This is a genomic window from Streptomyces sp. NPDC001514 (assembly GCF_053597075.1).
In genome coordinates, this window is record NZ_JBSFHO010000036.1 from 1 (window position 1) to 57,083 (window position 57,083).

The 57,083-nt window shown below is 67.8% G+C and carries 49 protein-coding genes and 8 pseudogenes (1 of these 57 running past the window's edge); 18 read left to right on the top strand and 39 right to left on the bottom strand.

Annotated features, from left to right (window positions below; genetic code table 11):
• Nucleotides 1–49: 49 nt before the first annotated feature.
• The 4 genes from ACWCXB_RS29805 to ACWCXB_RS29820 form a co-directional block, all read right to left on the bottom strand.
• Complete coding sequence (locus ACWCXB_RS29805) at nt 50–1,564, bottom strand: hypothetical protein (RefSeq protein ID WP_450726860.1); 1,515 nt, start codon at nt 1,562–1,564, stop codon at nt 50–52.
• Nucleotides 1,491–2,510: a hypothetical protein gene (locus ACWCXB_RS29810; protein ID WP_450726861.1), complete on the bottom strand. Its 1,020-nt coding sequence runs from the start codon at nt 2,508–2,510 to the stop codon at nt 1,491–1,493. Before ACWCXB_RS29810 ends, ACWCXB_RS29805 begins: the two co-directional genes overlap by 74 nt.
• 22 nt (nt 2,511–2,532) lie before the next feature.
• On the bottom strand, nt 2,533–3,408 hold the full coding sequence (locus ACWCXB_RS29815; protein ID WP_450726862.1) for a hypothetical protein: 876 nt from the start codon (nt 3,406–3,408) through the stop codon (nt 2,533–2,535).
• A gap of 68 nt (nt 3,409–3,476) precedes the next feature.
• A complete protein-coding gene (locus tag ACWCXB_RS29820) occupies nt 3,477–3,746 on the bottom strand; it encodes a hypothetical protein (protein WP_450726863.1) in 270 nt (89 codons plus the stop codon).
• 1,369 nt (nt 3,747–5,115) lie between these two features.
• Here ACWCXB_RS29820 and ACWCXB_RS29825 point away from each other — a divergent pair.
• From ACWCXB_RS29825 to ACWCXB_RS29835, 3 genes are all read left to right on the top strand, one after another.
• Entirely contained in the window at nt 5,116–6,138 is a 1,023-nt protein-coding gene (locus tag ACWCXB_RS29825) for a bifunctional DNA primase/polymerase (protein WP_450726864.1), read from the top strand.
• A complete protein-coding gene (locus ACWCXB_RS29830) occupies nt 6,135–7,733 on the top strand; it encodes a DNA primase family protein (RefSeq protein ID WP_450726865.1) in 1,599 nt (532 codons plus the stop codon). Before ACWCXB_RS29825 ends, ACWCXB_RS29830 begins: the two co-directional genes overlap by 4 nt.
• A 148-nt stretch (nt 7,734–7,881) precedes the next feature.
• On the top strand, nt 7,882–8,268 hold the full coding sequence (locus ACWCXB_RS29835) for a DUF6009 family protein (protein WP_450726866.1): 387 nt from the start codon (nt 7,882–7,884) through the stop codon (nt 8,266–8,268).
• Between the two features lie 2,253 nt (nt 8,269–10,521).
• On the opposite strand, the gene ACWCXB_RS29840 is transcribed toward ACWCXB_RS29835, so the two are convergent.
• Together ACWCXB_RS29840 and ACWCXB_RS29845 are read right to left on the bottom strand one after the other, a co-directional pair.
• A protein-coding gene (locus tag ACWCXB_RS29840; protein ID WP_450726950.1) for an IS5 family transposase occupies nt 10,522–11,315 on the bottom strand; the annotation gives its coding sequence in 2 pieces (ribosomal slippage) (nt 10,522–10,998 and nt 11,001–11,315; 792 coding nt in all).
• A gap of 146 nt (nt 11,316–11,461) precedes the next feature.
• Complete coding sequence (locus ACWCXB_RS29845; RefSeq protein WP_450726867.1) at nt 11,462–12,301, bottom strand: IS5 family transposase; 840 nt, start codon at nt 12,299–12,301, stop codon at nt 11,462–11,464.
• Between the two features lie 274 nt (nt 12,302–12,575).
• Between ACWCXB_RS29845 and ACWCXB_RS29850 the strand changes: the two genes are divergently transcribed.
• Nucleotides 12,576–13,449 (top strand): IS5 family transposase gene (locus ACWCXB_RS29850; RefSeq protein ID WP_450726868.1). Its coding sequence is split into 2 segments (ribosomal slippage): nt 12,576–12,952 and nt 12,951–13,449, totalling 876 coding nucleotides; the frame shifts between segments, so codons are not numbered across the junction.
• A 20-nt stretch (nt 13,450–13,469) separates the two neighbouring features.
• On the opposite strand, the gene ACWCXB_RS29855 is transcribed toward ACWCXB_RS29850, so the two are convergent.
• The 3 genes from ACWCXB_RS29855 to ACWCXB_RS29865 form a co-directional block, all read right to left on the bottom strand.
• A complete protein-coding gene (locus ACWCXB_RS29855; RefSeq protein WP_450726869.1) occupies nt 13,470–14,054 on the bottom strand; it encodes a hypothetical protein in 585 nt (194 codons plus the stop codon).
• 264 nt (nt 14,055–14,318) lie between these two features.
• Nucleotides 14,319–14,639 (bottom strand): hypothetical protein, encoded by a 321-nt coding sequence (locus ACWCXB_RS29860; protein WP_450726870.1) that lies wholly within the window; start codon nt 14,637–14,639, stop codon nt 14,319–14,321.
• Between the two features lie 747 nt (nt 14,640–15,386).
• A complete protein-coding gene (locus ACWCXB_RS29865) occupies nt 15,387–15,851 on the bottom strand; it encodes a tetratricopeptide repeat protein (protein WP_450726871.1) in 465 nt (154 codons plus the stop codon).
• A gap of 404 nt (nt 15,852–16,255) precedes the next feature.
• Here ACWCXB_RS29865 and ACWCXB_RS29870 point away from each other — a divergent pair, with 404 nt between their 5' ends.
• Nucleotides 16,256–17,497 (top strand): ParA family protein, encoded by a 1,242-nt coding sequence (locus ACWCXB_RS29870; protein ID WP_450726872.1) that lies wholly within the window; start codon nt 16,256–16,258, stop codon nt 17,495–17,497.
• A complete protein-coding gene (locus tag ACWCXB_RS29875) occupies nt 17,494–18,651 on the top strand; it encodes a ParB/RepB/Spo0J family partition protein (RefSeq protein ID WP_450726873.1) in 1,158 nt (385 codons plus the stop codon). Before ACWCXB_RS29870 ends, ACWCXB_RS29875 begins: the two co-directional genes overlap by 4 nt.
• Nucleotides 18,652–18,896: 245 nt before the next feature.
• Here ACWCXB_RS29875 and ACWCXB_RS29880 read toward each other — a convergent pair.
• Nucleotides 18,897–19,745 (bottom strand): annotated as a pseudogene (locus ACWCXB_RS29880) (aldo/keto reductase).
• Between the two features lie 12 nt (nt 19,746–19,757).
• On the opposite strand from ACWCXB_RS29880, the pseudogene ACWCXB_RS29885 reads away from it, so the two are divergent.
• From ACWCXB_RS29885 to ACWCXB_RS29895, 3 genes and pseudogenes are all read left to right on the top strand, one after another.
• Nucleotides 19,758–19,937, top strand: a pseudogene (locus ACWCXB_RS29885) (DUF4240 domain-containing protein); the annotation flags it as partial.
• A gap of 601 nt (nt 19,938–20,538) precedes the next feature.
• The gene (locus ACWCXB_RS29890; protein WP_450726874.1) at nt 20,539–21,246 is read left to right on the top strand and encodes a hypothetical protein; all 708 of its coding nucleotides are present in this window, start codon (nt 20,539–20,541) and stop codon (nt 21,244–21,246) included.
• 332 nt (nt 21,247–21,578) lie between these two features.
• Entirely contained in the window at nt 21,579–21,923 is a 345-nt protein-coding gene (locus ACWCXB_RS29895) for a hypothetical protein (protein WP_450726875.1), read from the top strand.
• Nucleotides 21,924–22,071: 148 nt separating this feature from the next.
• Here the strand turns inward: ACWCXB_RS29895 and ACWCXB_RS29900 are convergent, their stop codons facing one another.
• The 4 genes and pseudogenes from ACWCXB_RS29900 to ACWCXB_RS29915 form a co-directional block, all read right to left on the bottom strand.
• Entirely contained in the window at nt 22,072–22,404 is a 333-nt protein-coding gene (locus ACWCXB_RS29900) for a CPCC family cysteine-rich protein (RefSeq protein WP_450726951.1), read from the bottom strand.
• Between the two features lie 322 nt (nt 22,405–22,726).
• Nucleotides 22,727–23,002 (bottom strand): integrase core domain-containing protein, encoded by a 276-nt coding sequence (locus ACWCXB_RS29905; protein WP_450726876.1) that lies wholly within the window; start codon nt 23,000–23,002, stop codon nt 22,727–22,729.
• 25 nt (nt 23,003–23,027) lie between these two features.
• A pseudogene (locus tag ACWCXB_RS29910) lies at nt 23,028–23,177 on the bottom strand (hypothetical protein); the annotation flags it as partial.
• The gene (locus tag ACWCXB_RS29915) at nt 23,144–23,476 is read right to left on the bottom strand and encodes a transposase (RefSeq protein WP_450726877.1); all 333 of its coding nucleotides are present in this window, start codon (nt 23,474–23,476) and stop codon (nt 23,144–23,146) included. The gene ACWCXB_RS29915 and the pseudogene ACWCXB_RS29910, both read right to left, overlap by 34 nt.
• A 337-nt stretch (nt 23,477–23,813) precedes the next feature.
• Between ACWCXB_RS29915 and ACWCXB_RS29920 the strand changes: the two genes are divergently transcribed.
• On the top strand, nt 23,814–24,755 hold the full coding sequence (locus tag ACWCXB_RS29920; RefSeq protein ID WP_450726878.1) for a ParA family protein: 942 nt from the start codon (nt 23,814–23,816) through the stop codon (nt 24,753–24,755).
• Nucleotides 24,752–26,005: a ParB/RepB/Spo0J family partition protein gene (locus tag ACWCXB_RS29925; RefSeq protein ID WP_450726879.1), complete on the top strand. Its 1,254-nt coding sequence runs from the start codon at nt 24,752–24,754 to the stop codon at nt 26,003–26,005. The genes ACWCXB_RS29920 and ACWCXB_RS29925 overlap by 4 nt, the downstream gene beginning before the upstream one ends.
• Before the next feature lie 156 nt (nt 26,006–26,161).
• Here the strand turns inward: ACWCXB_RS29925 and ACWCXB_RS29930 are convergent, their stop codons facing one another.
• Both ACWCXB_RS29930 and ACWCXB_RS29935 read right to left on the bottom strand, forming a co-directional pair.
• On the bottom strand, nt 26,162–27,136 hold the full coding sequence (locus ACWCXB_RS29930; RefSeq protein ID WP_450726880.1) for a CopG family transcriptional regulator: 975 nt from the start codon (nt 27,134–27,136) through the stop codon (nt 26,162–26,164).
• Nucleotides 27,133–27,678 carry a hypothetical protein gene (locus tag ACWCXB_RS29935; protein WP_450726881.1) on the bottom strand — a complete coding sequence of 182 codons (546 nt, stop codon included), beginning with the start codon at nt 27,676–27,678 and terminating at the stop codon, nt 27,133–27,135. The genes ACWCXB_RS29930 and ACWCXB_RS29935 overlap by 4 nt, the downstream gene beginning before the upstream one ends.
• A 354-nt stretch (nt 27,679–28,032) precedes the next feature.
• Here ACWCXB_RS29935 and ACWCXB_RS29940 point away from each other — a divergent pair, with 354 nt between their 5' ends.
• Nucleotides 28,033–29,772, top strand: a complete 1,740-nt coding sequence (locus ACWCXB_RS29940; RefSeq protein ID WP_450726952.1) for a DUF2637 domain-containing protein — start codon at nt 28,033–28,035, stop codon at nt 29,770–29,772.
• 171 nt (nt 29,773–29,943) lie between these two features.
• Entirely contained in the window at nt 29,944–30,381 is a 438-nt protein-coding gene (locus ACWCXB_RS29945; protein ID WP_450726882.1) for a hypothetical protein, read from the top strand.
• Between the two features lie 443 nt (nt 30,382–30,824).
• Here the strand turns inward: ACWCXB_RS29945 and ACWCXB_RS29950 are convergent, their stop codons facing one another.
• The gene (locus ACWCXB_RS29950; protein ID WP_450726883.1) at nt 30,825–31,112 is read right to left on the bottom strand and encodes a Mur ligase domain-containing protein; all 288 of its coding nucleotides are present in this window, start codon (nt 31,110–31,112) and stop codon (nt 30,825–30,827) included.
• 211 nt (nt 31,113–31,323) lie between these two features.
• Here ACWCXB_RS29950 and ACWCXB_RS29955 point away from each other — a divergent pair.
• Nucleotides 31,324–32,524, top strand: a pseudogene (locus ACWCXB_RS29955) (IS110 family transposase).
• A gap of 132 nt (nt 32,525–32,656) precedes the next feature.
• Here ACWCXB_RS29955 and ACWCXB_RS29960 read toward each other — a convergent pair.
• A pseudogene (locus ACWCXB_RS29960) lies at nt 32,657–33,172 on the bottom strand (C39 family peptidase); the annotation flags it as partial.
• 14 nt (nt 33,173–33,186) lie between these two features.
• Entirely contained in the window at nt 33,187–33,675 is a 489-nt protein-coding gene (locus ACWCXB_RS29965; RefSeq protein WP_450726884.1) for a hypothetical protein, read from the bottom strand.
• On the opposite strand from ACWCXB_RS29965, the gene ACWCXB_RS29970 reads away from it, so the two are divergent.
• From ACWCXB_RS29970 to ACWCXB_RS29985, 4 genes and pseudogenes are all read left to right on the top strand, one after another.
• On the top strand, nt 33,599–33,844 hold the full coding sequence (locus tag ACWCXB_RS29970) for a hypothetical protein (RefSeq protein WP_450726885.1): 246 nt from the start codon (nt 33,599–33,601) through the stop codon (nt 33,842–33,844). The two genes, ACWCXB_RS29965 and ACWCXB_RS29970, sit on opposite strands and share 77 nt — an antisense overlap.
• On the top strand, nt 33,841–34,509 hold the full coding sequence (locus ACWCXB_RS29975; RefSeq protein WP_450726886.1) for a nucleotidyl transferase AbiEii/AbiGii toxin family protein: 669 nt from the start codon (nt 33,841–33,843) through the stop codon (nt 34,507–34,509). Before ACWCXB_RS29970 ends, ACWCXB_RS29975 begins: the two co-directional genes overlap by 4 nt.
• 396 nt (nt 34,510–34,905) lie before the next feature.
• Nucleotides 34,906–35,123 (top strand): annotated as a pseudogene (locus ACWCXB_RS29980) (glycosyltransferase); the annotation flags it as partial.
• A gap of 76 nt (nt 35,124–35,199) precedes the next feature.
• Nucleotides 35,200–36,230: pseudogene (locus ACWCXB_RS29985) on the top strand (serine hydrolase domain-containing protein).
• Between the two features lie 250 nt (nt 36,231–36,480).
• Here the strand turns inward: ACWCXB_RS29985 and ACWCXB_RS29990 are convergent.
• The 20 genes and pseudogenes from ACWCXB_RS29990 to ACWCXB_RS30085 form a co-directional block, all read right to left on the bottom strand.
• Nucleotides 36,481–39,861 (bottom strand): LysM peptidoglycan-binding domain-containing protein, encoded by a 3,381-nt coding sequence (locus tag ACWCXB_RS29990; protein WP_450726887.1) that lies wholly within the window; start codon nt 39,859–39,861, stop codon nt 36,481–36,483.
• Nucleotides 39,861–40,313, bottom strand: a complete 453-nt coding sequence (locus ACWCXB_RS29995) for a pilus assembly protein TadG-related protein (protein WP_450726888.1) — start codon at nt 40,311–40,313, stop codon at nt 39,861–39,863. Before ACWCXB_RS29995 ends, ACWCXB_RS29990 begins: the two co-directional genes overlap by 1 nt.
• Nucleotides 40,314–40,748 carry a TadE/TadG family type IV pilus assembly protein gene (locus tag ACWCXB_RS30000; RefSeq protein ID WP_450726889.1) on the bottom strand — a complete coding sequence of 145 codons (435 nt, stop codon included), beginning with the start codon at nt 40,746–40,748 and terminating at the stop codon, nt 40,314–40,316.
• A gap of 16 nt (nt 40,749–40,764) precedes the next feature.
• Nucleotides 40,765–41,193: a TadE family protein gene (locus tag ACWCXB_RS30005; protein WP_450726890.1), complete on the bottom strand. Its 429-nt coding sequence runs from the start codon at nt 41,191–41,193 to the stop codon at nt 40,765–40,767.
• Nucleotides 41,193–41,408: a hypothetical protein gene (locus ACWCXB_RS30010; protein ID WP_450726891.1), complete on the bottom strand. Its 216-nt coding sequence runs from the start codon at nt 41,406–41,408 to the stop codon at nt 41,193–41,195. The genes ACWCXB_RS30005 and ACWCXB_RS30010 overlap by 1 nt, the downstream gene beginning before the upstream one ends.
• 27 nt (nt 41,409–41,435) lie before the next feature.
• Nucleotides 41,436–42,326: a type II secretion system F family protein gene (locus ACWCXB_RS30015; protein WP_450726892.1), complete on the bottom strand. Its 891-nt coding sequence runs from the start codon at nt 42,324–42,326 to the stop codon at nt 41,436–41,438.
• Nucleotides 42,323–43,273, bottom strand: coding sequence for a type II secretion system F family protein (locus ACWCXB_RS30020; protein ID WP_450726893.1), 951 nt, complete (start codon nt 43,271–43,273; stop codon nt 42,323–42,325). The genes ACWCXB_RS30015 and ACWCXB_RS30020 overlap by 4 nt, the downstream gene beginning before the upstream one ends.
• Nucleotides 43,270–44,661 carry a CpaF family protein gene (locus ACWCXB_RS30025; protein ID WP_450726894.1) on the bottom strand — a complete coding sequence of 464 codons (1,392 nt, stop codon included), beginning with the start codon at nt 44,659–44,661 and terminating at the stop codon, nt 43,270–43,272. Before ACWCXB_RS30025 ends, ACWCXB_RS30020 begins: the two co-directional genes overlap by 4 nt.
• A 115-nt stretch (nt 44,662–44,776) precedes the next feature.
• Nucleotides 44,777–45,610 (bottom strand): hypothetical protein, encoded by an 834-nt coding sequence (locus ACWCXB_RS30030; protein ID WP_450726895.1) that lies wholly within the window; start codon nt 45,608–45,610, stop codon nt 44,777–44,779.
• Nucleotides 45,610–46,149, bottom strand: a complete 540-nt coding sequence (locus ACWCXB_RS30035; RefSeq protein ID WP_450726896.1) for an SAF domain-containing protein — start codon at nt 46,147–46,149, stop codon at nt 45,610–45,612. The genes ACWCXB_RS30030 and ACWCXB_RS30035 overlap by 1 nt, the downstream gene beginning before the upstream one ends.
• A 183-nt stretch (nt 46,150–46,332) precedes the next feature.
• On the bottom strand, nt 46,333–47,172 hold the full coding sequence (locus ACWCXB_RS30040) for an ATP/GTP-binding protein (RefSeq protein ID WP_450726897.1): 840 nt from the start codon (nt 47,170–47,172) through the stop codon (nt 46,333–46,335).
• On the bottom strand, nt 47,166–47,768 hold the full coding sequence (locus ACWCXB_RS30045) for a hypothetical protein (protein ID WP_450726898.1): 603 nt from the start codon (nt 47,766–47,768) through the stop codon (nt 47,166–47,168). The genes ACWCXB_RS30040 and ACWCXB_RS30045 overlap by 7 nt, the downstream gene beginning before the upstream one ends.
• 263 nt (nt 47,769–48,031) lie before the next feature.
• Entirely contained in the window at nt 48,032–48,463 is a 432-nt protein-coding gene (locus ACWCXB_RS30050; protein WP_450726899.1) for a hypothetical protein, read from the bottom strand.
• 259 nt (nt 48,464–48,722) lie between these two features.
• Nucleotides 48,723–49,536: pseudogene (locus ACWCXB_RS30055) on the bottom strand (replication-relaxation family protein).
• Nucleotides 49,537–49,640: 104 nt separating this feature from the next.
• Nucleotides 49,641–52,268, bottom strand: coding sequence for an ATP/GTP-binding protein (locus ACWCXB_RS30060; protein WP_450726900.1), 2,628 nt, complete (start codon nt 52,266–52,268; stop codon nt 49,641–49,643).
• On the bottom strand, nt 52,244–52,861 hold the full coding sequence (locus ACWCXB_RS30065) for a hypothetical protein (RefSeq protein WP_450726901.1): 618 nt from the start codon (nt 52,859–52,861) through the stop codon (nt 52,244–52,246). The genes ACWCXB_RS30060 and ACWCXB_RS30065 overlap by 25 nt, the downstream gene beginning before the upstream one ends.
• On the bottom strand, nt 52,858–54,012 hold the full coding sequence (locus tag ACWCXB_RS30070; protein WP_450726902.1) for a C40 family peptidase: 1,155 nt from the start codon (nt 54,010–54,012) through the stop codon (nt 52,858–52,860). Before ACWCXB_RS30070 ends, ACWCXB_RS30065 begins: the two co-directional genes overlap by 4 nt.
• On the bottom strand, nt 54,009–56,675 hold the full coding sequence (locus tag ACWCXB_RS30075) for a hypothetical protein (protein ID WP_450726903.1): 2,667 nt from the start codon (nt 56,673–56,675) through the stop codon (nt 54,009–54,011). The genes ACWCXB_RS30070 and ACWCXB_RS30075 overlap by 4 nt, the downstream gene beginning before the upstream one ends.
• A complete protein-coding gene (locus ACWCXB_RS30080; RefSeq protein WP_450726904.1) occupies nt 56,675–56,989 on the bottom strand; it encodes a hypothetical protein in 315 nt (104 codons plus the stop codon). The genes ACWCXB_RS30075 and ACWCXB_RS30080 overlap by 1 nt, the downstream gene beginning before the upstream one ends.
• A gap of 44 nt (nt 56,990–57,033) precedes the next feature.
• Nucleotides 57,034–57,083 carry the 3' portion of an ATP-binding protein gene (locus ACWCXB_RS30085; RefSeq protein ID WP_450726905.1) on the bottom strand. Its footprint extends 2,665 nt past the window's final position, so only the last 50 of its 2,715 coding nucleotides appear in the window; its start codon lies off the right edge, out of view — the gene reads right to left on this strand; the stop codon is at nt 57,034–57,036.

Sequence of the window (57,083 nt, forward strand, 5' to 3'; positions counted from 1 at the left end):
GTGGTGTGGAGCCTAGACACCTCCACCACACCGGAGGTCTTCGCCATGATCAAGACCCAGCACTGTTAACAACGCTCGTGATCAATACACCTAGGTCCGCCATCACCTCGCGAAGCTCGGGCGAGGCGTCGACGGTCAGCAGCCTCATCTCTCCGCCGATGATGGCCGGCTCGTCCAGCGGAAGATCTTCCTTGCGCTTGACATCGGCGAAGCTGGCGAGCATCCGCTTGAGCTCATCCTGGTTGACGTAGCGGACGTACCGCATGCGGGTGGTGAAGCCGCCGCCGACGCCCATCTCCACCTTGTGCACCGGCTGGATGAAGGTGGAGACGAACTGGTCGTCCTCCACGATGCCGAGCTCGACAAGCCGCGAGGGCGCGAGGAGTTTCGTGGCGCTGAGGACCTCCATGGGCGAGTTGTCGACCGGTGTCGCGGTCGCGCCGCACACCACGCGCTCGCCGTAGTTCCTGCGGAGGTAGGACAGCTTCAGTTCCATGTCCGCGGTGATCTGGTTGCCCGGCAGTGCGAGATCCTGGATGGAGGAGATCACCATCAGGTTCTTCAGGACCTGGAACTCGTCGACAAAGATGTACGTCGAGCCGGTCCGCTCGAACTCGACACCGGAGTCGCCGGGCGTGCGCAGTTCCTCTTCCAGTTTCTCCTTGTGGTTGGCGATCTGGTTCTCGATGTCCTTGACCGTGAAGCGGTCGCCGCCTTCGGCATGGGCCAGGTGCGCCTCCAGGCGCTTGATCTGCTCGTTGATGTAGTCGAGCCGCGCCGCCTTGCTCATGGGGATCTTCTTGAAGGCGTTGTGGCTGATGATCACGGCGTCCCAGTTGCCGGTCGACCACTTCGCCACAAAGCGGTGACGGCGGTTGCCGGTCAGGTCGGCCGAATCGGCCACCAGGATCCGAGCGCGGGGGTATGCCTGGAGGAACTCGCGTTGGAATTGGCCCAGGACTCCCTTGGGAACCGAGTAGACGGGCTTCTTAATCAGCCCGAGGCGGACCAGTTCCATGCCGCCCGCGATCATTTCGAGGGTCTTGCCGGCGCCGGTGCCGTGCCAGAGGCCGACGCCGGTGTTCGTGGACCGCATACGGGCCACCGCGGCGTGCTGGTGTGGATTGAGGGTGAACGCCTTCGACAGGCCCGGCGCGGAGATGCGCTCGCGGTCGTAGGTCGGGGCGACCCGCGCGTTGTAGCGGTCGTTGTAGTAGCGCTGCAGGTAGGCGGCGCGGTCTGGGTCCTCCCACAGCCACAGCCGGAACCGTTCGTCGAGCTGGAGGGCCTTGGCCTGGGCGAAGGCAGTGGCCTCTGTGTCGGTGACGACCGGCCCGTCGGGACCCAGCTTGCGGGTGACGACGATTTCCTGGTTGTTCAGCAGGTTGCTGGCCAGGGCCTGCGCGGACCGCGCCTTGGTTCCCCAGGTCGTCTCGGCCAGCATGCTGTGCTTGTCGCCGCCCTTGACGCTCCAGCGCGCCCCGAGATTGCTAACCTCGATGTCGTCGTCTTCCAGGATCTCCCGCAGGAACCTGGACGTACTTCGCGCTGGCCCAGGCCGCACCCAGGGAGCTTTCGATCTCGGCCGGCTCCAGGTCGCGCGGAATGACCTCCTCAAGGGCCGCGACGTTCACGGCGTAGGCCGGATTGCTCGCCGCGGATTCCTTGGCTGCCTCCAGCTTCCGCCGGACGTTCCCCGAGAGGGACTCGGTGGACTTCACCACGCTGCCCGTGTCCGGGTCGTCGTAGACCAGCGTTCCCAAGGCCTCACGGGCGGCCTGCGGGCTCTCCACGCCCAAGAGGTCGGCGACGACGTCGAGGCGGACCTCGTTGTACCTGTCCCAGCACAGCAGCAGCGCGTCCTCCGCGCTGGCGGCCCGGGTCACCGGGTCAGGCGGTGCAATGACGCGCTTGTGGAAGATGTCAGCCTTGGCGGCGTGCCCGGTCTCCTCGTCGAAGACCTCCAGGGCCAGGACGTACGGCGCGTACGGGTCGTGTCGAAACCCTCCCATCCGCGGATAGGTCCGACGCTCCCGTCCCTCCGCCTCGCCCTCCCCCTCCGCGGGCTTGCTGAGCTTGAACCGGTTGAGAGGGCCGTACTCGGCGACGTACGCGTCGTAGCGACGGTTGAGCTCCGTCCGCAGACGCCCCATGCGTCCGGTCTCGTGGTGGTGCTGGACTTCCTCGTCCAGCAGCGCCACCGCGAGGTCCCGCAGTCCAATGACGGCCCGCAGTTCCTCAGCCTGTGTCTTCGCCGGAACGTGCGCGGTAGGCCGCCCGTTGATGATTTCGGTGAAGCTGCCGTCGGGGTGCGCCTGGAGGGGGCCGTCCAGCAGCTCGAGGTCGGCGTGGAACGTGGCCGGGGTGATAAGCGTCTGCTGACTGCTCAGGGCAGTGTCGGCGATGTGGTCGAAGGCTGTGGCCAGCGCGGGGACGAGGTCTCCTCCGCTGCGAACGGACAGGTCGGTCCCGTGGCGGCGGACGTCGGCCAGCGCAGTGCCGAGCACCATCTCAGGGTTGGCCTGGAAGTACTCATTGATGTCGAGGGCCGCGGTGGAGATACCTGCCCGGGCCGGCGGGAGCGTGACGGGCGAGACACTCAGCCACTGTGGCCCCTGGCTTATCGCCTTCCGGCCGCTTCCGGAACACCAGAATGTCGGTGACGACCGGAGTGCCTGCCTCGTCCATGTGGGCACCGTCCGGCAGCCGGATGGCCCCCAGGAACTCCGCCATCTCCAACATCCGCCTGCGCGCATCCAGGTGCGCCTTGTCCGTGCCGTCGGAGGTGTAACGGGACGTCACGAGCACGGCCAGCCCGCCGGGAGCGAGCTCGCCGAGGGCCTGAAGAATGGCATGGTTGTGGATGGAGTGGCGGCGGCCCGGGTTGTTCAGCTTGTCGGTGAGCTTGGTCCGCCCGTAGGGGACATTGGCGATCACCACGTGGACGGTTTCTCCCAGCGGACCGACCTTCGCGAAGGACTCGTTGCGGATGTCGGCGTGCGGGAAGAGGGCTTGAGCAATCGCCGCGGTGACCGGGTCGGTCTCAGTCCCGATCAACCGGGCATCATGCGGCGCGTCGACCAGCAGGCGGCCCGCACCCACGCTGTTGTCGTACACCGTGATTTTCGCACCCGGCTCCGCCCCGAGCCTGCCGAGCAGCCGCGTCCACATCAACGATGCATAGAGTGGATTGGTGTAGTGAGCATTCAGCGTCGAGGCACGGGCAGCCGCGTACTCCTCCTCAGTCAGGAGCTCCCGAAGCTCCTCACGCTCAGCGCGATACTTCCCGGCGAACTGCTGACGCGTCTCAAAGAGATACGGAGTAGCCCCCCACCCCCGCCACTCACGCAGCTGCGCAAGCTCCGTCTCCGTGGCGGTCCGCTTCTCCTCGCGCAGCCGCACCACCACACGGACCGCCTGGAGGTTATGGCGGATCCGCTCCCGCTCAGAACGCGCCTCCGCAGCGGCCGGCAGCTCTAGGGTGTCTGCGGTTGCTCCTGCAGCAGGAACTCCCGGACCACTTCCCCCTCCGCCTCCAGCCGCGCGGTGTTCAGCCGCTGCAACCGCGCCAGGTACCCCTCCTCCGGCGGCGCCGCTCCCGCCAGGCTGCGGGCCCGCAGTTCTACCTGCTCGGCTATCTCCTCCCCCACCTGAGCGAAGTGCTCTCCCGGATCCTTCAGCTCCTGGTACTCCAGAGGCCGTTCTGCCTGCCAGTGCCGCATCATTTGTGCGCCGTAGTGATTCATGCTGCGCTCCTTCCGGCGGGCCACTGATCTTGTGGGCGCCTGCGTCCTTGCCGGCCGGGCCCGCCGCGGCCGCGGGGTCATTCTGTTCCCGCGGCCCGACGGACTCCCTATCGGCCGCCATCTACAACAGCCCCTGGTCTTGCAGAACCCCATCCGCAAGCTCCGTGTGCACGTGCCGCGCCGACGCGCCCGGCCGCGCCGTGTTCTCACGTGCCCCCCGCCGACCTGCCGACGGCTCACTTGCCTCGTAGGAGCCCAGTTGCGAGAGGAACGCCTCGGGGTCTTCGAGTTCTGCCGCTGCGCGCGGCCGGAACTCTGCCAAGTGCCGCTGCGTGCGCCTGTACCGATTCACGACCACCACTCCCCACGTCCCGTGGGCAGCGCAGATCGATCACGGACTCACAGGGAATCTTCCTGCGCCACCAGAGCCGATGGTCCGCGCGCAGTCAGCCCCCAAAGGCCTGCTGCGGATGGTCGTCCCGCGGCACGGGAGCGATCCTGGGACGAAGTTCGAGGGAGTCCCCAGTGACGGGAACGCCTTGTATGGGCGATGAGGGCGCCTTGCGGCGCAACACAAGCAGGTCGGTGGCCACTCTCACCTCGGCAGGCTGGAGCACCAGATCACGCAGCACTGCGGACTCCCACCTCGCGCCGCGCTCGAGGTCGGAGTCCCTCGCTACAGCGGCCGCCGCAACACGTTCCCCAGCCCACGGGACTGACGGGACTGAACCTTCCGGTCCGGCCGCACGGACGGCTCGCGGAGGGGGCCTCTCATCCGCGGGGCTCAGTCCCGTGCCGCCGAAGGCACTAAAAGCCCAGGTCAGAGATGTGCTCCCACAGTTCGCGGGACTGACGGGACTGTCCCTGCCGGTTGTAGGCATCAGGTGCGCGCGCGTATGCGCGCCCGCGAACCATAGAAGGTGGCCCCGATATCGGCTCCTCATATATGGAGTACTCGGTCCCGTCAGTCCCGCAACATGGCGATACAGGCCTTTGACCTGCACTTTTATGCGGGACTCGAAGCGGGACCGAACCCGTTCCCGCCCCATGCCAGGCCACCGCCAGCCCTGCCCCGGGCGCCCCCGGCGCCGGACGGAAGAGCGCGCTCCGGCGGGACTAAGGGACTGACGGGACTGAAACTTTCAGACACGCAGGGGGGATCCCACCCATACAGCAAGGCGTGCGCTACCCTCAGTGCCGCATGTGAAATCCTCAGTCCCGTCAGTCCCGTCAGCCGCAGATCTCTCAAGCGCAGGAGCAGCACCGCTGCCCCGAAGGCAGGGCCGCCGGCGGGACTGTCGAGAGTTGATAAGGACGCCCAGTGCCACGCCAGGTTGCAACAGCCTTGAGGGCCCCTACGCCCCGCGCTGTGGCGCACCGGTGCGCCGAAATCGGGTGGCCCGTCCACCCCCTCGCTCCGCGGCAAAAGACACCTGCCGCGAACTGCGATGCGTGCCGACAGGGACGACACGATCCGGCCACTTGCGCGTGTATACCAGCTGGGCGCTGGTGCCACGGTTTCCACGCTGCGACGAGGCGTCCTGACCGTATCGATGCCTGGTGGTCGAAGAACCCCTCCTTCGGCGTGGGAGTGGCCTGTGGCATGGCGAACCTCGTCGTCATCGACGTCGACGCGCATGCCGTTGAGATTCCAGACCGTTCGCGCCTCCTCCCAGGAATCCCAATCGGGCCCCGAGTCAACCTCAGTGGCCTCGCCACAGGCTTCGACACCCTGGCATTGCTCGCCGCACTGCGACAGCAGCCGAATCCTGCAGACGACGAGCACACCCTCCGCGTGCGAACCCCCTCCGGGGGCCTGCACATTTGGTACACCAACCCGAGTCCACAGACCCGTTACAGGTCCTCCACCGGCTCCAGCCCCAAGGTCGCCCTCGCGTGGCAGGTCGATGTTCGTGCTGACAACGGATACATCGTTGCGCCAACAACGCGGACCAAAGCAGGAACCTACGCGTCGTTGGAAGGCGCCAGTCGGCCTGCTCCTCTACCGGAATGGCTGGCGGCAGAACTCACCCGCACCGGCCACGAGCCCCCCACCCGAAGCGTCGAAGCCGCCCTCGCCCCGCCCGTAGGACGCGCCCGACGCCGCTCGCCCAGGGCCGCAGACCGAGTTCTGGAGCCGCTCTTGGCTGAGGTCGCAGCCTGCGAAGCGATTCCGGAGGGAGCCAGCTTCACCGAGAAGCTGAACCGCGCCGCCTTCACCGCCGGCGGCCTCCTCCAGGGCGGGCACCTGGCGGAGAACGATGCACGAAACCTATTGCTGGAGATAGCCAACCGTGCGCGCCCCCATCAGGAGCGCCGCAACAGCATGATCATCGATTCCGCTCTGTCCGCTGGCGCTCAGCGCCCGTTCCATCCCCGAGGACGCTCATGAGCAGCGCCGAGCATGTTGGCTTCGATGCCGTTGCCGCCGCCGAGCAGATCCATCAGCAGCAAATCTTTGATCTCAACCCGCCCAGCGCACATCCCGCGCTCCCTGCACAGCAAACCGAAGGCCCCCGACTCCACGGGGGAGCCACCTCCGGTCTTCTTCCCAGCGAGCTCACCGACCGAGGCAACGCAAAGCTCTTTGCACGTCTTTACAGCGACCGTTTCCGACACGTGGAAGGGCTCGGCTGGTTCTGCTGGGAGCAGTACAGGTGGAGGCGGACGGGGGGTGAAAAGGCAGCTGTGTGGGCGGCTGGCGACATGGCCGAGCAAATGCCCCTCAGTGATCCTCAAGGGAGGTTCACCGACCGCGACCTGGCTTCCCACCGTAGGCGCACGCAGTCGACAGCCGGTATGAAGGCACTCCTGCAGCAAGCCCAGGCAGCGCCAGGCCTCAGCCTGGACCCGGACGTCCTGGACGGAGACATCTACGCCCTCTGCACCCCAAGCGGCGTCATCGACCTCAAGACCGGCGAGCTACACAAGCCAAACCCGCTCACCGACATGCACTCCCGCGCCACCACGGTGGGGCCACAGAACATGGCAATCCCAAGGTGGGAAAGCTTCCTCCGGGACACCTTCGGCGATGACGAAAAGGGCCTGGAAACCACCAAGTTCCTCCACCTTCTGCTCGGCTACTCGGTCACGGGCGACGTCGGCGCCCAGGTTCTCCCCTTCCTCTACGGCTCGGGCGCTAACGGCAAATCCGTCCTCTTGGACGTGATGATGCAGGTCCTCGGCGACTATGCCAATGCGGCGCCCCCGGGATTCCTGATGGAGAAAGGCAAGTTCACCGAGCACAGCACCGAACTCACCGAGCTGCACGGACGCCGAATTGTTGTCTGCAGTGAACTCAAGCCGAACGACAAGTTCAATGAGGCCCGGGTCAAACTCCTCACCGGAGGTGATCAGATCACGGCCCGAAGGATGAGGCAGAACTTCTTCACCTTCACTCCGACGCACAAACTGTGGCTCCTGGGCAACCACAGGCCTGAGGTGGGTACGGGCGGCTATGCATTCTGGCGACGCATGCGACTCATTCCGTTTGAGCGGAAAGTCGCAAATGAGCGCAAGATCGACAATCTCGCAGCCGAGCTGGTCCGGGACGAAGGGCCGGGCATCCTGCAGTGGCTAGTCGAAGGAGCCAAGCTCTACCTGGCCACCCGCGACCCTCTCACCGGCCCAGCAACCGTGCGCCTGGCGACTGAGGCATATGAAAAGACGGAAGACCATATCGGCCGGTTCATTATCGAACGGTGCACCAAGGGCGGCGAGGGGCGACCGAATCCCGACTTGAGGGTTGAACAGAAGCTCCTGTACGAGACCTACAGCCGCTGGTGCACGGATGAGGGGATCCAAAGGGCGACAAGCCGAGCCTTCGCAAGCCGCATCCGACAGGAACTTGGCCTGGCCTCCCCCTCAGAGATGATCAAGAACAACGACAGGAAGCTGTACCCCGGCCTGGCGCTCCTCGCCGACGTCGACGTAGAGGAATCAGACCCACAACAGGACGGGTCACACCGAGGGGGTCGAGGACGATGAGCCTGTGCTCCCTGGGGCGGGCATCCGCCTGGCCGTACGATGAAAGCCGCGACCTCGCAGGAGGCATCACACAGTGCCAGAAGGCGAGCGACGCGACCCCCCAGGCAGGCCACTGGCCGGCCGAAGAGAATCAGGAGGGCCTGCGGCCATGAGCTCGATGCTGCAAGACAGCCAGCTCACCGGTGAAGAAGAAGTGGTCTGGCTGGAAGCCCCGGAAGACCTCGACTACGTCCGGCAGGCCCAGGACAAGGTGAACACACGGCGAGGCAAACCCCGATATGAACGAGGTGGGCGCCTCGTCGGCTACACCAATCTTGCTGCAGACGCCGAACGGGACCCTGATAGCGGCCTCTTTGCGCGCCGGACGTTCTTCCTCCTCCCCCACGACCGAGACAGCGATCCCACAGGCCCGTACGAGGTTGGCGCACCGGGAGAAGCCGTCGACCCAAGAACCATTGAGCCCGGCAAGGTAGGCGAAAAGACTCCCCGTTCGCAGAAGGGTCGAGCCGCGGAGATAGCACCCGCCCGTCCGTGAGGCGGCAAGGCCGAACCCGACCCGACAGCGGCTTCTACAGCCAGCGCGCCTTCCACCTCCTCCTACACAACCGCGACAGCATCCCTGACGGCGTCTACGGTCCCCGGCGAAGCGGTCGACCCGCACCATCGAACCGAGAAGGCCTGGAACAAAGACCACCCCCCGCTCCCAGCGCGGCCTTGCCGCCGCGGTGCCAGCGACGTCATAACCGCCACTGGCGGCCATGGCAGGGCCCAGCCGCGACCGCGCGGGGCGGCATGCTTCAGGGCGTGGGCGTTCCGGGCGATGCGGCCCGAGCTTGTCGTTATCCGGCCCGGTTGTGCGGCCGACTGGGCTGTTGCCCTTGCTGCGACTGGCTGGGATGGTCGTGAGCGCGCTGGGGACTCAACCGGGCGTGCTGGCGGCGTTGCTGGTCGTTCTCGGCCTGCCCGTAGGCGGCTGGCTACGGCGATCACCCGGGCATAGAGCTCGAGTGACTCAAGGGTCGTCGTGGACGGCTCACTCGTGCGGGCAGAGACGGCGTCGTAGGCGCGCTTCCAGGCATCAGGCGGAGCGAGACGCTCGCCAGAGTGCAAAATGGCCTGCTCCAACCTCTCCACTACCCGGCGGTTGACCGGGTGGGCGAAGTGGCCGTTGATGTGGACGTCCGCGAAGGCCTCCGCGACCAGTTCGCTGAGCTCTCTGCGCTCAGCACCAGACGGCCCGTGCTCGCGCATGGTCAGGACATAGCGGCCCAGCTCTCGGGCAATATCGGACGAGTTAGGACGCCGACCAAGTTCCGGCTCGAGGGCCGAGCCCACCTCGGCCCTCAGGGACTCCCGATGGGTGGGGAGTGCGTCGGCTTGCTGCCATCCGGGCCGGGTCAGTCCAAGGTCGACGAAGTGCCCAAACTCGTGGACAGCAATGCCCATTGGGGTCGATATGCCACGCGATAGCCGCCATCCGTTCGCCGCGTCGTCGTCCAGAAGCGCGACGTATCCGGGGCGGGCGCCGACAGCCAGGCGGTCCCGATTGAATATGAGAACGCCAGTATCAACGAGTGCCTCAGCGTGCTCGTGCGCTTGGCACTCTCCGGTAACGACCATGTCGATTGGCGTGCCTGGATACAGCTCCGCTGCATCCAGGAGGCCCTGAGCGTACTCGCGGGCGGTAACAACGCTTGAATCGTCCCCTTCCAGCTGCACATGCACGTGGTGCCCGAGCCGGTCGCTCAGCTCCCCGGCCAGTACGCGGCCTACGTCAGGAACCGTTGCTGCTGTCTGCACGGCAGCATGAGTGATCGCGAAGGGATCCCGCGGGGCGGTGACCCGACCTGCTGTCATGGCGTGCAGCCTTGCCGGGGCGGGGTCGTGACCGCAGACTGGCTCGTCTCACCGTCTCAGCCCCTGGGCTGGCGAGTTGGGGCGGCGTCCCAGCAGGCGGGGAATGAAGGGCGAAGCCAGGTGATGGGCCCAGAAGTCTCGCAGCTGGCCGGGCCACCTGTTTGCTGACCGTGTGCACGACTTCGACAGGGACCGCCGCCTGCTTTGGGAACGCGGCATCAGGCCCCTCATCGCGAGGCGCGGCTCGCCCACGGCTCCGGACTGGGCAACACACCTTGGGTCGTCGCGCGCCACTCCGCCTGGCTCGCACCATTCCAAACGACTCCGCACCCGCTACGAACGCCGCGCAAACCTTAGAACTCGTAACACGATCTTGCTGGCGTGCAGCGGTTGGTCGGGGGCGCTGCTGAGTAGGTTGTCGCTGCCGGTGCCAAGGTCGTTCACAGGCTACGCCGGAGTCATGCCGGGATGAAGCTCGGCCACCAGGGTGGGACGTTGCCCAGGCACAACGGGGCGGGGTAGGAGTCCGGCATGCCGAGCCATGTGACAAGGAACCAGGTGAACCACAGGGTGAAGATGAGCCCTGCAGTCAGGGCTGTCCTGCGATGACGTCCTCCGAGGGTGCTGTGCAGGATCACCCACGGAACCGCAGCGGCGATCCATATGAGAGGCGCAAGAAACAGCAAAGTCATGCCGTTGGCTGCTGCGCTGCTGCCGATGCCACAAGCAGCCCATGCCCTCCCAATCGCAGCAATGGACACCACCGCTGTCAGCCCACCGAAGAGGACACCAAAGCCAGTTCCTCTGAACCAGCGGCTCGGAGGACTCGACGGCTCTGCTCCCACGATCATCTCCCCCGCCTCGCCGTAGATGCGGAGAGTACCAACCTTCTGAAGCAGCCCGCTGGGGCCCTGGCCTGCCCTGACACCGGTCAGTCGTTCTTGGGCTTCCGAAGCCGTCGCCAGCAGATGAGACTGCAGGCCAGGGAGACGAAGGCGTCGTGGAGTTCGGTGCGGCGTTCCCAGCGGACGGCGAGGCGTTTGAAGTGGTGGAGCAGGGCGAAAGTCTGCTCGACGACGTAGCGGAGCTTGCCCATGCCCTTGATGTTCGGGGACCCCTTGCGGGAGATGACGGGCAGGATCCGTCGGTGACGCAACTCGTCGCGGTGGGCGTTGGAGTCGTAGCCCTTGTCGCCGAGCAGGGCTTCGGGCCTGCGGCGGGGCCGGCCGGGGCGGCCCGCGACGGGCGGGATGCCGTCGACCAGGGCGAGGGTCTGGGTGATGTCGTTGACGTTGGCCGCGGTCGTGATGACCTTGAGCGGGGTGCCGCGTCCATCGCAGATCAGGTGGTGTTTGCTGCCCGTTTTCCGCCGGTCGACCGGCGACGGACCGGTGTCGGCGCCCCCTTTTTCGCGCGGACGTGAGAGCCGTCCACGCACGCACGTGACCAGTCGAGTTCGCCGGCCGCGTTCAGCTCCGCGAGCAGGACCCGGTGCAGCCGGTCGAAGACTCCTGCTTTCTGCCACCGGTCCAGGCGGCGCCAGCAGGTTTGCCCCGAGCCGAACCCCAGCTCCAGGGGCAGGAGTTGCCAGGCTATGTCGTTGTAGAGGACGAACAGGATGCCCTGGAGGCAGAGCCGGTCCGCCACCGGTCGTGGCCCCGGGGACCGCTCCGGCCACGGCGGCAGTAACGGCTCGATCAGCGCCCACAACTCATCGTCCACGATCCACGGTCGAGTACCCACACCCCACGAACGGCCGAATCGTCACACCGGTTACGCCCCACCAGCACACTTCAACAAGATCCTGTTACGAGCTCTTAGAGGGTGTTTCGTCCCGTTGTTTCATCCCGAATTACTGGGTTGCGTGTAGTTCATGCGCCACGCCATGTTGGAGTGGATTCGCTGGTGAGGCGACGGGTCATGAGGTTGATCATTGCGATGTGGATTATGGCTTCGGAGCGGTGGGGGTGGGCTTCGTAGTCACGGGCGAGGCGGCGATGGTTCATGAGCCATCCCAGGGTGCGCTCGACGGTCCAGCGGCGTGGAAGGACGGTGAACCCACGGGTGTTGGGCTCGCGGCGAACGATGTGCATGTCGATGCCGAGGGTGGCGGCGTGCTCAACGAGGTGCTCGCGGTAGCCGCCATCGACCCAGGTCTTGCGGACGGTGGGATGCTCGTCGGCGACGCGCTCGATGAGGGTCTGACCTGCGATGGAGTCCTGCACGCTGGCTGCGGTCACGAGAACGGCCAGCAGCAGGCCGACCGTGTCGATGACGATGCTCCGCTTGCGGCCCACAATCTTCTTGCCGGCGTCAATGCCCTGTCCGGCTGCGGGGACGTTGGTGGAGGTCTTGACGCTCTGAGAGTCGATGACACACGCACTCGGCTCCGGTTCCCGACCCTCCTGTCGGCGCACTTGGCGCCGGAGCAGGCCGTTGAGCTGGTCGAAGACGCCCTCTTCCTGCCAGCGGGCGAAGTAGGCGTAGACCGTGGGCCAGGGCGGATAGTCGTGCGGGAGATAGCGCCAGGGGATGCCGGTGCGGTTCACGTAGAGGACCGCGTCCAGAAGGATCCGCAGGTCGTGGTTCGGCGGTCGGCCGATGTCCAGCCCCCGGCCGCGACGCTCGGCCCTCCATGCCGTCAGGACCGGTTCGACCAACTTCCAACGGGCATCCGAGAGATCACTGGGATAGCGACGACGCTCAGCCATGATCCTGGAGTACTGGACGGCAGAACACCCGGCCCAGGCGTGAGGAGCCAGCATCAGAGGTGAAGGGCGCACACCGGCGCATCCTGGGATGAGACAGGAGCAGCTCGGCCAATACAGCGTCGTCACCGCGACTTCTGCAACACCATCCCCATCAGGCTCAACAACCCCGCACAAGCCGAAGCGTAGATCGACACAAACAGACGCAACAGGGCGCTAAACGCCCTCTTAGGGCGTGTATCGAAAGTAGATCTTGGTCGTGAGATGATCTTGGTTCGTGGCGCGTGGAGATCTCACGGACGAACAATGGGCAGTGCTGGAGTCGCTGTTGCCGAACGGGCAGAAGCCCGGTCGGCCACCAATATGGAGTCGGCGACAGCTGATCGACGGCATACGGTTCCGAGTCCGCACTGGCATCCCTTGGCGGGACACACCCGAGGCGTACGGGCCGTGGGGCCGGGTGTACGACCTGTTCCGCCGCTGGCAGCGCAATGGCACCTGGCAGCGCATCTTCACTCAGCTCCAAGCCCAAGCAGATGCGAAAGACCTGATCACCTGGGAGATCAACGTCGATTCCACCGTCTGCCGGGCCCACCAACACGCCGCCGGGGCGCGAAAAGGGGGACTTGCAGAAGGAACTGCCCGGCGGCGTCGCCACCGAGCCGGCCGATCACGGCCTCGGACGCTCGCGCGGCGGACTGACCACCAAGCTGCACTTGGCCGTCGAGCAGGGCCAGAAGCCCATGTCCCTCGTGACCACCGCCGGGCAGCGCGGAGACTCCCCGCAGTTCGAGGTCGTCCTGGGCCGCATCAGGGTGCCCCGCCTGGGGCCGGGTAGGCCGCGCACCCGGCCAGGTCGCGTGCGCGCCGACAAGGCGTACGCCTCCCGGAAGAACCGTGCTTACCTGCGGCAGCGCGGGATCCGCTGCACCATCCCAGACAAGGCCGACCAAGTCCGCAACCGCAAGAAACGCGGTTCGCGCGGTGGCCGGCCGCCGAAGTCCGACCCGCAGGACTACAAGGCTCGGCACGCGGTCGAATGCGGCATCAAACGCCTCAAAAGGCACCGGGCCGTGGCCACCCGGTACGACAAGCTCGCGGTTCGCTACGAGGCGACCGTCCTCGTCGCGGCCATCAACGAGTGGCTGTGACCAGCCATTCAGATGCACGCCTAAGGAGAACGCACGCTGGACACGTCCTCGCCGTCACATGTGTCACTGCGGGCCTTGATGGCGGCGAGCCGGGCAGACCACTCGTGTTCGGCGATGACGAGGCCGCCCTCCAGCGTCTCGACGAGCAACGTCCGGCTCACCGACACCCCCGTTGGCTCACGCCGGGCCTCGGTGCCCCAGGCGGGACCGCCTCCATCGCGTACCCGACAGGCGAGGTGCACCCGGTCCCCGTCAGGGAACGCGAACGCTGTCACCTCGTCGGTGCACTCCCCCCACTCCAGGAACACACACCGTGCGAGTGCCGCCTCGGCCCCAGGTGCGGTCCCGGTACTGGCGTCGTCGTACATCCAGCCCTCGGCAATGCGAAAGGACTCAGACGGCGAGGTGAACCCCGCCGGCGGCGCAGTCGGCGTGCGGAAGCGACTGAGCTCGTCCTTGAGCTTCTTGACCAGCAGTGGCGGGTAGAACGCGTTGTCCCACGTGTTCACATGGAGCCCGCCGACGAAGACGTCGACGCACAGCAGCCCCGGGTCCTGTTCGACGTGGAACTCCAAACCGAATCCGGTCCGCGACCCGAACAACATGGCAACCTCCCCAGCCCTGGCGCGACACCCATCACGGCCCAACCCTACTGATCCACTTTCGATACACGGCCAGGGCGCGGAGCGGAAGTCAAGTGAAGTACCACCCGGATCAACCACCGGGACCGCACCCTGTTCTGCCAGGGCTAGAGAACAGCGTCGTCTCCAAGTCCTTCTGAATCCTCGCCGACCGGGCCCGAGTGCTACCGCTACTCCCCCGCCCCGCTGCGTCATCACCGGCGTGTCCCGCACCGACGTCATCACCCACTACTCCGCCCGCCAGGCCCTCAAAGCGATCGACGCCAACCCTGGCCGCGTCGCCGACGCCCGCGCTAGCCGCGACCTCCTGGCTCTGATCGCCGCGTCATCGACGACGGCCACGCTGACCTGTTCGGCATCACCGGCAGCTTCCTCGTCGGCTGCTTCAACGACCGCTCCGACATCGACCTTGTCTGCTACGGCCCCACCGGCTATAAGGCAGCCCAGCACCTCTTCCACCACACCGACCTGGTCCGGCTGTACGACGGAGGCGACCTGACCCGCCTGTACCTGCGGCGCGCCCAAGTACATGGACGGCAGCGACTTCACCACCCTCCTCACCCAGGAACGCCGCAAGCTCCAGGGCGTGACTCCGTACGCCGACGCCCACATCAACTGCGAACCGCTGCGCGGCGACTACGACCAGGCATTCGCGGGTACCACCGCCAAAGAGATCGGCGACGTGTCTCCTGGCCACCGTCACCGAACACTCCCGAGGAATCGCCAAGCCCGCGGCCTACGACATCGAGGTCACGAGCATCCTCAACGCCACCATCAACGACCCCCCCTTCGCACCCCGCATCACCCGGCTGCGTTCCTACCTCGGCGCTTACACCGGATCCTTCCGCGCGGGAGACACCGTCCACGTCACTGGCGAGCTCGTCCACCTGCACACCGCCGACCACGACACATTCGGCGTCGAACTCACTCCGTGGAACGTCAGCAAGTCCTACCTTGCCAACCTGGCGCCGTAGCCAGCGGACGCAAGCGCTGCGACGTCTTCATTACGACGTAATAGTCACCGGCCACAGACGCAGTCCGCCCATCGCCAACGCGGGCGCCGAGCTCTTGTCGACCATGCTTTCTCCCGGGCGCGGGAGTACCTCCGAGAGGACTGCGCCGCCTGAGGCCAGCACTTGGGTCGGAACCACCGCCGATCCGGCCTTCATCGCTGGTCTCGTCACCGCGTACGAGAAGGCATTGCAAACTCTGACGCCGAACAGTCTCCGCAGTGGCGGGCCTTTTTGCTTTCGGGGTGCCCGGTGTCAGGCGGCGCATCTAGGCCCAACCTGTCGGTCATCCCGGACCATGAGCCCTTCGAAGCGGGCCAGTGATCGAACGCCATACATTTTGTGCTCCGCTGAAGCGACGCATCCTGCGCAGGTTGTCCCGCGCCGCGGCTTCACAGCGCCGGTCGCCGAGCTGGCGGAAGATATCTGCGGCCTGGGTGCAGGCGGCAATGGCCTCGTCGGAACGGCCCGCCGCCTCCAAGGCCCGACCGAAGCTGCCGAGCACCTTGGCCTTACTGTGCTGGTCGTCCCCCTGGCGGGAGATTTCCACAGCTTGCGTGAGTGCGCCGATGGCGTCTTCGATACGTCCCACCCGCCGCAGGGCGTTGCCGAGGTTGTTCAGTGCCATGGCCTTGCCCTCCTGGTCGCCGACCTGGTGGAAGATATCTGCGGCCTGGCGGTACGCGGCGATGGCCCTGCCGCTGCCTGGCGGAGACGTCACGCCCGGCCCACCAGCCGCCAGCAGCGCCAACCGCCCCGGCCGTAACCGAGGCAAGCCCGCTGCCACGCCCCACCGCTCAGCCTCCGCATCCGGCAGCCACCCCCATGAAGCCGAACTGTTGGCACGACTGGTGGACGCGTGCCGCCAAAGCTGACTGAGGCACTCCCTGATGACCAGGCCGTCGGTCATGAGTGGGCTGTCCCACCTCGCCAACCCGGCGACGTAGCGAACAGCCATGTGCGGAGCAGGCATCTTCATTACGACGTAATACTCACCGGCCGGCCACCGACGCGGGCCGCAGTGTCGGCGAGGCACCTTCATTACGACGTAATACTGGCCAGCCAGTTGGCCGCCCCGGAGTCGAGTGCAACAACTTGGGGCTTACTAACGTGTTGATGCAGCAATCAATCTTGAACGTTAGTAAGGTGTCCACCATGACATCACCCACCCCAGGCGACCGGGAAAAGGTCGTCTCCAAGCTCCCAGCCGGGCTGCAGCAGGACTTGAAGATCCGTACAGCCCAGCACGGCATCGACATCCAGCACGCGGTCGAAGCGGGTATCACGGCCTGGCGCGGGCTGGGTGCGAACCTCTCCCCCGTCGACACCGCGGGCGCCAAGTCCTTCTCCACCTGGCTCCCGCCCGGCCAGTGGGAGGACTTCCGCAAAGACTGCGCCGCCCGGGGCGTCTCCATAGTCCAAGGCCTCTCCCAGTCCGTTCAGGTATGGCTGGACAAGAATCCGGCCCCGCACGTTCAGCGGCCGGTCGTCGTCAAGCGCCGCATCGTCTGCAACCAGAAGGGCGGAGTCGGCAAAACCGCCGTCACCGCCGGCATCGGGGAAGCGCTCGCCGAGGACTCGAACACCCTCCACCCCGTGCGGATCTCCAAGCACTTCGCCGCCCTCCTGAACGAGGACCACGAGGAAGACCCCGCCCTCGACTACGAAGACCTGCCCGGCCTCGGACAGCGGGTGCTGCTCGTCGACTTCGACCCGCAGTGCCACCTGACCAAGCAACTCGGACACGAGCCGCTCCCCCTCGAAGGCGACAGCCTCACCAAGCACATGTCCGGCGAGTCGAAGGGAGAACTCCGCGACCTGATCGTCGAAGTGGACGACGACCGGTTCGGCGGACGTCTGCACCTTCTGCCGGCGTGCACTGACGCGTTCCTCCTCGACGTCAAGCTGTCCGGCGTCCGCGCACGGGAAGCCGCCCTCGAGCGGGCCCTCGCGCCGATCGAGGCCGACTACGACGCGATCGTCGTGGACTGCCCCCCAAGCCTGGGCCTGAGCATGGACGCGGCCGCCTACTACGGCCGCCGACGCCCCGGCGAGGAACCGGGCAACTCCGGGATCCTGGTCGTCGTCCAGGCCGAGGACAGCTCCGCGGACGCATACGGCCTCCTCACCTCCCAGATCGAGGACCTCCGCAGCGACATGGGCCTCGAGCTCGAGTACCTCGGCATCGTGGTGAACCACTACGACGCCCGCCGCGGCTACATCGCCACCTCGTCACTCGAGAACTGGATGTCGATAAAGGACCCGCGCGTCGTCGGCGTCATCGGAGACCTGAAGGAACAAAAGGAATCGGTGCGAGTCAAGCGGCCACTCCTCGCCTACGCACCCAGGTGCGACCAGGCCGTGGCCATGCGCGCACTCGCACGGGAGATTGCATGAGCAGCAAGGCAGCCAAGCTCGGAGCCGGAAGCTCGTTCCAGGCGGCTCAGTCCATCAGCCCCCGGCGGGCAGCCATCAACGCGGCCACCCAGGCCCCGACCGAAGGAGCTCCGCCGCCGGTCAAGCTCCCGGTATCCGTGATCAGCCTCAACCCGGCGAACCCTCGCTCCGAGATGGGCGACCTGACAGACCTGGCCGGCAGCCTGCGGGACCACGGGCAGAAGCAGGCCATCAGCATCATGTCCCGCTTCAGCTACCTCGAGGCGAACCCCGACCGCGAGGACGAGCTGGAGGAGGGCACCAGGTACGTCGCCATCGACGGCAGCACCCGCCTGGCCGCGGCCCGCGAAGCGGGCCTCGCTGAAATCAAGGTGATGCTGGACGACGACCTCGGCAGCAACCCCGACGAGCTGCTCGAGTCCGCCCTCGTCGCGAACATCCACCGCCAGGACCTCTCCCACCTGGACGAAGCGCGGGCGCTCCAGCAACTGCTCGGTGTGCACGGCACCCAGGAAGCCCTGGCGGCCCGCCTCCACCGGTCACAGGGCTGGGTGTCCCAGCGGCTCGCCCTGCTCGGCCTCACGCCCGAGCTCAAGAAGAAGCTCGAGTCGGGGGAAGAGCCTGCCGACCTGCTTCGGCTCGTAGGCCGCAAAGAGCCGGAGGAACAGGCACAGCACCTCCAGCAGTTGAAGGACAGGCGCGCACAGGAGAAAGCCGCCAGACAGGCCGCAGCCAACATGCGCAAGCGGACTGGCACTGATGAAGAGTCGAGCGCGGAGACCGAGCCACCAGCCACACAATCAGGTGCGCCGGACGCCCCCGGCGGAGCATCCGCAGCCGAAGACGATCATTACGACGTAATAAAGCCGGTCACCGACGTCCCCCACTCACAGGAACCTGAGCGAACCCTGGCCGTTCCCGACCCGCGTTCGGCGCCTCCGGCCAAGCCGCCTCAGATCAAGATGCCGTGGGCGGATGGAGTGGCCAGCATGGACATCATCTTCTCGAAGGTCCTCGAACCCGAACGCCACCGGATGATCGGCCGCTACCTGGAACTGCTCGGAACCCCCGAAGCGTTCGTAGCCGATCTCATGGCTGCCAGCAGCCCCGAGTACCGCCAACAGGTCGCCGAACTCCTACTCAAAGCTCAGTAGCCCCGGACTCTGGCCTCGCTCCCCTACCACCCGGTGGGGAGCGGGGCCGTTCTCGGTTCCGGCTCGCCCCGACAGCCCCGCTTCCCACGGGCGCGCCCGAGCACTCACTATTACGTCGTAATAGTGAGTGGCCATCCGTACCTGCCGAGCGGGGCGGGCGCGTCAGTGGTGTCGTGCCTAGAGCCTCTCCCTTCGATCACGAGGCCGTTCCGGCAATTGCTCAAGCACGGTTGACGCAGCCGGTATCAGGACGCAGTGCGGCCGATCGAATCGAGGAGGATGAGTTCTTCCTCCGTCAGCCGGAGTGCGCCCGCCGCCACGTTGTCGACGAGGTGGTCCGGGTTGCCCGTCCCGGGGATGGCCAGCACGTGTGCGCCCTGCTGCAGGGGCCATGCCAGCCGTACCTGCGCCGTGATACGCCGCGTTCGCGGGCGACAGCGCGAACCTCGTCGTGCTCGGCATGGACGGCAAAGGCACCAGGCGCGATGCCGCGCGTTGCGCATGCGCGGAGCATCCGTTCGCCGATGGACGCGTCGATGTCGTAGCGGTTTTGGACGCACACCACCGGTGCGATTGCCTGGGCTCCGGCCAGGTGCGCAGGGCGGGCGTTGGCGATGCCGAGGTGGCGAATGAGGCCGGCGTCGCGCAGCTCGGCGAGGGCCCCGAAATGCTCGCTGATGGAGTCCTGCCCATGATGCGCAAGTTGACCACGTCGAGGTGATCGCGACCGAGTTGGCGCAGGTCTCCTCGACCTGGCCTCGCAGCTGGTCGGGCCGCGCGGAGGTGGTCCACTCGCCGGAGACGTCCCTGGCTGGGCCGACTTTGGTGGGGATGACGAGGTCGTCCGGGTACGGCGCCAGCGCCGAGTTGATCAGCTCGTTGGCGGACCGTAGCCGGGAGAAGTAGAACGCCGCGGTGTCGATGTGGTTGACGCCGAACTCGACCGCGCGACGGAGTACACCGATCGCCTGGCCGCGGTTGCTGGGGTTGCCCTGGTGGAACGCGGCGCTGCCGGTCAGGCGCATGGCGCCGAAGCCGATCCTGTTGACCTTGAGGTCACCGAGCAGCCACGTACCCGAGGCTGCCGCGGAGATCGTGCCCGGTTCATGTGGATACTTAGCGAACTGTCACGAATGCCGTGGTCTGAGATCCTGCAGTTCCAGGTGCGCCTGAACGAGGTGAGGCACGAAGCGTTCACCTGGGACTTGTGGGCAGCGGTGGACCGGATCTTCGGTGGCTGGTGTTCGTTCTGCTACTTCGGCTTGTGGATGGTGGGGCTTGGTCGGGAAGCCTTCTCCCGGGCGGTGGCCGATCCCGATGCCCTGGCGGACACCTCGGAGGTCCACTCTCCCCGGGCGGGCAGGAGAGCAGCGAACTGGTCCCAGAGGGGTTCAAGCAGGCAAGATGGCAGCGCGGGCACGGCCGTCCTTCGTGATCACTGAGCGTAGAGAACTCCATGATCACGTGGACCCGTGCCCGCACCGTATCCAGCCCATCCCCCGAACCCACAGCGGCCGCCTATTGCCGGTCGGCCTAAGCCGACTACATCACCTCAAGCGGCTGCAGTTCGCGCGAGCGTCGACGTAGTCCAGCTAGAAGCTCTCCGCATCCACCAGCCGCTCCCCAATAGGCGGCTGACCTGGTACGACGACCGTAGGCAGCCGGGCGCGGCGGTGGCTCAGGAAGAGCGAGACAGGTCAGCGTCCTCGGGCACAAGGCCAGCGCGAAGCCACCGGGTAAGCCGATTCACATTCTGTGAATCAGCTTCCGTGGACAATCATTGGTGTGCACAGAAAGAGACGACGCACCACTCCCCCGCCTGAGGCACCACTGGTCAGGGCCCCTCAGAGTGTGGGAGCCCTTGACGCACCAGCGCTTGTAGGCGAGTTGCGGAGCCTGTACGAGAAAGTCGGCGACGCCGATGACATGCCAGCTGACGGTGAGCTCTATGCCGCGCTGGTCTGGGCTGAGCGGAACGTCAGCCGTCTCCGCGAAGCCACGGATGAAGTTCGACGTGTGGCAGCGCTCAAGCGGGTGCAGCTGTGGCAGTACCTGCGCGAGCAGATCGACCGGCACCAACTGCAGGCGGTAGACGACGCCCGTGCCGCTGGGGCGGAGTGGGCACAGCTCGTGGCCCCGCTCGCCGTCCGTGCTCCGAGCGCCGCCTACAACAAGACTCAGCGGATGAGAGCGGTGTCGCTCAGCGACGGCTCCCTCGAGAAGCGGTCTGTCCGACGTACTCCGGAAGCCGTGGCTCTGGCCCAACAGCGGCTCGCGGCGGCGGAGCAAGCTGAACGGCGGCGGGAGGAGAAGGCGCGAAGGCGACACGACCTGACAGTGCGAGTTGCTCAGAAGCTCTTGGACCACCGTGCGGAACTGGTCCAAGACGAGGAGGTCAGCGACTGGCTGGACAACGTCGAGGCCGTGCTTCCTGGCTGCCGCACTCCTACCCAGCAGGTGAGTCTGGCGACGTATGTGGCGGCGGCCGCGCGTACTCTCAGGCAGATTGAGCAACGCACCGCTCGGCCAGTGGCTGCGACGGAAGATGCTCGGCTTGCTGTCGAGGCGGCGGCAGCGCTGTACCCCGATACGTAGGGGTCTCCGTTCCGTCCCCTCTGCCGGGGTACTTGGTTACGTGCTCGGCGGGGTACGGATGAACGTCCGTGCCTGGCTGAGTACATCCTGGTGTATGCCGACACCCTCGCCGTGCCGATTTCCTGAGACGTGACGACCGCAGTATTCAGGTCGAGCATCGTCGTGGGTCGAGCGCCTGACCAGGTAGCCCCGTCGACCGAGCTTGGCGCGATATGCCGCGGTAAACACGGGCGGCCTGGCTCCAGCCTGTGGGAGCTCTATCACGGATCACCGGGCGGCAGGGCCTGCTGGCGCCGGCCGAACTGTCACCTGCGACGATTCGGCTGTGAGGTATGACCTTGCTGTGTGGGACGGTAAACGTCCAACGTGACAACCACGAGGCGGGCTCGGTCTACGACGAGCTGTATGCGCGTTACCTCGAGTCGGATGATGTCGTCGTGCCTCCGGCGCCGCACATCGTGGCCTACGTCGAGGCGCTCGTCCAGCGGTACCCGGACGACGTCGACGGCGGTGTCGTATGGGCGTCGTCACCGGTCATCAACGAGGCCTCGAGGCCGATCGTGTACCTGCTCATGTCCTATGGCAAGGCTGAGGTGGTCTCCGGGTACGCCGCTTCTCTGGCTCGAGAGCACGGGCTTGTCTGTTACGACCCGCAGGGAGGATGCCTGCGGCTGTGAGCTGCCTGCTCTTTCAGAGGCTGATCAGAAGGAAAGGCCAGGAGCCGGCGCGGCAGACCTAGGCGGCCTCCTCGTAGAGCTGCCGGACCACGCCAATGCTTGAGGCGATTGAACACAGAACCGAGGGGGCTGCCGGGCGGCGCCCTATTCAGTCAGGTCTGGAACGTGGCGGCGGGCTTCTGACAGCCACACGCCCTGCCCACCGCGCGTCACCGACGACCCCGTCGGATTCCCCAGCTTCTGCTTCCAAGTAGTCCAACCGTGCCTGCGTCAGGCTCAGTCGGCCATTGGGCCCGCCACGGACGATGTGGGCGTCCTCGTCATCCTGCCCGTCGTCCTCCCAACCGCACTCCGGGCAGATCTCGAAGTTCGCCCGCTCCTCCAACGTCTGCTGGCAGCAGCAAGGACACGCGAGCAGCCCTCCTGCGGTCCGAGTTTTGGAGGGAGTAGTGCTCGATTCGTCGGCAGGCATGGCCAACATCTTCCTGCCCCTCGAAAGATCCACAAGAATCGCCGTAGCCCGGTAGCCCTGTCGATCGATCTGGCGCGGTTTACCGCGGTAGAGCGGCGCGGTCCCTCCAGCCCCCGGGGCCCCATCGCTCTGGCTCGACTGAGTTGCGTGATGCGACGACGGGCTCGCCGGCGTGGGGCATCCACGGGTAGACCCGATTCACGAGCGCAGGTAATCAGGACCGACCTCTCCTGATTTACCGCAGTACACGAGCGCCTTCGGCGCTCGGACCTACCACGCTCTGGAGGGGGTAGGTGAGGAGGTGTCAATCCCCTCGCAGCGTGGAGACGGTCTATGCGGCCAGTCCCTCGGCGAGGGTGGCTCGGTAGTCACGTTCGTAGTCGATCGGGCTCTTGAACCCGCACACGCTGTGTAGCCGCCTGGCGTTGTAGAAGTTGGTGATCCAGGTGGCGATCTTGATGCGGGCCTCAGCGCGGGTGCGGAAGGTGTGCCGGTGGACGTACTCCACTTTGAGGACGCTGTTGAACGCCTCGTTCACGGCGTTGTCGAAACAAGATCGGGAAGATCTCCTCGATCTCCTCGGCCAGTTGCTGCCGACGCGCCTCACGCGCGGTCGGCGGACGATCCCGCCACTTGTAGAACCACGACTCGGACACCCCCAGCGCCCGGCAGGCGGTGCGGTACGGAATCTTCTGCTCGGCCTTGCAGTGGCTGATCACCCCGACCACGACGGCCGGGTCCGCCTCAGCTACTTCGCCCACAAGGCCACGAATCGCTTGCACACATCACGCTCCATCCCCAGCTCGCGGATGCGCTTGTCCTTCTCCCTGGCCTCGGCCCGCAGCCGCTCCGGCTCAGCGCGCTCGTTCTCCCGCAGACGACCGCCGGGCGATGGCTCGGCCACCGGCCGATCCGACGACGGCGACCCGTTGCGCCGCGCCCGCGACACCCAGCTGTGCAGGGTCCCCGAGTGGATACCCAGGTCCTCAGCCACTTCCGGAATCGGCTTCCCCGTCTCCGTCACGATCCGTACCGCTCCCTCGCGGAACTCAGCGTCGTAGATACGCTTCCTGGATGCCATGACCCCCACCTATCCCTCCGGTCACGGTCTCCACAGTAGGAGGGGAACCTCACTCAGTCCGCTGTTTACCGCGGTAAACCGATGATGCCGGCACAAGGCGATCTGGGCGCGCTCGCGTACGAAGCGACGTTCCCGGCCAGTGGCGACACCTGTTGTCTTGTCCATCGCATGGGCTTAGCCTTGGGGGCCGCCCCAATCTCTATGAATATGGCCATCACCGCTGGGGTCTTGGCGCATTGTCTTCGCAGCCATGGCAGCATGTTCGCCTGGAAGCAAGGATGCGCCGTGCTGCCTCTGGACGGCCCGCGCCACGAACTAGGCGCACACAGGAGACCGCGTGCTCACTGATCTCGAAGAGGATGTCCCGGTGATTGACTGGGGAATGTTGTCCCGAGTTGTGGTGGTCGGGAACGGTAAGGGCGGCGTTGGTAAGACGACGATAACGGCCAACACGGGTGGCCTTGCTGCAGCGGACGGAGCTCGGGTCCTCATCGTGGACCTCAACGGGCAGGGAAACGTCGGCCGCGAACTCGGCTACCGCAAGAGCCCGCTCGATGACGAGGGCAAGGCCTTGTACGAGGCTGTCATGACGGGCAGTCCCCTGGCGCCCATTCGGAACGTGCGACCCAACCTCGACGTTGCGGTGGGCGGTCCGCATGTCGGCAGGCTCCCATCCCATCTGGCCCTCAAGTACGAGGGCCACGCGAAGCAGCAAGCGTTGATGCTTGCCGTTGCCCTGCAGCAGGTGGCCGACAGCTACGACCTCGTCGTGATCGACTCGCCGCCGGAGAACCCGCCGCTGCAGCAGTTGGCCCTTGCAGCTGCTCGCTGGCTGATCGTCCCGGTGAAGTCCGACTCGGCCGCCATTGAGGACGGGCTGGGGGGAATCGCCCGTCAGTTCGGCCTGGTGCGCAAGCAGGTCAATCCGTTTCTGGAGTTGCTGGGTGTAGTCCTGTTCGCCTCGGGCTCCTCCTCGACCGCGATCCGGCGTGCGGTCGTCGCGGACGTTGAGAAGACCATCGGCGAGGGCGCCCCCATGTTCAGCAGCGTGGTTCGGCACTCTGAGGCCGTCGCCCGCCAGTCCCGTGAGCGAGGCCTCCTCGTACACGAACTAGAAGTGGCAGCGGAGAACAGCCCCGCGTTCTGGCAGGTGCGTTCGGGGGAGGCGTCCAGCGACCAGATCGTCAGCCAGACTTCGAAGTCAGTCGCTGAGGACATGGCCAAACTGACGCGGGAAGTGTTCACCCGCCTGCGGGAGCGTGAAGGGGGACAGGCATGAACGGCCTTGAAGACGACGAGCTGAGCGGTTCGACCGCAGACCTGTTCGGAATCAGCACAAGCAGCGGGACCGGCCGGGCGGCCGGCATTGGCTCCCTCCTGCGCGGTTCCACTCCCCCAGCCGTCGCAGCCCAGAAGCTGGCTGCGGAGGGGAGCGAGTCCGGCGCCAAGTGGATTCCCGTCGACCGATGTGTCGGCAACCCGCGCAACCCCCGCGATGACGTTGGTGACCTCGCCGACCTCAAGTCCATCCGCGAGAAGCAGCACTCCTCTTGCACCGGAGTCACTCCGGCCGCATATCTCAAGCTGTGGCCCGAAGACACGGACAAGATCCCGAGCAGTGCCGAGGTCGTCATCATCGCCGGCAACCGGCGACTGAAGGCCAGCCACAAGTACGGACGCGACAAGCTCCTGGTGCTCACGGACGACGCCATCGCCGAGTCAAAGGCGACCCTGCTCCGAGCCGCGTACGACGAGAACACAGGCCGCCTCGACTTCGACCCTGTCGAGGAAGCGAAGGCAGCCCTCGCGATCGTCGACCAGTACCCGACGGCCAAGGAGGCATGCGCTGCCCAGGGGTGGACCCCAGGCTGGGTCTCCCAGCGGCGTGCCCTGCTCCGGCTGCACCCGAACGTCCAAGCCCTCGTGCGGTCGAAAGTGCGTGGTGGTGACGGTATCTCGGTGCGCAAAGCCCGCTGGCTTGGTGCCCGGCCAGGAGTCGAGGAGCTCGGTGCCGACGAGCAGTTGGCACTCCTCGATGGCTACCTGGAGGACGGTGCGCAGAAGAAACGCCAGGCCAAGGGGTCGACGCCACCCCAGGCCGCAGCGACAAGGGTCAAGATTCCCCAGCCAGCTCGTGACCCGTTTACCGCGGTAAACGAGCAGCACGATGGGAAGTCGGAGCCGAACGAGGTCCCTGCCGGGGCGGAGTCATTTACCGCGGTAAACCAGGGCTCGGGCCTCAAGGCTGAGGCAAAGGAGGGCGAGGAACCCTTCGAGTCGTTTACCGCGGTACATCGCAAGGACTCCCCCGGGCCGCCCAACCAGCGTGTGGCAACCATGTCCGCGGTCCACGTACTGACGACGCTCGCCAACACACTTGCCGCCGTTTCTGTGCCAGCAGATCTGGAGCTGATTGCCCGCGCGAGGGTCGAAGACCCTGAGGCGGCAGCACTGGAGCTTGGACGCATCCGGGACTGGGCGGCCGCATTGGAGCGCCTCATCTCGCAAGATGACGCTGCCAGTGACTGAAGGTACGCGCTGGGGTGACTGAAAGTTCGCCGGCCGAAGGCCACTGAAGCCGAGGCGCCGGAAGAGTCAGGCATCAGCACGTCGGGCGCCACCCACACCTGTGGGTGGCGCCCTTCGTCATTCTCAGCCCCGTACCAGGCCACGCCCGCGCGCGTCTTAGTTCGCCCATCGGCGCAGGTCCCGGCTGCGACGCTCGTATCGTTCGGTGAGGCGCAGGCGGTGGCCATCCGGGCGAGGGCCTAGCGCGACGATGGGGTCAGTGACTTGATAGGTGGCCCGGTACACCAGCACCTTCGTGGCGGTTTCCATCCACACGTCGGTGTCCTTCGCCGGCGGGAGGGGCCCGAGGACGGTGACGAACCAGGTGGGAAGCATCACCTGCCGGTTGAGGGCGTTGGTCAGGCGGCCGCGCATCTGCCCATGCAGTCGCTGGGTGGCCTTCCGAGCGGCATTGATGACGCGTGCCTGCCGGGCGCGATTCGTGTCGTCCTCCGCAAGCTCTTCGCGTGCTTCGGCAGCGGTCATGGCGAGAAGCGGCAGATCCTGCAGGGCCTGGCGCACCTTGGGCACGGCGGCCCTGAACTCGGCCGCCGCTTGGGTGTGCCGTTTGTGCTGGGGGAGTGTGCCAGCCAGGGTCTCGGTCGCCTTCAGCACCACCTGATGGTGAGCGTCCCGCTCTCGGACCGCGGCCTGGTGCCGGTTGATTGCCGCCTGGAGGCCCTGACGCTGCGCAACGGTTAGCAGACCTGCTTCCGCGTCCAGCCCGAGCTCGACGGTGCGCACCAGGCGACGTGTCTCGGGTGTGTCGTCGTCGAAGTCGACGGTTTCGGTGTCGGGGGAGTGGCGGATGTGCCGCTCGAGCCACTCCACACGAGTGGCCAGGCGCTTGAGGAGCCGCCTGCTGTCGTCGATATCGCTGGACAGGTCCGCTTCGACGCGGTCGACCTTCTCCTCGACTTCGCCCACGTCGTAGCGAAGGCTGCTGATCTTCTCCGGGAGGTTCTCCACCTCGAGGTCGTCGACGGTGCGCTTCACGTCGTCGACGGCTTGGTTCAGCTCCTCCAGGTCGGAGCGCACGCTGCGCAGTTGGCGGCGCAACTCGTCGGCGCCGTAAGCACTGTCCATGCTCACGCGGACTCCCCCTTCACCGCAGCTGGACTGCTGTCGACCAGCACGACGTTGGTCACCGCAGCGACGATCAAATAGAGAACGGTGAACCATGCCGAGATCAGGCTGAAGGCGAGAACCCCCGCCAGGGCGCCGAGTGCGTTCACTGCGAGAGCGGCATACCGCTGAGTGCGGTGCCTGTCGGCAGTGATCTGCTGCGCCCAGCAGCTCAGCACCGTCAACAGATGGACGACCAGCAGGATGAGCCACCCCATGCCCACCCAGCCGGGAATGACCGCCAGGCCCACCAGGACAGTCCCGGCAGATTGAGCGCCGACCGTCCAGGAGACGATGCGTTGGCTCAGGGCCCGGTGAGGCTCCTCCCGCAGTGCCGGGATGCGCTGTTCATAGGCGAGGAGGGCATCCACGGCCTTTTCCAGCGTGCTGATCGCGGCGACCAGGTCCGGTGATTCAGCTGGTAGTGCCTGTAACTTCGCTCGTTCCGCTCGGATTGCTGCCTGGTGCTGTTCGTAGGTCCTGACTATCTCAGTTTCGATGTCGACCATCACGCCCCTACTTGTGATTCGGCGGTCCCCGCGTTCATGAACACTGCCCGGCCGCGTGCGTGGTCAGCCGCGCAGTCTTTCCACGGTACGTATCGGCTCTGACATCCAGGCCCGCACGATCTGTCCCCGCAGGGGGTGCGGGCTCTGGCCGCTTCATGGCCCCGCACCCGGTCGTGCAGGGGCCGGTCCGGTGGCGCCGTCCAACGACAACGCGATCACTCACGGTGATCTACGCCCCTCAGAGTGCCCATTGGTGATCACACTTGGCTGACGATCACCCACGTCCAGCCACAGAACGGGCCAAGGCACTCAGGCCCGTGAGAGTGTGAAATCCGCTCAGGCATGAGAAGAAAGATGAGGGAGGGGCGGCAGCACGTGACCGCGGGGACAGAGCAGAGGCCAGTGACGCTCACGAGAACTCACCGCATACTCATCGGGGTCGTCGTCGCCGGAGCGGTGGTCATCGCCGCCATCGGTTTCGCCGGGTCCTACGCCGCCGTACGCGAGCTCGCCGAGAAGAAGAGCTTCGGCGACTTCTCCCTGGTCTTCCCCATCGGCATCGACGCGGGCATCTGTGTGCTGCTCGCCCTCGACCTGCTGCTGACCTGGATCCGTATCCCCTTCCCGCTGCTGCGCCAGACGGCGTGGATGCTGACGGCGGCGACGATCGCGTTCAACGGTGCCGCCGCTTGGCCCGACCCGCTCGGCGTCGGTATGCACGCCGTCATCCCGGTGCTCTTCGTGGTTGCCGTCGAGGCCGCCCGGCACGCGGTGGGCAGGATCGCGGACATCACGGCGGACAAGCACATGGAGGGCGTGCGGCTCACCCGCTGGCTGCTGTCGCCCGTGCCCACGTTCCGGCTGTGGCGGCGGATGAAGCTGTGGGAGCTGCGCTCGTACGAGCAGGTCATCAAGCTGGAGCAGGACCGGCTGATCTACCAGGCCCGCCTCCAGGCCCGCTTCGGGCGCGCCTGGCGGCGCAAGGCTCCGGTCGAGTCGCTGATGCCGCTGCGGCTCGCGAAGTACGGCGTTCCGCTGGCCAAGACGGCGCCCGCCGGGCTCGCCGCCGCCGGAATCGACGCACCCATGCTCTTCCTCAGTGCGCAACGTGAGGACACCACCGCATCCACGCCGGCTCCCGGGGGCAGAAAGCAGCTTGCGGAAGCTGAGGAACAGCTGGCACTGAGCGGATCCCCGCAGCCACTCCCAGCAGCCCAGCGCGGGGCACAGGCAACCCTGAGTTCTGGGCGTGATCCGTCCCTGCTGCAGGATCCTCAGCGCGCGCACCAGAACGCAGCCGCAGGCACACCTGACCTTTCCTCTGACGACGTCGGCGAGGTAGCCGACACCGATCTGGGCGAGACCTGGGAGGAGTTCCTCTACCGGGCCTGGTACGAGTACGCCAACACCTACGGCCAGTTCCCCACCACCGGTCACTTCGCCACGTACCTGGCCGAGCAATATGGCATCACCGACGCCGATGGACGTCCGCTGTCCGCCGATGTGGTGGATGCGAGCGTCCAGGCCTTGTGGCAGCAAGAGTTCCAGGACTCCGCTCCTGGCTCTGCGCCGGCGGATACGGAAGTTGAAGAAGAGGCTGAGCCGAGTCCCACGGTCACTGAGCCGCCGGTCCTGGCGGGCGCTGTGCCTGCGCAGACGGCCCGCGGCCTGAAGGTCGATGCCACGATCGACGACCCGGCCACCAGCGACGCGGGGGAGGGGAGCGCACTGTCCAAGGTCGACAGGTACTTCCTCGCCTGGCGCGAGTACCAGCAGCAGCACGGTGGCGAAGCCACCGACAAGGAACTGTCCGCCTACCTCGCCGAGAAGGGTGTGCTCGGCCGCGGCCAGCGTCCGGTCAGCCCGAGCACACTGCGCCGATACTTCCTGGCCTTCCGGATCTACAGCGTGTGGGCCGAGCACCGGATGCGCAGCGACTACCCCTCGGCCGAGACAGTTGCGCAGGACTGCGCAGCCTGGGGGATCACCGCCCAGTACAACGAACCCGTCACCGCTGCCGACATCACCGAGCACGCCGAGGACTTCGAGCGTCGCTGGCAGGCCCTTACCCGGCACCACGCCGCCGCATCCTGACGCCCGCCGATGCGCATCGTGCACCTACAGCGCGCCAGCAGGGATGCCGCCTGCGCAATCACAGAGATCCCTGATCATCTGCGCCCTGCGCAGCTAGCGTGATCATTGCGCAGCGCTGCGCAATGGCGTCTGCGCAGTCCCGCACCTGTTGATTTGTCGAGGAGGAGACCTGTGCGCGCATTGCGCATCGCAACGGACAACACCGTCGCCGAGGTCGCGCTGCCTGAAGAGGAGACGCACCAGGCAATCCGAGAGCAGGTCGGAACCACCGGCGCCGTCGACCAGGCCGTGTATCACCGCCAGGCGCTCCTGCACGTCCACGGCGAAGCCACGGTGATCGGGCTCCAGGAGAACCTCGTCGCCTGGGCACTGGCGAGCGCCTGGCGCGGTACGGCTGTGTACCCGATGCATGGGCCGATCATCGTCACAGGACGCACAGAAACCGGGGGAGTGGCACCGCTGGACGACGACCTTGCGCAGCACGCCTACGCCGTTGCGCACACGGTCCGGGAGACGCTGAACGAATGGCGGACCCGCCGGCCCATCTCCAACGAGGCAGCCATTCAGGAGCTTCTGGCCTACGCAGCGCGCGACGCCGTCGATCGATAGTCGCAGGCCCGGCATGCGCAACGCGCAGCACCGGATGTGTCGGCCCGGGCGGTGGAACCGAGCCGGTGACGGTCAGGTGTACGTCGCACCTTCGGTGACCGTACGCGTCCAGATGGCGGCCGAGGCTGGGCCGGCCACACCGAGGGCGAGCGCCACGGTGGTGGTGGCGGCTACCCGAGCCGGCCGATGTTTGATGACCGATGCAGGCCCTCGTAACCGGTGACCGGTGCAGGGGCGCATCGGCCATCGGTCACGAGCGATCCGCCGCTCATCGGTCACCGCTTGGCCGTGACCGATAGACGCGCACGGCGGCCCCGTTCCAGCCCACGCAGACCCGGCTTGCCCGTCCCTGGATGGGGCTTGCCCGGGTGGCATCGGCCGGTCACTGGGGCTTGCCCAGCGCCCCGCCAGGCTTGCCTGATCGGTCACGAGGGGTTTGCCCGTCACACGGGCATGCCCCTCATCTGCTCTTTGAGGGTCTGGGGCAAGCCTTCGGGCAAGCCGCTCTGAGGAGAGTCAGCGAGGACGGCGATGGCGCCGTCGGCTGCGGCCTGGGCGGCGAAGTCGTGACCGTCGAGGGTCCGTCCTTTGAGGCAGGCGAACAGTCCGCCGGGCGCGATGTCGCGGGAGTCGAACGAGATCGGCGCGGTGACCAGGGCGTTGGCGTCGGTGATGTTGTGCAGTCGGCCCTGGGTGACCTGGGCGATGTCGGCGAGGGTCAGGGGGATCATGAGGCTCCGTAAGTTGTTGGGCGGCCCGGGAGGGCCGGGTGTGGCTGATGAGGCTCTGTCTTCAGTGGCTTGCAAGGAGTGGCCGCCCGGCTCTCCAGGGCGCCCTGGCTGCTGATTGAGATGTGCGCGCTGTGTGCGGTCGCTGATTACGGAGATGACAGCGGGGTGTTCCTCGGGCCGACGGCATGCTGTGCGGAACGAGGAGGGGCGAGTGAGCAAGCAACGGGCCCGGGCCTGGGCAGGTATCGACGGGCAAGGGCCACCACTGGGCGGCCGTGGTCGATGAAACCGGTGCCACGCTGTGGTCGAAGAAGATCGACAACGACGAGTCGGCGATCCTGACCGCGCTCGGCGAGATCCTGGATCTGGCAGACGAGGTCCACTGGGCGGTGGACATCTCCGGCACGTCCTACGCGCTGCTGCTGGCCCTGCTCGCTGCCCACGGCCAGCGGGCCGTCTATGTCCCCGGACGGACCGTCAACCGCATGTCGGGCGCCTACCGCGGCGAGGCGAAGACCGACGCCCGCGACGCTTACGTCATCGCCGAAACCGCCCGCCACCGCAACGACTTCGCCGCGATCGACGTGCCCGCCCAGCTCGCCGCCGACCTCGCTCTGCTGACCGCCCACCGCGCCGATCTGGTGGCCGACCGGGTACGGATGATCAACCGTCTGCGCGACGTGCTGACCGGCGTCTTCCCCGCGCTGGAGCGGGCTTTCGACTACTCGGCCCACTAGGGCGCGCTGGTGCTGCTGATCGGCTACCAGACACCGGCCGCGATCCGTCACCGCGGACGGGCCCGGCTCACGGCCTGGCTGGCCAACCGCGGCGTGCGCAACGCGGACACGGTCGCGGCCACGGCGTTGGAGGCTGCGCAGGCACAGCAGACTGCCCTGCCCGGTGAGGAGGTCGCTGCGCAGATCGTCGCCGACCTCGCAGCACAGATCCTCGCCCTCGACGACCGGCTCAAGCGCATCGACAAGCAGGTCCGCGAGACGTTCCGGTCCCATCCCCAGGCGGAGATCATTGAGTCGCTGCCCGGCATGGGCCCGATACTCGGGGCGGAGTTCGTCGTCGCCGCGGGCGACCTGTCGGCCTATGCGGACGCCGGCCACCTGGCTTCGGCGGCCGGACTCGTGCCCGTGCCACGCGACTCCGGGCGCCGCACCGGCAACCTCCACCGGCCCAAGCGCTACAGCCGCCGCCTGCGACGGGTCTTCTACATGTCCGCCCAGACCAGCATCATCCGCGAAGGACCGAACCGAGACTTCTACCTCAAGAAGCGTGGCGAGGGCTGCAAGCATGTCCAGGCCGTCATCGCCCTGGCGCGCCGACGGGCGAGTGTCTTGTGGGCGCTGCTGCGTGACGGAAGGGTGTTCACCTCCGCCCCGCCGGTCACGCAGGCGGCTTGACTTCGTCATTGAGACTCCTTGCGCAGGGGAGCCCAGGACGACTCCGCGGCCGGCGTAGAACCGGTCGAGGTGCGTCCAGGGCACGGTATGGAATTCCTGGGACTGCCCGGGCAGGCCGGACGGGTTGTGCAGGACGACCCCGCCGGGCCCGGATCCGACGGCGAGTACCAGGTGCCCGCCGCGCCCTGTCGGTGCCGGGTCAAGGGTGCGGATGGTTTTATGGACGGACAGCAGCAGCAGATTCCCGCGTGCGACCTCGGCGTCGATCTCCTTGGCATCCAGCTCGGGCCGCGCCTCGGCGCGCAGGTGCCAGCGCCAGGTGACCCAGTCGGCGAACGGCGCGTAGATCAAACCCTTCACCGTGGTCTCCCCGGTGCGCACGTATGCGCCCGCGGCGAGGGCTTCGCGGAGGAGCGGTACGGACGGCGGTACCGGGTGGCCCCAGAAGTCCAGGGCCATCCGCAGGCAGGCCATGCCGCACATGCGCGGCGCCCAGAACGCGTACTCCTCGCGGCTGTCTGCACCGGACTTTTGCCAGAGCGGGTCGTCGGCCGCCGACCTGGCGCCGGTGATGAATTCGGGTACCAGGTCGGCGGATTCCCACTGTGAGTAGTACGGGACACGGTGCACGGTCGTGGAGCCAGTCATGACCCCGCAGTCTGCTACGGCACGTACGCGGGCTTCGTGAACGCCGTGTCCAACACGTGCACGATCAGCTCTTCGTGCGAGATGTCAGCCGCGCGGGCTATCGTGGCGAGATTGCCCAGCTCGGACCGGCCGGGCACCGTGTTGATTTCCAGGACTGGCGTCCGGCCGCTGGGAGCGATGAGGAAGTCGACGCGGGAGACGCCGGGCGCGACGACGAGCCGGTGGACTCGCAGCGCGATCTGGTTCATCTGCGTCGCCATGCGGCCGGCCTGGGCAGCGGGAGTGCTTTGTGGAGTCTGGGATCGCGAGCCGCTGCTGGGGGATACTGGTGGCGTGAGCGACAGTGTTGTGTTGGGGCGGTGGGGCCATCTGGCTGGCCGACTTCCGCATGCCCTGGAGGAGCTGGACGGCCCGGTGTCGGGTGTAGTGCGTTTGCCGCAGCATCTGGCCTGGTCCGGACTGACAGAGTTCGATCTTGCGGATGAGCAGCTGCTGATCGGCATGTACCGGATCGTGCTGAACAACGGGCAGCGCGATGATCTGGTCGCCTACTTGGACGCCGGGCTGCTGCGCGCGTACTGGCCGAAGCTCCGGCTTACTTTGGGCAAGCCACTCAGGTCGTGCTGGGAGCAGCGTTTCCCCTCCCTCGTTTCCGCTGATGCTGCAGCGTGAGACTTCCCGCGCTGCACCAGCAGCTACTGGCTGATGCCTTGGAAGCGGGTGCCCCGCACGGTTTGGTGCTCGCCGGTGGATATGCGGTGCAGGCCCATCGGCTGGTGTCCCGGGTGAGCCAGGACCTCGACTTTGCAACGACTAACCCAGCGGGGATGGACGTCATCGTCGCTCACCTCGTCCAGGCCCTGACCGAGAAGGGCTGGCAACTGTCGGTGGTCGAGGTCACACCGCGGATGTCTCGCTTGAGAGTGACCGACCCTGGGTCGGAAGAGACGGTCGAACTGGATGTACTCAAGGAAATCTTCTCCCGCCCGCCGGAGGAGTCGGAGGTGGGCCCGGTCCTCTCCCGTGATGACACCATCGGCCTGAAAACCCGGGCTGTTCATGATCGCGGATTCCCCCGCGACTTCCTCGATGTGTTCAGTGCTCGCCATCTCTACACCACCACGGACCTCGAGCGCCTCGGTGCTATGCATGACGACGAGTTTGATCTCGAGGAGCTCCATGCGCGCCTGGAGGCGGTTGCCTACACCTCGGACCGTGAGTTCGTTGCCTACGGCATGACACTCGAGGAGATCGCGGAGCTTCGTGCGTGGGTTCAGGAGTGGGAGACGGACCTGGGGATGCGCTTGGCTGCCCGCTACGGGGAGGCCCCTGACTGAAGGAGATGGGGTCGCGGTCCTTCAGACGGGCGGTGGACGGCCGGGACCCAGGCCGGGTCGGTAGCCCCTCCGCCCACCCGGGCATGCTGCCGGGAGTAAGGCTGCCGATCACCGAAGGGGAGAAGGCCCGAGCGGCACCGTATTAGGGTCGGTGATAGCCCGTGCCGGAATGGAGTGCCCGGGTTAGGCCCCGGTGCCCGAGAGGGACGCAGTACGACCCGGGCCGCCCCGCGCCTCACCAGACGCGGCTGGCATATCGGGGGCTTCGAGACAGACAGTCCCCGCGGATACCGGTTGAAGCGCATTCAGGTGTTGCCAGCCAGGGTAACGACGCGATGCATGGTCCGTGCGGTGCCGTCGTGAGTGCTTGAACCAAGAATGATTCAATTTATCCTATCTGCCGGGCTATCCGGTAACCCTGCGGTCGCTCTCGAAGCCCAGGCATGTGGCCTGCCCGTGCTCTAGCCCTCGGCGTCTCCGCGGTGGCTACCGACTTCACCCAGCCCGCCGCCGTCGCCCGGGACCTTGGCCGGCTGCGGACCGCCACCGGCATGCTGCCCGCGCTGCGGGAAGCTGGATACGCCAACGCCGCCCGCTACCCGCTCACCGACTGAGACGTGCCGCACCCGCACCCACCCCGGTCGCGTCACTACGCTGACGGCGGGCCAGGCCCCGGCGAACAGGGAGACCATGATCGACCGCATCGAAGCACTGCTGGACGAAGGTGTCCGCGACAAGGTCTACCCCGGCGCCGTCTGGGTCATCGGCGACACGAGCGTGTGGACCAGCGGTGCCGTGGGTGTCCTGGACCCCGACGAGCCCGAACACCGGATGCGGCCTGACACCGTCTTCGACGCTGCGAGCCTCACCAAGATCCTCGCTGTCTGGTCCTCCATCGGAGTCCTGTGGGAGGACAGTGCCCTCGACCTCGACCAGCCGCTGGGCGGCTGCTGGCCCGAGGTCGAAGGCCGCCCCCTCGGACAGGTCACCGCACGGCAGCTGCTGACGCACACCGCCGGCGTCCCGCTGCGGGCCCAGCTGAAGCACCTGTACGGCACCGACCGTGAGGCCATCCGCCGCGGCGCGCTGCGCGAGGAACTGCACCGGCCGCCCGGCGAGGCCGTTGAGTACACCGACCGGCAGCCCTCATCCTCGGCTACCTCGCCGAATACCTCTCCGGCAAGCCCCTGGACCAACTGGCGGCCGCCCGCACCTGGCGACCGCTGGGCATGGACTCCACCCGCTTCGGCCCGCTGCCCGACCAGCTCGCGGTCCGCTGTGCCCCGACCGAGCTGGACCAGGACACCGACACCCATCTCAAAGGCGTCGCCCACGACTTCTCCGCCCGCCTGCTGGGCGGGGTGTGCGGCATCGCCGGCGTCTTCAGCGTCCTGGACGACCTGAGGGCCTTCCTGCGGTACGTGCTGGAGCCCGCCACAGCTCCCACTGAAGCCGGTTTTGGGGCCGAATGGACTGCCCACTCCCTGACGGTCCAGACCGGCGGCCTGGAGCCCGCACGCGGCCTGTTCTGGCACCCTGCTCCCGGCACCAGCGACGAGCAGGACGTATGGGTGCACTACGGCTTCACCGGCACCGGCATGTGGCTCTCGCCGACTGTCGGCCGGTGGGCCGTGCTACTGACCAACAAGTTGTACTACACCCGCGACCGCCAGCCACTGACTGATGTACGAAACACCTTCCGTGAACTGGCTTTCTCCTGACGCTCAAAAGGATGGCCCGGCATTCGCCGGGGAGGCCTTCGCTTGCAGCTGTGAAGGTTAGCCTCTGATCGTGGTCGGTGCGACTTCCAAGGCCAGCCACTCCCATTCATGATGGCCGATGACTCACGTGGCTCCGGATCAGTCGGCCCCGCGAAGTGGTTTTGGCCACACTTGCAGTGAGGTAAAGCGTCGCATCGAGGGACTGGCCAAGGGGCACCCTGTAACAGCCTGCGCTTTGCGTGCCTATCCGCTACAGAGCCTGGCGCCTCCCGGATTCGTTCAGCAGGTCGTTGATGAGCTGTTCGGTCTCGATCTCCAGGGAGCAGTCGAGGGCTCGGTTGATCTGTTGGAGTCGGGTGATGGCGGTGTGTAGTCCGGAGCGGTTGTCGGCGGCGTGCTCGATCCGCATCCAGTCGCGGTAGAGCAGCTCGGCACTGTCGTCCACGTCAAGGCCGGCCGCTATGGCCTGCCGGGCTGCAGCGAGGTCGTGGTGCGGTCCTGGCGCGGTGCGGTACGTGGCCACGGTGTGGGCGACGTCGATGATCCGGGTCATCATTTCCTGCTGGTAGGGCTGAGCCCAGGGAAGCGGGCGGGTACCGAAGGGGCGGCCCCGTACCAGGCCGAGTGCCTTTTCCAGGTCGGGCAGACTGGCCGGGCCCAGGGGCAGGGCGTGCTCGGCGAGTTGGGTGAAGCGTGTCCAGTCGCACCGTACGGCCTGGGAGATGCTGTAGGGGTCGTCACCGGCGTGCCGCCGCGGCACGTACGGCTTGCCTGACGGGTCGTTGCCGAGGGCACGTCGCAGTCCCTGCAAGCGCGCGTTGAGGGTGTCCTTGGACCAGGGGCTGACCGGGTCCATATCGGCGCACAGCACGTCGGCGCTGCGTCCCGGGCGGAAGTACAGCAGTGCGGCGAGCTGGGCCTGGCGCGGGCCGTGGCCGGTGCTGGCGACGCCGGTCACCTCCACCGGGCCCAGCACCTGGATCTCCGGCGCGTGCAGGTCCTGTGCCTCGGCCTCCTTACCCTCGTCTTCTTCGGCGACCGGCATCGTGTCTTCCCGGGGGACAGGGGCCTTGGCTCCCGGGTCCTTTGGTGCGTTCGCGGCGGGTTCCTCGGCCGGCTCGGTGTGAGGTTCCGTGGGCATGTCGGGAGCGGGCAGCAGGCGCAGCCCTGCCGGATCGGTCGAGGCGGCCAGCAACGCCGGGAACGCCTCCGCGTCGGCCGCGTCCGCAGGGGCTGCCGGCGCCATGCTCTGCTTCTCATCGGCGGGCGATACCGGTTCGGTTGGAGTCAGCGCTTTACGGCCCGGCTCGGGGCCGGGTTCGTCGGGCACGTCCTGCCATGGTCCTTCCGCGGGGTCGGCGCTCTGCCCGGAGACGGCCAAGGCCGTGGTGATCTGCTGGTAGGCCGCGTGCTCGAGACGCTGCAGCGTGATCGAGGTGCCGACGTGCTCGAGTTGCTGGGGCTCGTCGAGTGAGGCGCCCAGGATCTCCGCGTCGGGGAAGTGCGGGGCTGCTCCGCTCGCAGGGGCCACCAGGGCGACGGGAACACGATCGGCCTTGTCGATGAGTTCGGCGACCTGCCAGGCCAGGTCGGAGTCCAGCGTGGCGGCGCAGAGCAGCACGTAGGGCTGGTGGCTGGACTCGGGCAGCTGGTGGGCCTCCAGCAGCCGTTCGGTGAGATCCCGCAGAGCGTGCGCGGGCTGACGCATGTGCGCGATCCGGGAGGTGGGCAGCAACTGCGGCAGATCCTCGCCGAATCCGACGGTGACGACCTCGACCTCGGACGCCCACGGGCTCATACCCAGCTCCAGGGCGAGCGAGGTGCACACCTCGGTGATGTGCACCGTGTTGCCGTCCAGCAGCAGCGCCGAGACCTCGGTGAGGTTGAGCAGCAGCAGCTCGCCGGAGGTGGTGCTGCCCACCGTCACCAGCCCCGGATACGGGGCCGGTACCTCGCGTGCTGCCTCCTCGTCCAGGAGCTGCGCGTTCGCGGGCAGCTCCCACCAGTCGCCGCGCCCGGCCGTGAACGGTGCGTGCGGCTTCTGCGTGAGGTCTTCGGGCAGGATCTCGAGCGAGCGCGTGCCGATTCGCGCGGCCCGCAGCTTGGGCGGCTGCCCGTCGGCGTCGGCAGCTACGTGATGGGCGAGGGTGCGCAGGGCCATGTCCAGGTGGGCTGCGCCGGTGGGCTCGGCTGCCGCGGCCAGCTGGGCCTCGGACGCAGAGGTCTCGGGAGCGATCGCGATCTTCTCTCCGGGCTCGCGGCGACGGCGCTGCAGCAGCCTGCGCAGCGCGAGCGCGCCGGTGATGGCGGCGGCAAGGAGCGCACCGGCACCCAGCACGGTCCGGAGCTGCAGCGGGTGACCGACTGGTGCCGCCTCTTCCGGCGATGCTGTGGTGGGGGAGGGGAGCGTGTCGGAGGCCTGCAGGGGTGAGGCGCTGCTGGTGGGCTGTGGTGTCGCGGAGGGGGCTTCCTGGTCGGCTGGCTGTTGGGCAGGCTGGGAGGCGTGTTCGTCGGGGGTGGAGGCCTCCGGCGGCGCGGGGCTGGAGTGGTTCGGTGCGGGTGGGGGAGTGGCGCTCGTGTCACCGTCCGGGTCCTGGACTGTCGGGGGAGACTGCTGCTCGTCGGTTGGCTGGTCTTGTGCGGCGTCCTCCTGGGAAGTGTCTTCCGCGCCCTGGGCGCCGGGCACGGTGACTTGCTGGCCCGCGTAGATCACATCCGGGTCGGTGATGTGAGGCAGGCCGTGCGGCTGTGGCTTGCCCCGGCTGGCTTCGAACAGTTCGGGCCACTGCCTGCCGTCACCGAGCCGTTCCTCTGCGATCTTGGACAGGTAGTCGCCGGGCTTCACGGTGACCACCTGCTGGTTCGTCTCGCCCGCGGCCGAGCCGCTCGCGCCGAGTTGGGTCTTTAGGCCGTCGTCCTGAGCAGCGTGCGCGGTCTTGTATCCCGCGTCGGCGGGCAGCTGCAGCCGCCAGCCGGGCTGCAGGAAGCTGTTGGCTCGAAAAACCTGGCCATCGGCCATGGTCCGGCCCTCGTTCAGGGCGGCGATGTCCCGCCACCGTTCGCCATCGCCCAACTCCCGTTCAGCGATGCTCCACAGGCTCTCCGCCGGCCGGACGTCGCGCACCGTGTACATCCCGGCCTCAGTGTCGGACGTTGCCGGGCCGGCTGGGGCCTGCGCGGACTCGGCAGCCTGCTCAGGCAGGCGGGCAGCTGTTACGGCGGGAGCAGCCTGGGCCGGGGTGGCCAGCGCCGAACCCGCGGGCAGCAGCACCAGGATGCTTCCGATCAGCGCGGCTGCCGCGCGCTGCGACGCACCCAGCCCGCGCGGCGCGTGCCAGGTACGGCCGCGGAGCTGCGCGGCCAACTCCCTGGCGGCGCAAAAACTGAACTGGGCCCAGCCGATCCAGCCGACGGCGACGAGCAGCACCAGGAACGCGGCTCCGGTGTCCTGTCGGTCCAGCAGATGCATCAGGTCGTCGCGGCTGGTCTCCCAGACCACGGGGGTGGCCCAGGCCAGCAGCAGGGGCAGCCCGACGACCGTGCCGACCAGGACGAGCAGGCTGAGCACGGCCTTGAGCATCTTCATCACGGTGCGGGCGGCCGTGGCCGCGGGAGTGTGGCTGGTGCGCATCAGGGTCCTTCGGGAGCAGTGACACCGTGCAGGAGGGTGGCCGTGCCCTGGCCCGACACCGACAGTGAGCCGATGCCGACCACGGACAAGAACTTGGTGGCGTAGGAGCCGGTTGTGGTGACGGTGAGCGTTTTGCCGTCGGCAGACACCGCGACGGTGCCCGCGGCGCCGGCGGAGCGTAGGTAGGCCTGGGCCGCTGCCTGGGCGGCCTGCGGGTCGACGGTGATGGCCTGGCCGGAGATGGCCTGGGCCGGGTCGATGGCCTGCCCGCCCGCCCGGGCGGCCTCGGTGGCGATGTAGTCGGCGCGCTCGATGGCGCGCAGTTTCCCGCCGCCGTCGACAGCCAGGCCGATGATGCCGATGAGCGCGACGACACACACGGCGACGAACACGGTGACCCCACCGCGGTCGTTCAACTGGTCCCGCCCACGGCGCATCTGGTGAGAGACCATCTAGCCCTCCCGCTGCCTGTACTGGTCCACCACCGACGTCGCGGTCGATTCCAAGGTGCGGGCACCGGGGACCCCGGGCAGCAGGAGATCCGAGAGGTTCACGGTGCAGCGCACGGTCACCGTCACGGTCGCCACCTGCCCGACCGGCACGCTCAGCCCGCTTGCGTTCACGTTCACGCTGCTCGATGCGCACCTGATGCCCTGGTCGTCCAGCGATTCGGAGGCTGCCGTGTGCGCCGCGTCCGATGCAGCACCGGCGGTGCGGTGAATGGATGCTTCCCGGGCGGCGTCCTCGGCCGCGGCGTCGATCTTCGAACCGGACATGACCAGCCGGCCGCCGGCGATCGCCAGACACACGAACATGATCAGCGGCGGGATGATGATGGCGGCCTCGATCGCGGCGCTGCCCTCATCGTTATGGGCAGAACGCCGCATCCTTCTCAGCACGGTTTCACTCTCCTGGCACAGTCCAACGTTCCACGGCGCCCGAGGCCGACTGCGTGATCCGAAGGCCCGGAACCCCCGGGATCATCGACAGCGCGGTGCCGGACACCTCTATCCGCACGCGCTCGGCGTTGCTGCCGGCCGTGGACACGCTGGACCCCTGGAGGCTGTCGCCTGCTGTGCGTCCCAGTACCTCCCGGGCCCTGGCCGCGCCTGCAGCCGGAGTGGCCTGGTACGTGCGGGCTGCGGACAGGCCTTCGCGCGCGGCGGTCAGCGCGATCTGCCGTGCGTAGAACCACATCGAGGCCTGGATCACGGCGATGGTGGCGAGCAGCACGAACGGGAAGACGATCGCCATCTGGATCGATGCCTCCCCACGGTCCTCACGCCGTCTTCGTCTCAGCCACCCGGCCGGAAGACGGCCCTGACGGCGCATCAGATGCCGCTGAGGCTGCCGTTGTACCTGGCGATGACTGCGGCGATGGTTCCGGCGATCACGAGGGCGCCGGTGACGGCGGCGACCCAGATGATGACCGTGGTGATGCTGATGTCGCCGCGGTCCGGACGCCTGCTCGCCTCCGTGAGGCGCGCCTCCAGGCGCGTGGACAGCCAGTGCACAACGCGGTAGGTACGGGCAGCGGTGTACTTCATAAGGGTCACTCTCCACATAATCGACTTCTAGACGGTGAGCATGCGGATCACCGCGGGGAACGCCATCAGGAGCATCACGAGCACCGCGAGCAGAGCGCCGGGGGCGGTCATCTTCTCGCTGGCGGCGTTCGCCTCGGCGGCCTGGGAGGCAAGCAGTTCGGTGTTCAGCGCCGCGGTGCGCGCCCGCAGCGCCTTGTAGACGGCGGCGCCGTCGGTGGCCGAGCCGCGCATGATGTCGGCGACGTCGTCCAGAGCAGGCAGGTCGTACTGGTGCTTGAGGTCCTCGAGGGCCTGCCACGGCGGGATCTTCTCCAGCCGTGCGCGTCGCAGTGCCCCTTGCAGGTAGAGGAAGGGCCAGCCGCGGCCGACCGCGGCGGCCTTCTCCAGAGCCTCGGCCGGGCCGGCGTCCGCAGCCCGCTTCAGCGCGACCAGGTCGAGATAGGCGGCCAGTGCGTGCGCGAACTCCTCCCGCGCCCGCTTCGCCTGGTCGCGTACCGCCAGGTCCGGCGTGATGAACAGCAGTCCGGCGATGGCGAGTCCGACGATGGCCGGTACGTAGAACGGGACCGAGACGCCCGCGACGATCCAGGGGATGGTCACCAGCACCGGACACAGCAGGCCCAGGCCTGCGAGCGCGGTCTTCTTCAGCATGAACTGCCCGGGGCCCTGGCCGAGCAGGGCCAGGTTCTTAGCCGGGATACGCACGCCAGGCAGGCGCCCGAGACGGGCCAGCAGCCACCTGCCCCACACCTCGTCCCGGCTCAGCTCGGGCTCAGCCCCGGGCAAGGTCAGCCGGCCGGGGGCGGTGCGCTCCAGCGCGACGGCCAAGGCGGGCTGAGGCCGCAGCAGTTCGCGGACCAGGAGCGCTACGCCGGCACCGATGGTGCCGCCGGTGAGCACCATGGGAAACAGGTTCACCGCTGCACCCCTTCCAGCTCGCGCCCGGTCGGCTGCGCAGATGAATCAGCAGCGGAAACGGGCAACCGGACGGTGCTGCGCGCGTCGGTCACGAGAAAACGCGGGATGCGACGGAAGACGCCCAGCTGGCGCATCAGAGCCAGCGTGCCGACGAACCCAGCGGTGAGGAAGGCCAAAACGAGCTGGCCGAGCAGCGTGGAGTACGGGGCGGTATAGGACGGCACGAAGAACCCCGCGACGATGATCCCGAGGGTGATGAATGTCATCCACCGCACCGTGGTCCGAGGCTTGGCCCGGTCCGCCTCGATACCGCGCTTCTTGCCGACATCCTCGCGGACCGTCGCCGCAAGGTCCTCCAGCGCCTGGGCCAGACCCGGACCGCGGTCATTGACCGACAGGATGAGCGCAGCGACCACCTTGTCGGCTGTGACGTCGTCCAGTTCGTCGGCGAAGGCGCGCAGCGCCTCCTCAGGACGCCACCCCAGGCGAAGCCGCTCGGACAGATTGACGATCTGCTCCGTGAGCTCCTCCGGAGCCCCCTTCCGGCTGGTGATCATCGCCTGCTCCAGGCCCATGCCGAGACGAAGCAGGCCAGCCAGCCGCTGCGTCCACTCACTGAGGCCCTCCAGCTGGCCGATGCGGCCCTGCGCGGCCTGAGCCGGGGCAACCAGCCACGGCACACCGATCACGGCCGAGCCGAGCAGTACCCCGGCCACGAAGTTCCCGGAGGCCAGCCACACGACCAGGCCCAGCACAGCCGCCCCGACCATGAGCGTCCGGCGCCGCAGCTGTACTTCCTGCGACTGTTCCGGCCCCGTCCTTGCCGCTCGCCACCGCTGCCACAGCGGAGCCCTGCGCGGGGTATCAGTGCCGACGACACCCACTACCAGACCAATCAGCCCGGCCATCACGGCCATGCCGCTCAGAAGCGCCCATAGCAGAGTCACTGGGCCACCACCTTCAGCGGCAAGGGAGCCTGCCAGGCGCCGTAAGAGTGCTGCAGCAGCGTCGAGTCGAACCCGACGCGCCTGAGGTCGTCGATGCACGACGGGTCCATCCGCGGCACGGCTCGCTGCTCGTCGAACTCGAGCCCGGGGGAGAAGATCTCATTGGCTGCCGGGCGGCCGGACTCGCCCATCCCGGTGACCTCCATGATGTGGGAGACGAACCGGTGCCGGCGGCCGCCGACCTGCGTCTCATCGATCATGGAAACGTAGACGATGAAATCCAGGCCGTTGGCGATCTGCCGGTAGGCGAGCTGCTCGGACAGGTTGCTCCGGGCGAGCGCGTACAGCTCGGCGATCCGGTCGAAGACGATGTCAGGGCGCCGGGCGTGGATGGTGCACAGGGTGCCGCCCGCGCCATTGGTCAGGGCCTGCATCATGGCGATGATTTCGGGACCGCGGACCTCGCCGACGACGATCCGGTCCAGCGACAGCCGCAGCGACGGGTGAATCAGGTCCAGCAGCGTGATCTCGCCGGCGCCGCGCCCGGAGGCGTCCTTCTCCCCGTTGGATTCGCGTCCCATGAGGGAGACGACCTGGCGGTGGTAGCCATTGGTGTCCGCGTGGAGCTCGTCCTCGGTCTGGATCGTGGCGAACCTGGTCTCCGGATCGACCTCCTTCAGCATGGCCCGCATCAAGCTGGTCTTTCCGACCTTCTGCTTCCCCGCGATCATGACGTTCTTCTCGGCACGCACGCAGGCCGCCAGGAACTCCTTGATGATCGGGTCGATGGTGCCCAACGCGACCATGTCGTCCAGGTCGGCGTGCTTGACCCGGTGGCGGCGGATCACCGCATACGTCTTCGGACCCAGTGCGGTGATGGCCTGGAGCCGAGACCCGTCCTTTAGCGCCAGCGCCAGCATCGGGTTCGCCGTGGAGATCGTCCGCTCGCTGTGCCCAGAGTCCCGCGCCAGCTCGCGAAGCAGCTCCAGCAGCTCCTCTTCCGAGTCGGCCACCGGGCCGACCATGCGGCGCTTTCCGTCGCCGTAGTCCAGCCATACCTCGTCGTGGCCCTGGACGATGATGTCCTCAACTCGAGGGTCATCCAGATACGGCTGGAGCCGACCTGCCCGATAGAGCAGGTCGTAGACCGCGCGCCGCAGCGCGTCGTCCTCCTGCGCAGTGGGGTTCACGCCCCGCTCCACGGCTTGCGCGTCCGACCACAGGGCGACCGCGTCGTTGATCCAGCGCAGGCAGTGCTGCTCCTCGGTAGCACGGTCCAGCGAAGGGTCGGTCTTCAGCAACTCCTCCCGCTGCTTGGAGACTTGCGTCGCGATGTGCCGGGCGATCTTGTAGTCAACTTGGACGTGCGGAACCGGCGTGCCCACCATGTGCGGGTCCGCTGCCCTGCCTTCCACGGCGGTGCCTGTGGCCTGAGAAGGCCACTGCTTGTACACAGGGTGGCCGTTCACGGGCGGGCGAACGGTCGGATCAGGGTGAAGAGGCCTACCTCGCATACGCCACCTGCCCCTCGTCGGGGCCGGCCGTCTGCGGAGCAAGCCGAGCCCTACGCAGCACGGCCCGCTGCACCAGCACCGTGCTCGCCGCGCGGGCCGCCTTCATCAACGCCGACCTCGTGAAGTGACGGGGCTGCTCGGCCCCGTCGGACAGCACCCGGGCCTCCTTCGGCGCAAACGGCAGCGTCGCCACCACCGGCACCCGCAGCACTCGCTGTACTTCGCCAGCCGGGTAGGGGCCTTCGTCGACCATGAGCAGCCCGAGGTTGCCCACCCGCTCCTCCAGCGCCTCGATGCGCGCCTGTGCGGCCTGCAGGCACCTCAGCGTGTTGCGTACGACGACGATCAGCGCGTCTGCACGCTGCGCGAGCACCGCCGACGGCCCGAACGCACCGCTGCGCCCCAGATCGATCAGGACATCGTGGCCGTCCGCGGGCAGTGCATCGATACCGCGGAACATGTCGGCGAGCGGCTCCCACACCGGCCCGAGTCCGGCAGCCTGGGCCGGGTCGGTCACCCCCGGCAGCAAAAGCCGATCACGCGGGGACTCCTGCTTCCCGTCCTCGCTGCTGAGATCCACCAGCTGCCGCCAGAAGGCGTCCTTCAACTCCCCTTTGCGGGCGGCCACCGACAAATTCCGCAGGCCGTACCGGTCACCGAGCGTGCCCTGCAGCAAGCCGTGCAGCACCGCCCCGCCGTCCGGGTCGCATTCGGCCAGGATCATCCGCCTGCCCGGCTCGATCGGCCATGTCAGCAGCAGCGCCAGGGCGCTGGTGGTCGCGCCGGGTGCGCCGCTGCAGCCCGCCAGCGCGATTACAGCCATCAGCTACCGTCCTGCGCATCGAGGATGAGCCGGAAGGTGCCGGTGGCAACCCATGCCGCGACGGTCGGGCCGTCGCTGGCCGACGTGGCCACGTCGACGACCACGATTCCGGTGCCCGGCGCGGCCTTGGAGGCCTTCACCACGCGTCCGGCGATCGGGGGCGCCGTGGCCGGATCCTTGGCGAGCTCCTCGCCCTGCGCCGGGACGCGTACCAGCCGCACGCGCTGTCCGGGCACCAGCGCGGTGGCCGGTACCTGCTCAGGCTTGAGCCCGATCGGGACCAGCTGCTCGCCCGGCTTGACCAGCGAATCCTTCGTCACCTGCGAGGGGGACAGAAGCGAGCCGGGCTTGAGCTCGACCGACGCTCGCTTGCCCGCCACCGTCTCCAGCTCGTCGGCGCGCACCGCTTTGACCGCCGGGTCCAGGGCGACCGACGCCTTCCCCAGGTCCTGCTCGCTGAGGACTTGACCGACCTGGACGTCACGGACGACGGTCACCACCTGGGTACGGTGGCCGGCCTGGAGAAGGAGAACTGCCACGCCGGCACCACCAGCGGCGATGAGGGCCAGCGACAGGGCGATCACGCCCGGGCGACGCCTGCGTGCCGAAACTCGCGGTGGCGTCACCGGGTCCGCTCCACGCCCCTGAGACGGCACTCCATGCGTGGCGGCCGTGGGCGTGGCTTCCTTCGTCTTGTTCAACGCTCTTTCCCTCCGGGAGCTCTACCCGACGACCTGCAGCTCGCCGATCGCCACTTGTTCCTGGGACTCCCTGATCTCCGTCAGCTGTCCCGCTTCGCCGCCCCCGGACACCTGCCAATTCACCGTCCACGTCGACGTCGCGGTGAGGGTGTACTTGCCGCCGTTGTGCGAGGCCGACGTGCGCATGTAGGTGTGGCCGCAGGTCGGCGATTCCTGCTTTCCATAGGAGGCCTTGTACGGCGTGCCGGGCCCGGTGCAAGTCACCGTCGAGCCGTCGCCCATCTTCCAGACAATCTTGGTGACCTTGGCCGATGCCGTGACTGTCACGCCGCCGGCCGTCGCGCTGGCGGTGTTCGGCCCGTACGTGGTGGGGCTCTGGTTCACCCACATCCACACCGGGACACCCACGATGTATTTGCCAGCCGGTCGGGGACTTGCGATGTCGGGGCCAGACAGTCGCATCTTGTCCACGGCCTGCTGTGCGACCACGGCCGGGTCGATGGCGGGCAAACCAGCGGCTCCGTCGGCGACGAACGTGGTGATCACGGGTGTTCCGCCGGGCCCGGTCATGCAGACACGCTCGTACACGGCGCCGTCGCTTGGCGACTTGTCACCCCAGAGCGCCCCTCCGGCCGGTGGCTGAGGGTCGAGCTTCGTGACGGTGCAAACCGGCTTGCTGTCATTCGATGCAGCGGGCTGGTCGTTGCTGTCCGAACTACCGCCGCCGCTTCCGTCGACGCCGACGCCCACACAGAAGGACTCGAGGTCACACCCGCCGGCATCAACGGTCGGATCCCCGTCCACTGGGCCTGCCGCCAAGGCCAGCGGCAGTACCAGCGCAGCCACTCTCGGGCTCAGCATCCCTGGTCCTCCTGCTTAGTCCGCAGGATCACCCACTGGCCATTCCACTTCTCCGCCGTGACGACGCTGATGTACTTGGTGCGCCGCTCCTCGGGGAGCTTCACAGCGCGTCCGGACTTCCGCTCAACCAGCTTCCAGGAGGACACATCGACGCAGTCCCGCACGGTGGCTGAGGGGACCTTCCTCGACATATCGATCTTGGTGATGGCGGGGGAGCGGCTCGGTTCTCCCGTCGTGATGAAGCCCTTCTGCTCCAGCGCCTTGACCTCGTACTCGGCTGCGGTGTGAGCTTCACCGACTGCGTACTTCTCCAGGTCCGTGCCAACCACCGAAGCCTTGGCGTAGGCCGCGGTCTTCGCGTCCCAGTAGTGGTTGTAGCTGGCCAGTACGGCCTGGGCGTTCGGATCGGTCGTCTGGCTCGGCGAAGGAGACGAAGAGCTCGTGGCTGGGGAGCTGGTTGCCGGCTTGCCTGCCTCGCGAGTCCCGGCAGTGTCGCTGCAGCCGGTCAGAACCACCAGCGAGCCGAGCGTGACGACGGCAATGCCTGCAGCCACGCGCGAGGGACGACGTCGTTTTTGGAACGGTGCGGTACTCAATGCATCCTCCCCGTGTGGCACCGGTGGTGCCGAACTCCCTGGTCGCGTCACCTGCCGTCGAATTCCGTTACGACGTGCTTCGTGTACGCTACGCGACCCTCTGTCAAGTTCCCAGGTGGTTACGGTAGTTGCCGATAGCAACTCGGCGCACAGTGGTCCCCACTGTGCTATGGCCGCGGTGATCCTGCTCATCGGATGGCGGCCGCGGCGACCAGCAGAGTGCGGCGGACGCGGATCAATGTGGTGGTGCTCATGGAGGCTCCTTAGGGCTGCAGCTGGGTGGGGTCGACGGTGGCGGGCCAGATCGTGATGACGTCGCCGTCGAGGCTGACGAACTGGTTGGGGTGGGCCGCGCGTACGGCGGTGACGGACCAGATGTCGAAGGCTCCGCGGAGGATCAGCAGGCCGTTGTGGTGCGTGATGACCTCGTGGGCGCCGGTGGGCCAGATGGTGATGGTGTCGCCGTCGCGGGTCGCCTGCCGTGCGGGCAGGGATGCTCTGACGGCGGTGAGGTCTTCGTCGGTGAAGGGTCCGCTCAGGCGGATGAGGGTGCCGTGCCGGCGTACGCCCTGAGTGCGGGGCGGCCACGGAAGGGCCGGGGACGCGGTCGGTGCGGGCCTGTCGTGGCCGACGGCGACGGTTGCCTCATCGGCGCCATCGTTGGTGCGGGTGTGGACAAGCGGGGCTTGCTCCACGCAACCCAAAGTGACTTCGCAGGCGTGAACATGTCTCCGCGTTTCAGGCATGAAGAACTCCCGCGGGTAGAAAGCTCTTGCAGTTTGGCGAGACTATCCGCCGTTGTAGCAAACATAGAGTGTTTGCGTATGGGAAGTCCAGTGGTTTGCTTCGTCTCATCGGCTCGGCCTGTCCGGCCAGTTCACCCGATCGCGACGCCGCACATTCCGCATCACCTGGGACATCCCGGTGCCGAATCACTGGGCCGCACGCGCGCGGTCACAGTTCCGTCCAGGGTCGGAGGTTCCGGCCGGCCAGCGGCATCCACACGGATCCCGTGGGCCCGTGCGCTTCGAGGTCGTCGAGAACGGCGGCGCCGAGCGGAACTTCGCGGGCCAGTGCCGCGACGAGCGGATGCTGGGCGACCATGGCCTGCAGGTCGCTGATGCGGTTGTCCAGGGTGTGCCGGGAGGCACCGGTGAGGATGAACAGCACCCGCGGGAACACGGGATACCAGCGCAGCCAGGCGACCCCTGTTGCTTCCTGCTTCCGCCGACGGCCGACGGGCTGGGGCTCGTAGGACCACAGTCGCGCGTACTCGATGAGTTTCGTCGCCAGTCGCTCGCTGCCCATGGTGGCCCGGTCCACTTCGACGAACGCCCGTAGCTTTCTGCGTTGTTCGCCGGTTGTGAGGGTGTAGTGCATGACCGCGTCCGCTACGACCTTCTCGCTCTCGCCGATCGCGTGGGAGACCTCAGGTGTCCAGTCCAGGTGGCCGTGCTCGTCGCCGCGCCGGCGGGCGTCGGTGACGAACGCCAGGTGCGTGCGGACCACGGTGAGGGTGTGGGGGGGTCTTCAACGATGCGGCGGCGGGGGAGGTGATCGGATACGGAGGGCGGCCGCGCAGGGCCGGCCAGTCCCTTGTGAGGCGGGCGCCGTTTCGGGTGAGGTACCAGACCCGGGTGCGTCCCGACTGCGGCAGCATCTCGTAGGCAACCAGGTGCTCGCGGAGCAGCGCATTGAGGGGTTTGGAGATCGAGTGACGCGTTGTGCCGGGCCGCAGCAAGGTGTGGAGCTGGCTGGTGGTGGCCATGCGGTGCTGCGCGAGCGCGGCCAGGATCTGATGCGGAAGCGGCTCGATGGGGCTGGGCTTGAACTCGGCCGGTGTGTGAAGTGTCTTGGGGTGCTGGGCGGTGGTCACTCGTATCCCTTCGTGGTGCGTACGGGGGCGGCGCCGGCGGAGGCGTGCTCGGTGAGAAATGTGGTGACCCGGCGGAGCTGGTCGGCTGCGCGCGTGGTGAGCTGACTGAGCGGACGGGTCTCGGCTGTGGCGTGGGCGGCTCGTTCAAGAGCGTCGACGTTGCCGGGGCGGGCCTGGCTGGCGAGGACGTCATCGAGGTGGGGCCCTCGAAGCCGTACCGGCCCGATGCGGCGGCCGTGCACGGTCAGCGAGGCGTAGTGCTCGAACCGGTCCAGGACACAGACTTGGTCAGGGCTGGGGTTGTCGCCCCACTCGGCGGTGATGGGCGCGATGGCGGTCTTCGACCCTGCTGTGGTCGCCAGAGTGGAGGCGTTCTGCGTCAGCGACAGCCGTACCGGTGTGGGGAGCCGGGACAGCAGCTGGGTCATGCCGTGGACATGGGCCTTGTACTTGCGGAAGTCCTCGAACATCGAGGCGATCGTTTCCGGGGCCGCGCCGGTAAGGGTGATCAGTTCGTCGAAGTACGGCCGGAAGGGAACCCGCTGGTCTTCGGGGGTGTCGCGGCGGGAGCGCACGGCGCGGAGCAGGTCGCGGGCGAGTAAGGCGGTCAGCAGCCGGTCGGTGGGCCCGTTCCCGGCCGGGCACACCCAGACGATCATCCGGTTGTCCATGGCGGCGCGGATGTTGTAGACGCCGACGCCCTGGCCCAGGAATGCCCGCGTGACGGGGGTGGAAGCCAGCCGGGTCAGTGGGTTGAGGACGACGGTGAAGGCGTCGGACGGCAGGGTGGGGAATACCGTCTGCCACCAGGATCGGGTCTCCTCATCGAGCCGGTCGCCCGCGGCGGACAGCGCCGCAGCGCGGAAGCCGGCGTCGGACAGCAAGGCCCTCACATGGAAGATCGTGGCTTGGTCCTTGGGGCGGCCGGCCTGGCAGGCAGCCTGGTTGACGGCGACGAGAACGGCCAGGGCGGCGGTGAAGATGGTGATCGCCCGGGGTGCGTTCGCGTCCTCCCAGCCGAGCGCAGCGGCGAAGGCATCAGTGACGGCCTCCACGACCTCGTGCGCGGCCTGGCCGTGGTGCATGGCCAGGGGATTCCACGAGCTCAACCGGGGGTCGGATCCGTGGGCGTTGAGGTCAATAAGCGCGATCCGTGACATGAGATGGTCGTGGGCCAGGAACTTTGCCGCCCGCGGCCAGGAATCGCGGTGCGGGTCGACGAACATCAGCCCGCCCCCGGCATGGGCCCACGCGATCGCCTGCGCGAGAGCACGCTCGGTCTTGCCGCCGCCGGCCTTGCCCACCGCGCACTCGAACAGGGTCTCCGCCGCATAGGTGGCGACCAGGCGTTCACGTCCGTCCGGACCCCGATAGATGCCCTGCAGCAGCAGCTCGGGATCGCCGAAGGAGTAGGTAGGCAGGTCTCCTGCGAGGAGCGGCAGTCGGCAGTGCACCGTGGGCGGCTTCAGCAGCCCGATCAGCTCCTCCAGGCGTACCCAGTTCGGTCGGGGCGGCTGGCAGTGCCCGTATCCCCAGCGGCGCTCGAAGCCGCGACGGCTGGGCCACTGGTCCGCACCGAGGCGCCACGGCCCCAGCCGCACACCGCGCATGGCCCACCGCGACTTTCCGCCGAAGACATCCAAGGCGGCCTGCAGCTGAGCGAGGCGCGCCTGGGCACGCCCTTCGGTGTTGGAAGCGCAGGTGACAAGGAGCTGCACCCGCACGAGCTGATCGTCGTCGGCGAGCTTGCCCAGCGCCTCGGCCGCCTCGACACGGCGCGGCACCGGCGGCATCACCAGCCGCCGCCCTCCGGCCGACGCTCCTTGTTTGCCGCTGAGCAGCTGCTGGAACTGCCAGGCCAGCGAGTCCTCGATCCCGGCAGCGTCACGACGTACCCACCTCGAGGCCCGCTCTGCTTCACGCCGCTCCTGGCGACGTGCGGCCTGCATCAGCTGCAGGCGCCGCGCCCGTAGTGCCCATTTCGGTGCGCGCTGTATGTCCAAGCTGACTTCGGCGAGATCCCCGAGGTCAGCCCGTAGATCGGAGACCGCATCGACCAGGGGCTGCAGCGGGTCGGGATCCAGCGGAACCTCCCGCAGCGGGGCGGTCGGCTTGCCACGCAGGAGGAACTCCGCCCGAACCGTGTGCTCGCGCGGCTTGTCGCGAATGGGCGCGGCCTTGGTGACGGTGACGGCCGGACCGAAAGGGGTGATCGACAGCAGACGTTCGCCGCCGGCCGGGCCTTCGATGCGGTAGCGCAGCGGGCTGGAGCCGTCGGCACGCAGCCGGATACGTACGGACTTCGTCCGGCGCGGCGCCCACCAGGGCATGCTCGTGGAAGCGCGGGCCAGCTGCACCCCGCGCCGGAAGATCTCCTCCAGACCGGGGTCGAAGTGGCGAGCGGGCACGAGCTCGAGGGCCATGCGCTCGGCCGAGGCCTTCAACGCGAGTCGGCGTACCACGACCTCGCCGACCGCCCACGCCAACGCGGTGGCGAGCACGGGCAGGTACCAGTGGTCGACGAACCATCGAGCAGTGTCGGTGAGTCCGGTGAGCAGGCCGAGCAGCTGGCCGGATGCCATATCAGTGGCTTGGGACGTCAGGTGCGGGGCTGCGGAGTCCACGGGGATGCTCCCTTCTGTGAGGTGCGGGTGAAAGACAGGACAGTGATGCGGCCGTCGGTGTAGGTCCCGCCGCGATCGGCCGCGGCCCACACCAGATGCACCACAGCCCGTGAAGGTGCGCCGTCCTGGCGGGCGATGGCGGCTTGGATGCGGAACCGGGTGAAGGCCGGCGCCACGGCCCGGCCACTGTCGGAGAAGACGCTGGGCCACCGGTCACGGCCGATGCCGGTGGCGTCCGCACGCAGCAGAGCACGGCCGGCCGCCAACAGGTGCCGTTCGTCGTCGGCGGGAAGGCCGACGGGCCAGGCGTTCTCCAAGGCCTGCTGGATGCCCGGGTCTCCGGCGCGGCCCTCGCCGTGCGGGGGCAGCGCAGACGCAGCGGGCGCGTCCCTCGGGGATACGGCTCGGGACGAGATGCTCCCGGGCGTGGGGGAGGCACTCGGGTATCGGGTCGTCGGACCGGCGGCGTCCGGCGTGCGAGGTGAGGAAACCGGCTGCTGGCTGGGCCAGGCCAGCAGGACCAGGCCGGTCAGGGCCAGCAGCATGGTGATGACCAGCAGCCGCCGCGGTGTACGGAGCGGGGTCGGTGTCATAGCAGCCGGGCCCCTCCCGCGTAGCCGGACATCGCATCCACCGGGTCGAGCCGGACGTCGGTGCCGGGCCGTGGGGCGTTGACCATCTGGCCGTTGCCGACGTAGATGCCGACGTGGTGGATCGTGGAGTCCCGCCCCGGGGCGTAGGCGTAGAAGACCAGGTCGCCGGGCTTGAGCGCGCTCTTGCCCAGACTGGCCAGGATCCTGCGGCCGAAGCCGGCCTGCGCGGCCGCGTTGTGCGGCAAGTTGATGCCGACCTTGGCGTACGCGTACAGCGTCAGCCCGGAGCAGTCGAACCCCTTGATCCTGGCGCCGCTCTTACCGCTCGGCGAACAGCAGATCCCCGTGCTGGGGCCCTTGGCATTGCCGCCGCCCCACGAGTAGGGCAGCCCCCGCTGGGCGAGCGCCGCTTCGAGCACGGTGCGGACCTTCCCTGAGGTGCCCTTCATCTCGGGCGCCTTGGCGGCCGCGGCGTACTGGTCGATCCAGCCGAGGACGTTGGAGACGTACTCGCCTGAGCGGTTGTACTGGAAGATCGCGCTCTTGAGCTGGGCACGCTTGGTCAGGTCGCGGCCATTGCCACACAGGTAGATGGCCGCGCCCAGGGCCGCGTCGTCGGCATTGTGCGGGTCCGCGATCTTGCCCCCGCTGGCGTCCTGTCCCACGCCTTGCCAGGTGGAGGGGAGGAACTGGAAGGGGCCGACTGCCCGTTCGCCCAGGGAGGTGCCGTCCCACTCGCCGCCGTCGGTGTCGGGGAAGACGGTGGTGTTGCCCCCGGCCCCCGAGCCGTTGAGCAGCACTCCGAAGATCTTCGGACGGATGTCCCCCCGGTCGCTGATGCTCCGTCCCACCGCGTGATTGGATTCGACCTTCGCGATCCCGGCCAAAATGGGCCAGCGCATGCCGCGGCATTTCGGCACGTGCCGACCGACCCGTGCCACCGCCTTCTTGTAGGCGGCAAGCATGCGCGGCGGGATGTCCGCGGCCGTGCCGCCCTCGGCGATACCGGTGTCGTCCTGTGACGCGCCCAATTGCAGCGCGGTGACGGCATTGATCGCCCCTGAAACGGGGGCTGCGCAGCACACCGCGGTGACCAGCAGCAGCACCCCCAGGCAGCCCCACTTGGCCTTCCGGCTACGTCGACGGCTCATACCCCCTCACCCCCCACGCCGCCGGGTCCATCGGCCTCCGGCCTGGGCGGCCGCGAGCCGTCAGCGTGTCCCCGGCCCAGTTCGTCCAGGAGACGGCGCCGCACCTCGGGATCGCCGCCGCCCAGTTGCTCGATCACCCGGCGCCGCAGCCGGTCGGGATCGTGTGCCACCCGCTGTGGAGCGGGGGGCGTGGACAGTCCCGCGACCGGACCAGGCGTGACACCCTGCACCGGACGCGAGCCACGGCCCGAACTCCCGCCGGGTGTGGAGGCCGGCCGGGCCGTTGCGGTGCGAGACGGCCCCGGGGCCAGACGACGGCTGGTGAACGGCCCCGTACCCCCGCGGTCCACGCCGTGCTCCTGCACGGTCCGGGACACGTGCCGACCCGCGTCCGCCCACGCCCGGCCGTCCTCGCGCACCGTGTTGCCCCACACACGCACCTGCTGCCGGGCGTCCTCGGCATACCGCGAGCCGCCTGCCCGGGCACGGCGGACATTCGCCGGCAGCCCGACGGTGGCGCCGTAGGCCGCACGGCCACCGCGGTTGAGGATTCGGTACCCGCGCAGCCGCACGAGCCGGTTGTGCGCACGGGTGGACAGCAGGGTGCGGTCGGCGTTCTGGTCGTGCAGGACCTCCCCCGTGTTGGGGTCGATGATCTGGCCCTCGTCATTGCGGTACCGGTCCGCAGGTCCGCCGCGACGGCCGGAGCTTTCCTGGTTGCCGCCCGTGTGCGGGTCGCCTTCGCCGTCGACGCCGGTCGGCTTGCACCACTTGGCCAACTGCTCGCGATCCGGCCGCCGGCCGATCAGCAGCCCGTACGCGCCCTTCGCGCCGAGCCGCACCCCGAGCCCCGTGCCGACCGCTGCCGCAGTCAGGGGAGCGAGTCCGCGCCCGGCTTCCGCGCCGGCGTCGGCCAGCATCCGGCCGGTGTCGACCGGCATGCCCGCGCCGTCGAACATCGACGCGAGCGCGCCCATCAGGCGCTGGCGGGTGCCGAGCATGCCGTACCTGCCACCGGCGAGGGGGCGCAGCCCGCCGCCCTGGCCAAGGGGCAGGTTCATGGCGAGGGCGGCGCCGAGCTCGGAGGTGTCGCCCGGCATGTGCGTGCCGCCGACCTTGGCGTACCGCATGCGCATGGCCATGCGACGGCCGAACGAGGTGATGCCGCTGAGCAGCCACCGGTGCCCGGCCGCACCGGCTACGGCCAGGACGTCCAGGAGCAGAATCCGCTCCACCATCAGATCCGGGCCGTCGGTGAGGATGGCGTCGACGGCGATGCCGAAGAACGGAATGAACGCCGACACGGCGACGACGGCGAGCATCGCGATGCCCCACAGCGACAGCCATTTCCACACCGACTGGCGCGGCGGACCGGGCAGCATGGCCGCGATGAAGGTGACGCCGCCAGCGGCCGCGGCTGCGGCAGTGATGGCCTGGGTGCCGAGCAGGACGATCGCGCTGGACAGCAGCATGCCGCAGATGAACAGTGCGGCGATCAGCAGCAGCGCTGCCCCGCCGACCCGCCACCAGGTGGGTTTCTTGGCGTACTCGGCGCAGGCCTCACCGACCGGCCCGGCCTCTTTGAGGTCCGCGAGAAAGGCAGCAAACTCCTTGTCCTCCTCGCTGACGACGGGGCTGACGGTGTCCAGCAGTTCGCCGCCGGGGGTGAACTCCGGCGGATCCTGATCACCCCGGCGAGCGTCGTCGCCGTCGCGGCAGTACTCCTTGGCCGGCCCTCTGAGCAGGCTGCACCCATCCTTCTTGTCGTCCTTGTTGTCTTTCTTGGCGCCGGCCTTGTAGCCGCCGGAGACCCACTTCAGGTGCACCGCGTAGGCCTTGCGGTCGGAGGCCTTGCCCGGGTCGAGAACGCGCCCGTACTGCAGCAGCATGTACGGCTTGACGACGAGCGCGTTGGTGATCGAGTCCTGGATGGGGCGGGCGACCTCGCTGGCTTTGACCGGCTTGGCGGCCTCGCGCTCCAGGCACTTGATCTCTTGCATGCCGGCCATGCCATCGCACGGCCCCCGGCTGGCGATCTTTCCGCCCCAGTCGTAGGAGTTGACCGTCTCCTGGGCGACTTCGGCAGCCACCTGCTGGGCCTGCCCCAGAGGACCGTCCTTGGCGAGCAGATAGTCGGGGCGCACGAACGCTGAGGCGGCGAAGGCGGCGATCAGCAGAGTCAGGAAGATCTCGCCCAGGCCTTTGCCGACCTTGCCCCGCACGAACATGAACAGGGAGAACACGAATGCCCAGGCCAGCAGCACGCCCTTGAGCCCAAGGCTGTCGACGACCACATGGTTGTACGCGTCAGAAACCTTCTGAGCCGGCTCGGACAGGATGCGCAGCAGCGGAAACCGGAACGCGACCTCGATCGCCCAGCCCGCCAGGCCGACCAGCAGCCGGAGCAGGGTGAACAGACCACTGAGGGCGAAGGCGAGCGCCTGCGTCTTGAAGGAGACGATGGAGCCGCCTTCGGCGTTCAGCTCGTAGCCATTGATCGGCGCGCCCTCGGAGGTGTCGATGTTCAGCGGGGCGAGCAGGTCACCGGTCTCGCTGTTGCTGCTCGCCGCGTACACCACCTGGCTGTTCACCCCGACGAAGACGACGGTGAGCAGCAGGACGAAGCCGGCCGAGCGGAGCGTGCCGCGGTCTGGGCGTCGCATCACCGCCGCCTTTGCACTACGGCATCGTGACGTCGCCACAGGGTGATGCCGATGAGAGCCACGGCTGGCGGAATCAATGTCCAGTTCGCGGGGCTCCCGCCGCTGGGTTGACCGTCGGCTGCGGCGGTGGTGCTGTCGCTGACGCAGTACGTCCTTGCCGGACCCTTGATCAGGTCGCATGGATCCTGGTGGCCGGGCTCGGTGCTGGCGGCAAAAGCCTCGCCCGCGCGGGGCCACCATGCCTCAGGCACGCTCACCCCGTGCGCGAGCACGAGGACAGCGATGCTGATGGCCAGCACGAGCAGGGCTGACACCACGGCCCCGCCGCGCCGGGAGCGGTCCCAGGAAGAAGAGGTAGTCACGACTGGTGTCCCTTCGGACCGGTGACGGCCTGGTTCTTGGACAGGA

What these genes read in the sequence shown, in the direction of transcription:
- ACWCXB_RS29810 (WP_450726861.1), bottom strand. Translation starts at nt 2,510, where the DNA reads ATGGTGCTCGGCACTGCGCTGGCCGACGTCCGCCGCCACGGGACCGAC.
- ACWCXB_RS29820 (WP_450726863.1), bottom strand. Translation starts at nt 3,746, where the DNA reads ATGAATCACTACGGCGCACAAATGATGCGGCACTGGCAGGCAGAACGG.
- ACWCXB_RS29830 (WP_450726865.1), top strand. Translation starts at nt 6,135, where the DNA reads ATGAGCAGCGCCGAGCATGTTGGCTTCGATGCCGTTGCCGCCGCCGAG.
- ACWCXB_RS29835 (WP_450726866.1), top strand. Translation starts at nt 7,882, where the DNA reads ATGAGCTCGATGCTGCAAGACAGCCAGCTCACCGGTGAAGAAGAAGTG.
- ACWCXB_RS29845 (WP_450726867.1), bottom strand. Translation starts at nt 12,301, where the DNA reads ATGGCTGAGCGTCGTCGCTATCCCAGTGATCTCTCGGATGCCCGTTGG.
- ACWCXB_RS29855 (WP_450726869.1), bottom strand. Translation starts at nt 14,054, where the DNA reads ATGTTGTTCGGGTCGCGGACCGGATTCGGTTTGGAGTTCCACGTCGAA.
- ACWCXB_RS29870 (WP_450726872.1), top strand. Translation starts at nt 16,256, where the DNA reads ATGACATCACCCACCCCAGGCGACCGGGAAAAGGTCGTCTCCAAGCTC.
- ACWCXB_RS29875 (WP_450726873.1), top strand. Translation starts at nt 17,494, where the DNA reads ATGAGCAGCAAGGCAGCCAAGCTCGGAGCCGGAAGCTCGTTCCAGGCG.
- ACWCXB_RS29895 (WP_450726875.1), top strand. Translation starts at nt 21,579, where the DNA reads ATGACCTTGCTGTGTGGGACGGTAAACGTCCAACGTGACAACCACGAG.
- ACWCXB_RS29900 (WP_450726951.1), bottom strand. Translation starts at nt 22,404, where the DNA reads ATGTTGGCCATGCCTGCCGACGAATCGAGCACTACTCCCTCCAAAACT.
- ACWCXB_RS29915 (WP_450726877.1), bottom strand. Translation starts at nt 23,476, where the DNA reads ATGGCATCCAGGAAGCGTATCTACGACGCTGAGTTCCGCGAGGGAGCG.
- ACWCXB_RS29925 (WP_450726879.1), top strand. Translation starts at nt 24,752, where the DNA reads ATGAACGGCCTTGAAGACGACGAGCTGAGCGGTTCGACCGCAGACCTG.
- ACWCXB_RS29935 (WP_450726881.1), bottom strand. Translation starts at nt 27,678, where the DNA reads ATGGTCGACATCGAAACTGAGATAGTCAGGACCTACGAACAGCACCAG.
- ACWCXB_RS29940 (WP_450726952.1), top strand. Translation starts at nt 28,033, where the DNA reads ATGAGGGAGGGGCGGCAGCACGTGACCGCGGGGACAGAGCAGAGGCCA.
- ACWCXB_RS29950 (WP_450726883.1), bottom strand. Translation starts at nt 31,112, where the DNA reads ATGATCCCCCTGACCCTCGCCGACATCGCCCAGGTCACCCAGGGCCGA.
- ACWCXB_RS29965 (WP_450726884.1), bottom strand. Translation starts at nt 33,675, where the DNA reads ATGCCGATCAGCAGCTGCTCATCCGCAAGATCGAACTCTGTCAGTCCG.
- ACWCXB_RS29990 (WP_450726887.1), bottom strand. Translation starts at nt 39,861, where the DNA reads ATGCGCACCAGCCACACTCCCGCGGCCACGGCCGCCCGCACCGTGATG.
- ACWCXB_RS29995 (WP_450726888.1), bottom strand. Translation starts at nt 40,313, where the DNA reads ATGGTCTCTCACCAGATGCGCCGTGGGCGGGACCAGTTGAACGACCGC.
- ACWCXB_RS30000 (WP_450726889.1), bottom strand. Translation starts at nt 40,748, where the DNA reads ATGCGGCGTTCTGCCCATAACGATGAGGGCAGCGCCGCGATCGAGGCC.
- ACWCXB_RS30005 (WP_450726890.1), bottom strand. Translation starts at nt 41,193, where the DNA reads ATGCGCCGTCAGGGCCGTCTTCCGGCCGGGTGGCTGAGACGAAGACGG.
- ACWCXB_RS30010 (WP_450726891.1), bottom strand. Translation starts at nt 41,408, where the DNA reads ATGAAGTACACCGCTGCCCGTACCTACCGCGTTGTGCACTGGCTGTCC.
- ACWCXB_RS30025 (WP_450726894.1), bottom strand. Translation starts at nt 44,661, where the DNA reads ATGGTGGGCACGCCGGTTCCGCACGTCCAAGTTGACTACAAGATCGCC.
- ACWCXB_RS30030 (WP_450726895.1), bottom strand. Translation starts at nt 45,610, where the DNA reads ATGGCTGTAATCGCGCTGGCGGGCTGCAGCGGCGCACCCGGCGCGACC.
- ACWCXB_RS30040 (WP_450726897.1), bottom strand. Translation starts at nt 47,172, where the DNA reads ATGCTGAGCCCGAGAGTGGCTGCGCTGGTACTGCCGCTGGCCTTGGCG.
- ACWCXB_RS30065 (WP_450726901.1), bottom strand. Translation starts at nt 52,861, where the DNA reads ATGACACCGACCCCGCTCCGTACACCGCGGCGGCTGCTGGTCATCACC.
- ACWCXB_RS30070 (WP_450726902.1), bottom strand. Translation starts at nt 54,012, where the DNA reads ATGAGCCGTCGACGTAGCCGGAAGGCCAAGTGGGGCTGCCTGGGGGTG.
- ACWCXB_RS30075 (WP_450726903.1), bottom strand. Translation starts at nt 56,675, where the DNA reads ATGCGACGCCCAGACCGCGGCACGCTCCGCTCGGCCGGCTTCGTCCTG.